Genomic DNA, 56998 nt, shown 5'->3' on the forward strand with positions numbered 1-56998 from the left:
GCCTCGTCCTTCTCCTCGGACATGCCGATCGGGCCGATGCGGCGCCCGTTGAGGAACTGCCGCACGACCGGCTCGTCGCTGGTCAGCAGCACCTCCCGCGGCCCGAACATGACCAGCTTGCGGCGGAACAACATGCCCATGTTGTCCGGCACGGTGCGGGCGATGTTGATGTTGTGCGTGACGATCAGCACGGTGGCGTCGATCTGGGCGTTGATGTCGAGGATCAGCTGGCTCAGGTAGGCGGTGCGGACGGGGTCCAGGCCCGAGTCCGGCTCGTCGCAGAGGATGATCTGCGGGTCCATCACCAGGGCGCGGGCCAGGCTGGCGCGCTTGCGCATACCGCCGGAAATCTCGCCGGGGAACTTCTTCTCGTCGCCGCCAAGGCCCACCATGCTCAGCTTCTCCATGACGATGTCACGGATCTCGCCTTCCTTCTTCTTGGTGTGCTCACGCAGCGGGAACGCGGCGTTGTCGAAGAGGTTCATCGAACCGAACAGCGCGCCGTCCTGGAACATCACGCCGAACAGCGTGCGGATCTCGTACAGCTCCTTGGCCGAACACTGCAGGATGTCGGTGCCGTCGATCATGATCGAGCCGCGTTCGGGCCGCAGCAGGCCGATCAGGGATTTCAGGAACACGGACTTGCCGGTACCCGACGGACCCAGGAGGACGCTGACCTCCCCGGCGGGGATATCCAGCGTCACGTCTTCCCAAATCCTCGAGGGGCCGAAGGACTTGGTTAGTCCCTTCACCTCGATAGCGACGCCCATGGGGAATCCTTCCGTCGACACTCGTGCCCGCCACCTGCCCTTTTCTGTGGCATGAGTCACTGTAGCGCACGCCCGCCGGCCCGCATCACGGTTGCCCGCCACCGCCGGCAAAAATTGGCCGGCCCGAGATCGGACCGCGTCGCGGCTGGTCGACGCCATTCGACACGTGTATCGGACGCGTATTAGCCAGTGGGCGCCCAGTTTCCGTGAAAGCCCATCGGTACCCGCTGCGGCAGGTGCACGGTGGCCACCGACTCGAGCGTGGCGGCATCCAGCAGCAGCAGCTGGCCTTCGTCGCGGCCGCGGTGATAGCCGTAGCCCATCAGGATGCCGTCGTCCTCGGCGCGGGCCGCGGGGTTGGGCACGAAAGACATCTCGCCGATCAAAACGTCGGGGTCCAGCGGGGCGGCCGTGCTGGATCCGTTCCCGTAGTCGTGCTTGTACAGCGCGGACGGGGCTCCCGAAAACTGTGCGCCGACGGTGTAGCCGAACCGGTGCCGGCCACCCAGCAGGTCCTCGTTGATCCGCGGGAATTCCTGTGGGCGGTCGTCGCGGCATTCGGTGCTCACCGCGCCGGTCGTCAGGTTGATGGTCCAGCGGTCCAGCGTGGGCGGGGTGTCGCCGGGGCCGCGCCGATCGCGGTCGAACATCCGCGAGTAGCGCACCACGTCGAGCACCAAAACCTCGGCCCCATCACGCATCTCGGAATAGGCGTTGAGCGGGTGGTAGACGTAGCAGGGTTCGATGTCGAACCAGCGCACGTCCCGGTTCCCACCTTCGCGGGGCATGACCCCGATGCGCGCCGGATAGCCGGGGTTCCAGGCGTACGGCATCCGGTCGGAGTGCGTCGGGTCGCGGTTGATCATCGCGCTGATCGGGCTCGGGACCCGGACGCGTCCGATCAGCGACTGCATCACCAGCCGGGCGGGCAGCGACAGCCAGCGCGGCACGTTCGCCGGCAGCGCCTGCACCGGGTCGAACGTCACCGGCAGGTCGTAGATCACCACATATTTGTCGGTCAGCGAGAAGTCGTGCATCATCGGCGACCCGGACACCTCGATGTCGACCGTCCGGCGGGCTCGTCCCCGGGTGTCGATCACCGAGTACTGGACCGTGCGCCCCCGGGCGAACGAGTAGGACACGGCGTGCAATTCGCCGGTGCGCGGATCGCGGTGCGGATGAGCGGTGTAGCCGCCGGCCAGGGTGCCGTCGAAGTCGCACGTCCCGACGGTGTCCAGCTCGTCGGTCAGCTCGTAGTTGGCGACGCCAGCCTCGACCAGCGCCAGGGTTCGCCCGGCGTGGGTCAACACGTTGGTGTTGGCGCCCAGCGAGAGCATGCCGGCCCGCGGGTCGAGCCGGGCCGGCGCCGGCTCGCCGAGGGTGGCGCACACCGAGGGGCTGCGCACCCACCGGTTGCGGTACCAGCGGGCCTGCCCGTCGCGCAGCGCAACCCCGTGCACCATGCCGTCGCCGCTGAACCAGTGATAGGTGGCGGGGTCGACCTCGGCGGCCGGGTTGGGTCCGTTGCGCAGATAGCGTCCGTCGAGGTGCTCGGGGATGTGCCCGGTGACCGTGAGATCGGTCGCGGTGACTTCGGCGCCCACCGGCGCCAGGAAGCCGTCGAGGTACGGGTTCCGGGATTGGGTGGTTTGCGTGGACGTCACGACTGACCTCCTATAACATTGATATTTCGTCGTTATGGGAACGGTACGCCGGCGGTGGGAAGATGGCAAGGATGACTTCGGAGACTCAGCGCGACGTTCGCGGTGTTCGTGATGTTCGTGGCGAGATGCTGCACGCCGCCGTCGGCCTGCTCGACGAGCACGGCCCCGACGCGCTGCAGACCCGCCGGGTGGCCGGCGCCGCCGGGACCTCGACGATGGCCGTGTACACCCACTTCGGGGGCATGCGGGGGCTGATCGCCGAGGTCGCCGAGGAGGGCCTGCGACAGTTCGACGCCGCGCTGACGGTGCCGCAGACCGACGACCCGGTCGCCGATTTATTCGTCACCGGCGCCGCCTACCGGCGCTACGCGATCGAGCGGCCGCACATGTACCGGCTGATGTTCGGCAGCACCAGCGCCCACGGCATCAACGCGCCGGTGCGCAACGTGTTGACGCTGACGGTCGCCGAGATCGAGCAGCACTATCCCAGCTTCGCCAACGTGGTGCGCCCGGTGCACCGATCGACGCTGGCGGGCCGGATCACGGCGTGTTCAGCGGATGACGACGCGACGGTCGTGGCGGTAGCGGCACAGTTCTGGGCGTTGATTCACGGGTTTGTGATGCTCGAACTGGCCGGGTATTACGGCGGCGACGGCGCGGCCGTCGCGCCGGTGCTCGGTTCGATGACGTCGAATCTGCTTGTCGCCCTGGGAGATTTGCCCGAGCGGGTGACGCAGTCGTTGCGGTCGGCCGTGTTGGGGTGAGCAGACGCAAAAGCCCCCGGAACGCCGCGGGGGCGTTCCGGGGGTTTCGCGAACTGACTACTTGACGGTGACGGTGGCGCCGGCGGCCTCGAGCTTGGCCTTGGCCTCCTCGGCGGCCTCCTTGGCGACCTTCTCCAGCAGCGGCTTGGGCGCGCCGTCGACCAGGTCCTTGGCCTCCTTGAGGCCCAGGCCGGAGACGATCTCGCGGACCACCTTGATGACGCCGATCTTCTTGTCGCCGGCGGCCTCGAGGATGACGTCGAACTCGGACTGCTCCTCGGCGGCCTCGGCGGGCGCACCACCGGCGGCGGGGCCGGCGGCGGCGACGGCGACCGGGGCGGCCGCGGTCACCTCGAAGGTCTCCTCGAACTTCTTGACGAAGTCCGAGAGCTCCAACAGGGTCATTTCCTTGAAGGCGTCGAGCAGGTCGTCGGTAGACATTTTTGCCATGGTGTGGGTCCTCCTGGTTTGTGGTTGGGTTACTCGGCTTCAGCCGGGGTTTCGGTGGGCGCCTCCGTGGCGGCTGGCCCCTCGGCGGCTTTCTTTTCCTGCAGCGCGGCCACCAGGCGGGCGACCTGCGAGGCGGGCGCGTTGAACAGTCCGGCCGCCTTGGCGAGGTTGCCCTTCATGGCGCCGGCCAGTTTGGCCAGCAGCACTTCGCGCGACTCCAGGTCCGCGATGCGCTCGACCTCGGCGACCGTCAGCGGGTGGCCGTCCATGTAGCCACCCTTGATGACCAGCGCCTTGTTGTCCTTGGCGAAGGTCTTGATGGCCTTGGCGGCGTCGACCGGCTCCCCGCTGACGAACGCGATGGCCGTCGGGCCGGCGAACAGCTCGTCGAGACCCTCGACCCCGGCTTGCGAAGCCGCCCGCTTGATCAGCGTGTTCTTGGCGACGGTGTAGGTGGCCGACCCTGCCAGAGACCGGCGCAGCTCGGCCAGGTTGGCGACCGTCAAACCGCGGTATTCGGTGATCAGGGTCGCGGTCGAGGCGTTGAACTGCTCCGCGATGTCTGCAACGGCGGTGGCCTTGTCAGCCCTGGCCATGCATGCCTCCTCGGTGAAAGCTCGGGTGCGATTTGTCGTTGGTGATCACCGAAGAACGACGAACGCCCCGGCGCAGAAAGGGCCGGGGCGTAGAGATTCGCCGGCGTGCGCCGGCGGTGATGCCTCGTCCTCCTGCGTGGGCCGCCGGGATGTTCCCGGACCTTCAACCGATTTCTCGGTGACCGACGGTCTTCGGTGGATCGGCAACCACAATAGCCTGACCGCCGCGGTCGGCCAAAACCGTTCGCCACGCTGGTGGTCTGGTCCGTCGGTCGGGGGCCTGTTCGAGAGGCGTTGCGACTGATTGAGCGCCGAGACTGCGGTGGCGGCGACGGAAAGCCGAAAAAGCTAGCCCTGGGCGCAGGCTCGGCGCTACAGACGCAGGCTCGGCGCGGGCGGCCTCTCGCAGCAACCCCGACGAACTTACTGGCAAGACGACTTAACTCTGCTCTAAGTCACATCGGCCACACGTGTCCCTTCCGAAAACAGGGACACACGTTGTGCCCGCCTATCGTCGGTCGCCCCCCACCGAGACTGATATGACGGGTGTGGCCCAAGCGATCCTTGGTCCCATTTAGGTGGCCGCGACGGCCAATATGGCAAAGAGCACCGCCAAGATCCCCACCCGCAGCCAGTGCAAACGATCCCACCGGGCCGCGAGCCGGCGGGAAGGCTCACCGCCGGCCGGCCATGCCGCGATGCGATTGTTGATCGGCACCAGCACCGTCACGCTCAGCAGCACCACGCCGGCCATCAGTCCCGCCGCGATGCCCAACAGCCAACAGCGGGCGGCTCCGGATGCGGCGATGGTGGCCGCCACCAACAGCAGCAGCGCGGCGGCGTACCAGAACGGCATCACCTTGCCCAGCACCCGGCCGGCGTCACCGCGCGCCGCGCGGAAGGAGTCGTCGGGAAGCCGGGCCAGCACCGGATTGGCGAACGCGGCGACTGCGAACTCAGCACCCACCATCGAGCCGGTGATCACAATCGCAAGGGCATCGATCATGCGGTCCATGGCAACGACCATGGCTGCTATGCTGACAAAAATCAAGGTACTGACAAATTAGTCAGCATATGCACGAGGCCGGGAGCTGCGATGGGCGTGTCAAAAACGGAAGTCGGCGACTGCCCGATTGACGCCGCGCTGTCGGTGATCGACGGCCGCTGGAAGGGCACGATCCTGTGGCGGCTGAGCGACGGGCCGATGCGGACCGCCGAGCTAAGGCGCAGCATCCCGGGAATCACCGAGCGGATGCTCATCAGGCACCTGCACGAGCTGGTCGACGCCGGGATCATCGAGCGCCATGACGCCCGGACGGTGCCGCCCTGCGTGCGCTATTCGATTTCCGAATACGGCGCGACGCTGGCGCCGGTGCTGTCCAGCCTGTGCGACTGGGGACGAAAACACATGCAGCGCAATGCGATTGGGGTTACGACGAGGGCTAACTGAGCCCCGCGAGCCTGGCCGCGCCCACCAACCCGGCCTGGCCACCGAGTTCGGCCGGCACCACCCGCAGGCCGGCCAGAAAGTCGAGCCGCGCATAGTCGGCCAGCGCCGCGTGCAATGGGTCGAAGAGCAGGGGTCCGGAGCTGGCGACGCCGCCGCCGAGGACGACGAGGTCGAGGTCGCACACCGCGGCGACCGAGGCGATCATCGCCGCGAGCGCGGTGGCACCCCGGCGAAACGCGCGCCGCGCCACGGGATCCCCCGCCGTCGCGGCGGCGGCCAGGTCCCTGGCGCCGGCGCCGGGCGGTGCGGCCCAACCGTTGGCCCGTGCCCAGCGCACCAGCGACGGCCCGGCCGCGACGGTCTCGACGCAGCCGCGGCCGCCGCACGTACACGGCAGGCCGTACTGCTCGACCACCACATGACCGACGTGACCGGCATTGCCGGTGCGCCCGGTGTAGGGGTGGCCGTCGAGCACCAAGCCGCCGCCCACGCCGGTGGACACCACCATGCCCAGCAGAAAGCGGGCGCCACGGCCGGCTCCACGCCAGTGCTCGCCCATCGCCATACACACGCCGTCGCCGGCGAGCCGCACGGGCACGCCCGGCACGCCCGGCACCACAGCCGCGACCCTGTCCCGCAGCGGGAAACCTTGCCAGGACGGGATGTTGATCGGGGTGACACTTCCGCTGTGCTGGTCGACGGGGCCGGCCGACGCGATGCCCACCGCGGCGACCCCGCCGTCGGCGGCGCGCAACGCGTCGGCGATCGTCGCGGCGACGGCGGCCCAGACCTCCTCGGCGCCCACGCCGGTCGGCGTCGGCTGGATCACGGTGTGCACCAGCGCGCCACCGGGGTCGGCCAGGCCGGCGGCGATCTTGGTGCCGCCGATGTCGAGGCAGAGCGTCAGCGCGGTCATCAGTGGCGGTGGGTGTTGTCGGGCTGGCGCGGGTCGCCCGGGTGCTCGTAGCCGGGAGCGAGCCGGACCGTCGCGGCGCGTCGCGCGTCCAGCCACACCCGGAAGGCGCGCCGCCGCGCGGCGCCCCGCAGCTGCTCGACGATCGCCGACCGCACCTCTTCCAGCGGTGGGCCGTCGAGTGAGGGGGCGCGCCAGCCGTGGCGGCCGCCGCGCGGCGCGGCGAACCGCAGCGGATTGCGGGCGTGGTAAGCGGCCACGTCGTCGTCGCTGACCCGAACGGCCGCGGTGACGTCGGCGAACAGCGCCCGCGCCCGCGGATCCGCCAGCGCGGCCGCGGCGACGCTGCCGATTTCCAGCCGCGCCGTCGCGTCGGGCAGCAGCTCGGCCTCGGCCGGCGCGTCCCGCGCGGTCAGGCCGCGCGCGGCCGCCTCGGCGGCGACCACCCGCTGGGTCACGATCAGCTGGGTGAGCCAGCGCCGCAGTTGCCGGCCCTCGCCGGTGCCGCTCGCCGGCAACGCGGCCGCACCCGCCCGGCCGCGCAGCCGCGCCTCGGCGGCGTCGACCTCCTCGACGGAAACCGGGACGCCGGCAACGGTTGCGGCCAGCTGGGCGGTCATGTGACGGTCACTTTCACCGCCGGTGAGTAGACCAGCCGCCCGGCGCAGCCCACCCGGACCAGGGCCCACCACTCGCCGGCGTCCTGCCATGGCGGTGGCGTCACGTCGAAGCCGAGGTCGACCGTGCCGCGGGCCGGCAGGACCGCGCCGAGCGCGGGCGGCCCCATCCACTCCCACGTGCCCCACGGGCTGATCAGATGCGCCTCGAGCGCCAGGTCGGCCCGGGCGTGGGTGCCGACCGTGACGGTCAGCCGGGCCGTCTCGCCGGCGGCCAGCTCGACGTCCGCGGGCCCGTCGACGAGGTGGACCAGCTCCGCCCCGCGGGCCGCGCCGACCTGGACGACGCACACATCTTCGACCGCCTGGCGCCACGCCGGCGGCACGTCGTCCCCGGTTATAAGGAGCTGGGCGCGGACGGGGTACAGGCCGGGTCTGGCGCGAGCGGGAATCGTGACGACCACGTCGGCCTCCCGGTGCTCGCCGCTGCACAAGGTGAACGGCAGCTCGGCGGGCGTGGCCGACCAGGCGTCGGGACACACCAGTTGCACCGAGCCGTCCAGCGTGGCGTCGCTGCAGTCGCTGGCCGCGGTGAGGCGCAACGCCACCTCGCTGCCCGGCTTGGCGGTCACCCGTTGGGGGTGCAGGTGGGCGACGGCCGGCAGCCCCCCGAGCGGCGCGGGTCCGCGGTTGTGCAGCCAATAGCGCGCGTAGAGCGGTTGCGCGGCCTCGGCGTTGGGGGCCGGCTCGGCGAAACCGCCTAGCGCACTGGACATTTCGAGCCGGGTCAGCACGGTGGCCACCTGGTAGCCGTGCAGGTCAATCGATCGTTTGCGCCCGCGCGGCCTTTCCAGCAGGTCGGCAAGTTCGAGCCCGCCTACCGTGCCCAGCGGGCAGTCGATCGCGACGCGGGCGCGCGTCCCCTTCGTTTCCACCAATCGCAGGGCCACCGCGCCGGGGTCGACCGGCCGGGCGCTGCCCGCAGCCAGCGGGTTGCCGGCCGCCTTGAGGGCCGCCAGCTCTACCGCGTCGGCGGGCTCCACGCGCAGCAGCGATCCGGCCGGCGGCAGCGTGCCGCGTCGTTGGTTTGGGCGGACGGCGAGCAGCGGGTGGGAGAACTGCGCGCCGCGGGTGGGGATCTCGGCGTGCCGCCAGTCGCCGTCCCCCGAGACCAGCGCGTAGTCGAAGGCGTGTGTCCAGTGCTGCTGTTGGAAGTTGGAGCCGTCGGGCGCGGTGCGGCGCGGGTCGTCGATCCAGGTGCCGGACGGCCAGCCGGTGCAGGACCGCATCAGCGCGGTGTGCAGGGTGCCGTCGGTGTCGACGGCGAAGCTGGGCAAGCCGCGGTTGAGCAGCGCGACGGTGCGGGCCTCGAAGCGCTCCGCGCCCGGCGGCGCCTCCTGGGTGACCACGATCTCGGCGTCCCCCAGGTCGTCGACCACCGACGCGATCGCGGCGGCCAGGGTTTTCTCGTCGCGGCCGTCGATCACCAGCACGGGCAGCGCCCGCGGCGCGCGCAGGTCGGCGCCCGGCACCCAGGCGGCCGCCAGCGGTGTCGCGGCCGGCACCCAGACCCTGGCCCGGCCCGTCTCCGACAGCTGGCGGTCGAGTTCGGCGGTGTACTCCGGGTCCGCCTCGGCGAGAACGGTTTTGGTGAAGCCGTTGCGGGCGGGACCGCCCAGCGCGATCCGCGCGTCCGGCAGGTTGGAGTCGACGTCGAGGTCGCCGTAGCGCGGCTTGTCGGCGCCGCTGCAGGTGGCCGTGACGCCGGCGCGGACCAGCGCGACCATCAGCTCGCGCGCCAGCGGGCCGGACGCCGCCTCGGCGGGCGACACCACCTCGGCCACCGACACCGCCCGGACGGCGTCACCCACCCGGACCCGCACCGCCGAGGACAGGCCGAACCAGCCGTAGGCGGGGTTGTCCAGCGTCCACGGGTGTTGGGCGGTGTCCACCGAGCGGGTCCCGTCGTGCAGCAGGGCGAAGCCGCGCCCGACGACGGCGTCGCCCACCTCGCTGACGGGCATGGCGCCGGGCACCGAGCACGGCCAGCGCAGCCGCAGTAGGCGGTCGGCGCCGGTGAAGCCGTCGATGGTGGTGCGGCAGTCCACCCGCGCCACGCCGCGCCACAGGGTCAGGGTCTGGGTGTAGCGCAGCAACGTGCCGATCCGGCCGGTCACGACCAGCCGCTGACCGAGCGGGCCGTGGTAGGCCCGCACCCGGGCGCGGGATTCGGACGAGCACACCACCGGGCCCTTGGGCAGCAGGTGCCACGGGCCCTCCCCCTGCTCCGGGTGCGACGGGTATTCCTCGTAGACGGCGAGCTCGTTGCTCACCCGGCCGTCGGCGATCAGCTGGCGACCCTCTTGGATCAGAGACGACACGCCCCCGCCGCGGGCCGGGTCAACCTCCAGCCGGTAGTGCTCGTTGGCGATCGCCGACCCGGGCACCGGTTCCCAGCCGGAGGCTTTGTCGGCGGGCTCCAGCCGGTAGGCGCGCCAGCCCAGCGATGGCACGTCGCGCGCCAGCCAGGTGACCGACCGCCCGGCGTGCTCGACGTGCGCGGGCACCTCGACCCCGTCGGCGTCAAGCACGCGCACCCCCGCGCCGGGCGGCGGGTCGAGCCGGGTGGTGACGACGTCGGTGCGGGGGTGCGCCAGCGGGTTCCACACCACGACGGCCTGGGCCGGCGAGTCGATCGCGCCGGACAGCAGCGCCAGCGCGTTGTCCCGGGTCGCGCGGCCCAGCTCCCACGCGTCGCGCCACCCGGTCAGCAGGTCGAGGTAGACCTGGTCGGACTCCGAGCCGGTGATGGCGTCGTGGTGGGCCCCGTAGGCCAGCTGCACCCACGCCTTGGCGAGGGCGGCCTGCGGATAGTCGGCGCCGGTCATCAGGGCGGCGAACACGGCGAAGCGCTCGGCGTCCAGCACGGCGTTCTCGGCGGCCCGGTTGGCCTGCTTGGTGTCGATGTAGGAGACGTCCTTGCCGGTGTAGATCGGGTTCATGTCGCGGGTCTGCGGCGACGGCACCCGCCCGCCCCGCGCCAGCTCGGCGCGCACCGCCGCGAAGAACTCCCGCGGCAGCGCGCACACGAATCGCGGCCAGGTGTACCGCGCGGCCCAGTCGCGGTGGATCGCGGTGACCCATTTGTTCGGCGGCGTGTAGTCCGTGCCGACCGGCAGCAACACGTTGCGGGTCAACGCGACCCTCTTGAGCTGATCGAACAGCGCATAGGTGGCGTCCTCGGCCTCTTGTAGCGACGTCGACGAGTCCATCCACCAGCCCGCCGAGTAGTGCGCGGGCATGTAGTGGGTCAACAGGCCGCGGCCTGACGGCGCGATCCAGTCGAACTCGCTGCAGAACTGCATGCGCTCGACCCCGCCCTGGGCCGGGCCCCACTGGTGGTGCGGGCCCCGGGCCCACGAGCTCGACGTCAGGCCGGCGTCGGCGGCCAGCCCGGGAAACTGCGGGTCGTGGCCGAACACGTCGAGCTGCCACGCGGTGGCCGGGTCGGCGCCCAGCACGTCATGCTGAAAGCCCATGCCGTGCACCAGGTTTCGGATGGTCGTCTCCGGGCTGGTCAGGTTGGTGTTGGGTTCGTTGTAGGTGCCGCCCATCACCTCGACGCGGCCCTGCGCGATGAACCGGCGCAGGTCGGCGCGGTCCTCGGGGCGGGTGTCCCAGTACGGCTTGAGGTAATCCACTTCGGCCAGCACGAACTTGTACTCGGGTTCGCGGCGCGCCATTTCCAGGTGCGCGTGCACCAGTTCGAAGCCGTTGGTCTGCCGGGCCCGCCCGGGCGGATCTTCGGCCCACTCGCTGGTGTAGGCGCCCTGCGTGTTCCACCAGACCGGGTCGTAGTGAAAGTGGCTGACCATATACATGGTCCACCCGGGCTCGGCGACGGTGAACTCGAACGGGGTGCGGGTCCGCCCGGCCTGCACCCACGCGTTTCGCCGCTCGCCGATGACGGGACGTTGCACCGCGACGGGAACCTCGATGACCTGGTGACGGGCCCGGCCGGCCGAGGCCACGGCCTCCCCGCTCAGGCCGTCGCCGTCGATGCGGACCGGCCCCGGCTCGGCGCGGCCGGCAAGGGTGACCCGCGCGAGCTGCAGCGGCGCGTCCGGCGGCCCGACGAAAAGCTCGGTCGAGCCCGCCGAAACCACCTGCATCCCTGCACCTTACGGCGGGCAAAGCCAACCCGGCATCGGGTCGAGGTCGTCCCGGTTCACCCCACCCTGCTTGACGATGCTGATGCGGCCAGTGTGACTCGTGAGAAGTACCATGAGCCATGCCCGCCCTCGCCCCGCCCGTCGCCGACGAACGCAGCGCCCTGCGAGAGTTCCTGGCCTTCCACCAAAGCGCCTATTTCGCCGTCTCCCATGGCCTCACCGACGAACAGGCCCGGTCGACACCGTCAGCCAGCGCGCTGTCGATCGGCGGGCTGGTCAAGCACGCCACCGGGATGCAACGCAGCTGGATGGCACGCGTCGCCGCCGCCCCGGACGCGCCCCCGAAAGACCCCCGGCCGTTCGAGGAGATCGCCAGGGAGTTCGGCGACCAGCACGTGATGCGGCCCGACGAGACGCTCGCCGGGCTGCTGCGGGGATTGCAAGACCAGAACGCCGAATCGCTGCGGCTGGTGGAAACCGCCGACCTCGACGCCGAGGTGCCGGTTCCGCGGGACATCCCCTGGTTCCCCAGGGATCAGCGGGCCTGGTCGGTGCGGTGGGTGATCCTGCACGTGATCAACGAGCTGGCCCGCCACGCCGGGCACGCCGACATCATCCGGGAGACCATCGACGGCGCCACCATGTACGAGCTGGTCGCCGCGCTGGAGGGCTGGGCGATCGACGGGTGGGTCAAGCCCTGGTCCCCCGGGTAGCGGGCTGGTAAGGCGAGCGAGAACTTCGCCGTTGCGCCTCGCCGAGCGTGTTCTTAGGGCGAGAAATCGGCCGAAATCTCGCCCTGAGAACACGCTCGGCGCCAGTTGGTCGCGCCCCGGTGGCCCCACAGGAATTGGGACTTGACAGCGCCGATTTGGCAGACTGCTCAGATGAGCTCCACCAAACACCGCGAGGTGGCCAGGCTTGACCGGGTGCCGCTGCCGGTCGAAGCGATCCGGATAGCGTCCACCGGCTGGCAGGTCACGCGCACCGCCGCCCGCGTCGTCACCAAGCTGCCAGCCAGGGGGCCCTTGCAGCAGAAAGTGATCAAGCAGCTCCCCCAGACCTTCGCCGACCTGGGACCGACGTACGTCAAGTTCGGGCAGATCATCGCGTCCAGCCCCGGCGCGTTCGGCGAGTCGCTGTCCCGCGAATTCCGCGGCCTGCTCGACCGGGTCCCGCCCGCCGACACCAAGGAAGTACACAATCTCTTCGCCGAGGAGCTCGGCGGCCAGCCCTCGGAGCTGTTCGCCACCTTCGAGGAAGAGCCGTTCGCGTCGGCGTCCATCGCCCAGGTGCACTACGCGACCCTGCACAGCGGCGAGGAGGTCGTCGTCAAGATCCAGCGCCCGGGCATCCGGCGCCGCGTCGCCGCCGACCTGCAGATCCTGAAGCGCTTCGCCCAGGCCGTCGAGCTGGCCAAGCTGGGCCGCCGGCTGTCGGCACAGGACGTCGTCGCCGACTTCTCCGACAACCTGGCCGAGGAGCTGGACTTCCGGCTCGAGGCGCAGTCGATGGACGCCTGGATTTCCCACCTGCACGCCTCCCCGCTGGGCCGCAACATCCGGGTGCCGCAGGTGCACTGGGACTTCACCACCGAGCGGGTGCTGACGATGGAGCGGGTGCAGGGCATCCGGATCGACGACGTGGCCGCCATCCGCAAGGCCGGGTTCGACGGCACCGAACTGGTCAAGGCGCTGCTGTTCAGCGTGTTCGAGGGCGGCCTGCGGCACGGGCTGTTCCACGGCGACCTGCACGCCGGCAACCTCTACGTCGACGAACAGGGTCGCATCGTGTTCTTCGACTTCGGGATCATGGGCCGCATCGATCCCCGCACCCGCTGGCTGCTGCGCGAGCTGGTGTACGCGCTGCTGGTGAAGAAGGACCACGCCGCGGCCGGCAAGATCGTCGTGCTGATGGGCGCCGTCGGCACCATGAGGCCGGAAGCTCAGGCCGCCAAGGACCTGGAAAAGTTCGCCACCCCGCTGACAATGCAGACGCTGGGTGACATGTCGTATGCGGACATCGGGCGGCAGCTCTCGGCGCTGGCCGACGCCTACGACGTCAAGCTGCCCCGCGAGCTGGTGCTGATCGGCAAGCAGTTCCTCTACGTCGAGCGGTACATGAAGCTGCTGGCGCCGAAGTGGCAGATGATGTCCGACCCGCAGCTGACGGGGTACTTCGCCAACTTCATGGTCGAGGTCAGCCGCGAGCATCAGACCGACATTGAGGTCTAGAGCAGTCTGATGGAGATTCGCACCGGTAACGCCATATCGGGCGACCTGAAGCTCTACTACGAGGACATGGGCGACGTCGACGACCCGCCCGTCCTGCTGATCATGGGGCTGGGCGCCCAGATGCTGCTGTGGCGCAGCGCGTTCTGCGAGGAGCTGGTCGGCCGCGGCCTGCGGGTGATCCGATACGACAACCGCGACGTCGGCCTCTCCAGCAAGACGGAGCCGCCCAAGTCCGGCCGGCCGCTCGTCCCGCGGTTGCTGCGGTTCTGGTTCGGGCTGCGCGACGAGGCTCCGTACGCGCTGGAAGACCTGGCCGACGACGCCGCCGCCGTCCTCGACCACCTGGGCATCGCGCGCGCCCACATCGTCGGGGCGTCGATGGGCGGCATGGTCGCCCAGATCTTCGCGGCGCGGTTCGCCGAGCGGACCGCCAGCCTGGCGGTCATCTTCTCCAGCAACAACCGACGGTTCCTGCCTCCGCCCCGGCCCCGCGCCCTGCTGGCGATCCTCAAGGGCCCGCCGCCGGGATCGCCCCGCGACGTGATCGTCGACAACGTCGTGCGCGTCACCAAGATCACCGGCAGCCCGCGCTACCGCGCGCCCGAGGCGCAGGTCCGCGCCGAGGCCGTCGAGGGTTACGAACGCAGCTATTACCCCTGGGGCGTGGCCCGCCACTTCAGCGCGATCATGGCCAGCGGCAGCCTGCTTGCGTACAACCGGCGGACGGTCGCACCGACCGTGGTGATACACGGCCGGGCCGACAAGCTGATGCCGCCCTCCGGCGGGCGCGCGGTCACGCGCGCGATCAAGGGCGCTCGATTGGTGTTATTCGACGGGATGGGACATGATCTGCCTCAGCAGCTGTGGGATCAGGTGATTGGCGTGCTGACGAGCAACTTCGCCGAGTCCGGCTGAAAGTAAGGGCCGGGCGGCCCACAACACTCGGCCCGCAGGTTGTACGGTTGGCGTTGGGAGGATGCCAAATAATGGCCGAGCTGAGACCCTATTACGAAGATTCGCAAGCGGCGTACGACATTTCGGACGACTTTTTCGGGCTGTTCCTCGACCCCACCTGGGTCTACACCTGCGCCTACTTCGAGCGCGACGACATGACGCTGGAAGAGGCGCAACTCGCCAAATTGGACCTGGCGCTGGACAAGCTGAAACTCGAGCCCGGGATGACGCTGCTCGACGTCGGCTGCGGCTGGGGCGGGGCTCTGGTCCGCGCCGTCGAGAAGTACGACGTCAACGTCATCGGACTTACCTTGTCCCGCAACCACTGTGAGCGCAGCAAGGCCAGGCTGGCCGCGACCGGAACGGCGCGGCGCGCCGAGGCGCGGCTGCAGGGCTGGGAAGAATTCGACGAGAAGGTTGACCGGATCGTGTCCTTCGAGGCGTTCGACGCCTTCCACAAGGAGCGGTATGGCGCATTCTTCGAACGCTCATACGACATCCTCCCCGACGACGGCCGAATGCTGTTGCACAGCTTGTTCACTTACGACCGCCGGTGGCTGCACGAGCAGGGCATCGCGCTGACGATGAGCGATTTGCGCTTCCTCAAATTCCTGCGCGAATCGATTTTCCCCGGCGGGGAAGTCCCTTCCGAGCCCGACATCGTCGATAACGCGCGGGCCGCGGGGTTCTCGCTCGAGCAGACCCAGGAACTGCAGCAGCATTACGCGAAGACCCTGGACACCTGGGCGGCCAACTTGGCGGCCAACCGGGATCGCGCCATCGCCATCCAGTCCGAAGAGGTCTACGACAACTTCGCGCACTACCTGACCGGGTGCGCGGAGCGCTTCCGCAGGGGGCTCATCAACGTCGCGCAATTCACCCTCGCAAAGTGAGGTGACCGGCGCGGCCCAGAAAGGCGCATAACGTCATGGCCAAGGATCTGACGCCGCACTTCGACGACGTACAGGCGCACTACGACTTGTCCGACGACTTCTTCCGCCTGTTCCTGGACCCCACCCGGACCTACAGCTGCGCGTACTTCGAGCGCGACGACATGACGCTGGAAGAGGCGCAGCTCGCCAAGATCGACTTGTCGCTGGGCAAATTGGGCCTGCGGCCCGGCATGACGCTGCTCGACGTCGGCTGCGGCTGGGGCGCCACCATGCGGCGCGCCATCGACAAGTACCGGGTCAACGTCGTCGGCCTGACGCTGTCGAAGAACCAGGCCGTCCACGTGCAGAAGTCGTTCGACGACATGGACAGCCCCTGCGGCAGGCGGGTGCTGCTGGCCGGCTGGGAACAGTTCGACGAGCCCGTCGACCGCATCGTGTCGATCGGCGCGTTCGAGCACTTCGGCCACGATCGCTACGCCGACTTCTTGGCGATGGCCCATGGCGTCCTGCCCGACGCGGGGGTGATGCTGCTGCACACGATCACCGGCCTGACGGGACCGCAGTGCGTCGAGCGGGGCATCCCGCTGACGTTCGAGATGGCCCGCTTCATTAAATTCATCGTCACCGAAATCTTCCCGGGCGGGCGGTTGCCGTCGATCGAGATGGTCGAGGAGCGCTCGGCGGACGGGGGCTTCACGCTGACCCGCCGGCAGTCGCTGCAGCCGCACTACGCCCGCACGCTCGACCTGTGGGCCGAGGCCCTGGAAGCGCACAAAACCGAGGCCATCGCCATCCAGTCCGAGGAGGTCTACGAGCGGTACATGAGGTACCTGACCGGTTGCGCCAACGCCTTCCGAACCGGCTACATCGACGTCAACCAGTTCACCCTGGAGAAAGCCGGGGGCATGCCAGCTTAAATACAAGCGATCCACCCCGCCCCGTGTAGGGTGCCGGGGACGGCCGCGTGGGGAAGGCGCCGGTCCAGTCGGGAGGGACATATGTTTGACAATCGAGTGGGCGCGATGCGTGCGCGGTCCAATTCCGACAACGTCCAGGCACACTACGACCTGTCGAACGAATTCTTCGCGCTGTTCGTCGACCCGACGCGCACCTACAGCTGCGCCTACTTTCCGCGCCGGGGCATGACCCTGCACGAGGCGCAGGTCGCCAAGATCGACCTGACGCTGGACAAGCTGGGGCTGGGGCCCGGGATGACCCTGCTCGACGTCGGCTGCGGCTGGGGTTCGGTGATGAAGCGGGCCATCGAGAAGTACGACGTCAACGTCGTCGGGCTGACCCTGTCGAAGAACCAGCACGCCTACTGCCAGCAGGTGCTCGACGACATCGACACGAACCGCTCGCGCAAGGTGCTGCTGCGCGACTGGGCGGAGTTCAGCGAGCCGGTGGACCGCATCGTCATCATCGAAGCGTTGGAGCACTTCGGCTTCCACCGCTACGACGATTTCTTCAAGTTCGCCTACGAGGCCATGCCCACCGACGGCGTGATGCTGTTGCACGCGATCACCGGGTTGCATGTCAAGCAGATCATCGAGCGCGGTATCCCGCTGACCATGGAGATGGCCAAGTTCATCAGGTTCATCGTGACCGAGATCTTCCCCGGCGGCCGGCTGCCGATGATCGAGAAGGTCGAGGAGCACTCGACGAAGGTGGGGTTCAACATCGCCCGCATCCAGTCGCTGCAGTCGGACTTCGCGAGGACCCTCGACTTTTGGGCCGAGGCCCTGGAGGCGCACAAATCCGAGGCCACCGCCATCCAGTCCGAGGAGGTCTACGAGCGGTACATGAGGTATCTGATCGGCTGCGCCAAGGCGTTCCGGATGGGGTATATCGACTGCAACCAGTTCACGTTGGAGAAGTGAGCTTGGGTATCGTTGCACGTCAGATAACTCGACGCCGCGTACCTGCGTTTTTAGGCAGTGATCCAGGAGAGCAAGACGACAATGGCTGAGCAACCGACGAGCCCGACGAAGACGCGGACACGCTTCGAGGACATCCAGGCGCACTACGACGTCTCCGACGATTTCTTCGCCCTGTTCCAGGACCCGAGCCGGACCTACAGCTGCGCGTACTTCGAGCCGCCCGATCTGACCCTCGAAGGGGCCCAGTACGCCAAGATCGATCTCAACCTGGACAAGCTGGACCTCAAGCCGGGCATGACGCTGCTGGACATCGGCTGCGGCTGGGGCACCACCATGAAGCGCGCGGTCGAGCGGTTCGACGTCAACGTCATCGGCCTGACGCTGTCCAAGAACCAGCACGCCCGCTGCGAGCAGGTGCTGGAGGCACTCGACACCGACCGCTCGCGCGACGTGCGGCTGCACGGCTGGGAGGACTTCACCGAGCCCGTGGACCGGATCGTGTCGATCGAGGCCTTCGAGCACTTCGGGCACGAGAACTACGACGACTTCTTCAAGCGATGTTTCGACGTCATGCCCGAGGACGGCCGGATGACCGTCCAGAGCAGTGTCAGCTATCACCCCTTCGACATGGCCGCCCGCGGCAAGAAGCTGACCTTCGAGACGGCTCGCTTCATCAAGTTCATCGTCACCGAGATATTTCCGGGCGGACGGCTGCCGTCCACCGAGATGATGGTGGACCACGGCAGGAAGGCTGGTTTCGTTGTCCCCGAACCGCTTTCGCTGCGACCGCACTACATCAAGACGCTGCGCATCTGGGGCGACACCCTGGAGTCCAACAGGGACAAGGCCATCGAGGTCACCTCCGAAGAGGTCTACGACCGGTACATGAAGTACTTGCGCGGCTGCGAGCACTACTTCTCCGACGAGATGCTCGACTGCAGCCTGGTGACCTACCTGAAGCCGGCCGCCGCCTGATTTCGTGGCGGGTGTCGGATTGGGGCTGCGGCGTTCGTCGGATAGGTAGAGAGTGGAGCACAGGGCTTCGCTCCCTGTCCGGAGGTGACGAATATGCAGTACTTGGCGCTGTTGATCAGCGAAGAGCGGGAGCTCACTCCCGACGAGCGGTCCGCGGGGATGGCCGCCTATCAGAACTTCCACGCCAAGGCGGCCCCAGCGATCCGGGGCGGTGATGCGCTGTTGCCGACGGCGGCCGGTGTGCGCATCGCCGGGGGGCCCGACGCGCCGGTGGTGACCGACGGCCCGTTCGCCGAGGCCGCCGAGGTGGCTTGCGGATACTACGTGTTCGAAGCGGACAACCTCGATGATGCGCTGGCGCTGGCCCGCGACATCCCCGCCGCCCAGCACGGCGGCATCGAGGTCTGGCCGATCGTCCACGCGTTCGATCCCGAGTGGTCGGGCCGCGGCGCCCACTGGCTGGCGCTGCTGCAGGAGCCGCCGGCGTCCGCCTTTGTCCCCGGCACGCCGGAGTGGGAGGCGGAAGCGGCGCGGCACGGTGAATTCGCCGCGGCCGCAGGCGATCACATCGTCGGCGGCGCCGCGTTGCGCGAGTCGGCGACGGCGACCACGGTGCGCGTCCGCGACGGCCAGGCGCTGTTGACCGACGGGCCCTACGTGGAGGGAGCCGAGATCGCCACCGGCTTCTATTTGCTCGACGCCACCGATCGTGACGAGGCGGTCAAGCTGGCCGCGATGATCCCCGCCTCGTCCGTGCAGCTGCGCCGGCTGGCGGGGGTCTCCGGCCTGTAGCGCATGGCCGACCTGGACGGCGTCTTTCGGCGGGAATGGGGCCCGGCCGTGGCCGCGCTGGCGCGCTGGTCGGGCGACCTCACCGTCGCCGAGGACGCCGTCCAGGAAGCCTGCGCCGAGGCGCTTCGCACCTGGCCCGGCGACGGTGTGCCCGACCATCCCGGCGGCTGGCTGGTGACCGTCGCCCGCAACCGCGCGCGGGATCGGCTGCGCCGCGAATCTGTCCGTCCCGGAAAGGAATCAGCGGCCGTCATGGACGACATCCGGGCGCGCACCGAGGCCACCGACCCGCATCCGGTCCTCGACGACGAGCTGCGGATGATGTTCACCTGCGCGCACCCGGCGCTCGACCGGCAGTCACAGCTGGCGCTCACGCTGCGGCTGGTGTCCGGGCTGACGGTCGGCGAGATCGCCCGCGCGCTGCTGCAGACCGAGGCGGCCATCGGCCAGCGGATCACGCGCGCCAAGAACAAGATTCGGCACGCCAACATCCCGCTGCGGGTGCCGCCCGCCGAGCTGTTGCCCGAGCGCACACCCCACGTGCTCGGCTGCATATACTCGGTGTTCACCGAGGGGTATTGGTCGACGGCCGGCCCGTCGGCGATTCGCGACGAACTGTGCGACGAAGGCGTCCGGCTCGCCGGGGAGCTGTGCGCGCTGATGCCGGGCGAACCGGAGGCACACGCCCTGGCGGCCCTTGTGCTGCTGCACGATTCGCGGCGAGCGACCCGGGTGGACGACGACGGGGCGCTGGTGCCGCTGGAGGAACAGGACCGCCGCCGGTGGGACCGCGGCCGCATCTTTCGTGGGCTGGAGCGGCTGCGGCGGGCGCGGGGATCGGCGGGCCCCTACCTGCCGCAGGCGGTGATCGCCGCGGTGCACGCGACCGCGCCGTCCTGGGAACAGACCGACTGGCCGACCATCTGCGCGGCCTACGACCTGCTGGTGCGGATGACGGACTCGCCGGTGGTGCGCGCCAACCGCGCGCTGGCGGTCGGTTTCCGCGACGGCCCCGACGCCGGCCTGGCCGCCCTGGACACGGTGGCGAACGATCCGCGGCTGGGCCGCTCGAATCTCGTCGCGACGGTGCGCGCCGATCTGCTGCGGCGCGCGGGGCGGCCCGCCGAAGCGGTCACGTGGTATCGAACGGCGTTGGAGTCCAACGGTTCCGAGCCGGGCCGCGACTTTCTGCGGCGGCGCATCGCCGAGTGCGGCGGCTAGCCGCCCTGCCCGCGAGCAGACACAGAATCGCACGCCAGGTGCCCTGGCGGTGCGAGTCTGTGTCTGCTCGCGCGGGGGAAAATCAGGCCTCGGCGAAGTTGCGGGTGACCGACGGGTCGACCGGAATGCCCGGGCCCGTCGTCGTCGACACCGTGATCTTCTTCAGGTACCGGCCCTTCGACGACGACGGCTTGAGCCGCAGCACCTCGTCGAGGGCGGCGCCATAGTTCTCCGCCAGGTTCTTCTCGTCGAACGACGCCTTGCCGATGACGAAGTGCAGGTTGGCCTGCTTGTCGACGCGGAAGTTGATCTTGCCGCCCTTGATGTCCGACACGGCCTTGGCGACGTCGGGGGTCACGGTGCCGGTCTTGGGGTTCGGCATCAGGCCGCGCGGGCCCAGGATGCGGGCGATGCGGCCGACCTTGGCCATCTGGTCGGGCGTGGCGATCGCCGCGTCGAAGTCCAAGAACCCGCCCTGGATCTTCTCGATCAGGTCGTCGCTGCCGACAACATCAGCCCCCGCGGCGACGGCGGCATCCGCCTTGTCGCCCACGGCGAACACCGCGACCCGGGCGGTCTTGCCGGTGCCGTGCGGCAGGTTGACCGTGCCGCGGACCATCTGGTCGGCTTTGCGCGGGTCCACGCCGAGCCGGATCGCCACCTCGACGGTGGCGTCCTGCTTGGTCGACGACGTCTCCTTGGCGAGCTTGGCCGCCTCCAGCGGGCTGTACAGGTTGTTGCGGTCCACCTTCTCGGCGGCGGCGCGAAATGCCTTGCTGTTCTTGCTCATTGATTCATCCAATCCGGTGTTGGGTCGTGGTTAGCGGGCCGAAGCTGGCCCTCCCACGGTTGGAGTTGCTACTCGACGGTGATGCCCATCGACCGGGCGGTGCCGGCGATGATCTTGGCGGCGGCGTCGATGTCGTTGGCGTTGAGGTCGGCCTTCTTGGTCTCGGCGATCTCGCGCACCTGGTCCCAGCTGACCTTGGCGACCTTGGTCTTGTGCGGCTCCGCGGAGCCCTTGCCCACGCCGGCGGCCTTGAGCAGCAGCTTGGCGGCGGGTGGGGTCTTGAGCGCGAAGGTGAAGCTGCGGTCCTCGTAGACCGTGATCTCCACCGGGATGACGTTGCCGCGCTGGTTTTCCGTGGCGGCGTTGTACGCCTTGCAGAACTCCATGATGTTGACGCCGTGCTGGCCGAGCGCGGGTCCGACCGGCGGAGCAGGGTTGGCCTGTCCCGCCACGATCTGCAGCTTGATCAGCCCGACGACTTTCTTCTTCGGGGCCATGAGATGTTGATGTTCCTTCTCTCGGGGTTAAAGGGGGTTAGATCTTGGAGACTTGGCTAAAGGTGAGTTCGACGGGGGTTTCCCGGCCGAAGATCGACACCAGCACCTTGAGCTTCTGCTGCTCGCCGTTGACCTCGCTGATGGTGGCCGGCAACGTGGCGAACGGCCCGTCCATCACCGTCACCGATTCACCCACCTCGTAGTCGACCTCGACGGTCGGACGTTCCAGCCCGCCCGCCTCGGTGGCGGTGGCGGCGCTGGCCGCGCCCTTGGCGGCCTTCTTCGTCGCCCCGCGCGGCAGCAGGAACTTCACCACGTCGTCGAGCGCCAGCGCCGACGGGCGCGACGTCGCGCCGACGAACCCGGTGACCCCGGGGGTGTTGCGCACCGCGGCCCACGAGTCGTCGGTCAGGTCCATGCGCACCAGGATGTAGCCGGGCAGCACCTTGCGGTTGACCTGCTTGCGCTGGCCGTTCTTGATCTCGGTGACCTCTTCGGTGGGCACCTCCACCTGGAAGATGTAGTCGCCCACGTCCAGGTTCTGCACGCGGGTTTCCAGGTTCGCCTTCACCTTGTTCTCGTATCCGGCGTACGAGTGGATGACGTACCAGTCGCCGGGCTTGCTGCGCAGCTCCGCCTTCAGCGCCGCGGCCGGGTCGACCTCCTCGGCCGGCTCCGCTACGTCGACCGCTTCGCCCGCGGACGTGTCACCGTCGAAGGTAGTCACGGCTATCAGTCCTCCCTGTCACTCTCAAAGCTCAGCCGAACACCAGCAGCACCAGCTTGGCCAGGCCGAAATCCGCCCCGCCGACCAGCGCCACCATGAAGGCCAGAAAGGCCAGCACCACCGAGGTGTAGGTGAGCATCTGCTTGCGGTTCGGCCAGATCACCTTCCGCATCTCCGCAACGACCTGCTTGAGGTAGTTGTAGACGAACACGACCGGATTGGGCGGACGGTCCCCGGCTTTCTTCGGCTTCTTGGCCGCCTTAGCGGTCTTACCCCGCTTGCGCCCCTTCTTGGCCGCCCGGCCCTTCTTGGCCTTGCCCTCCTCGGCGGCCTCGGCCTCGTCCGGTGACTCCACGTCGACAGCCGAGGTCGAGTCGTCGGCGTCGGCCACGCGCTGCCGCGACCTCTTGCCGGTGGGCCGCTGCGGCCGCAGCACGGGCTCTGTCACCACGGCCGTCCGACCGCCGCTCCCGCGGCTCTCCTCGGTGTCGCCGCCGTCGCGTGCGGCGTCGTTGGCTGCACCGATATCGGGGCCCTCGTCGCTCACCGCATGCTCCTTTGTTTGCTGGTGCCCCACGGGCCGTGCCACCGCGATGGGGGCACTCTTCCAGTGTCCACCACGGCACCATACCCATGGTCGTCTTCAGCAGGGGCGACAGGACTTGAACCTGCAACCTGCGGTTTTGGAGACCGCTGCTCTGCCAGTTGAGCTACGCCCCTTCGCGGTTGGCAGGCCAACCTGCGCTTACCTGCCGGGGCTTACATGACACGCGCGCCCCCCGATTGTTCGAATCCCGGAAAGCGCGCTGATGCTGGGAAAACCCCGAGGTCCGAGTGTACTCGATTCCACTCCAGCGCAGGAAATCAGATGCTCGCTACGAGGTTCTGACGACCTGTCCGGATTCCTTGTCCCATCTGAGCTGGATGGACTCGTCACCCTGGTGGCCCATCAGGGTGGTGTAGGACTCGATCACCACCTCGCCGTCGTCGTTGGTGCAGATGTTCTTGGTGACGACGATGTCGGCGCCGAAACGCTCGTCCACCGAGTAGATGTCCATCCTGGCCCACAGCTTGTCGCCGGCCAAGATCGGCTTGTAGAAGACGAACCGCTGGTCGACCTGGACGATTTGCATGGTTTCCATGCCGACGTCGACGTTCCGGAAGAAGTCGGACTGGACAAGTTTCGCCAGTATCGACACGAACGTCATCGGCGCGACGATGCTGCCATAGCCGAGTCCGGCGGCCGCGTCCTCGTCGTAACAGGCCGGATCCTCGTACTTGATGGCTTGCGCAAACTGACGGAGCTGTTCGCGGCCCACGACGAAGTAGTCCGGGTACCGCCAGACCATCCCGCGGATGTCGGTCTTGAGAGCCATAAACCTACGCCCGTCTACGCCAGCTTCGCCGACGCGATGGCCCGCCCGAAGATCTTCTTGCCCCCGGTGGTGGCCGTCAGCGCGATGGTCACCGACTTGCTCTCCGGATCGACCGACTTCACCCGGCCGCTGAAGACGAGCTCGGCGCCCTTCCCGTCGTTGGGCACCGGCACCACGGCGGTGAACCGCACGTTGTACTCGGTGACCGCACCGGGATCGCCGACCCACGCGGTGACGTAGCCGCCGCCGATGCCCATGGTCAGCATCCCGTGGGCGATCGCGGTGTCGAGCCCGACGACCTTGGCGATCTCGTCGTCCCAGTGGATCGGGTTCAAGTCACCGGAGACCCCCGCGTAGTTCACCAGATCCTGGCGGGTCAGCGGGTAGGTCTTCTCGGGAAGCTGGTCGCCCACTTTGACCGAACTGAACTCACGCAGTGGCATCAGAAAATCCCTCTTCTCCATCTTCGCCGACACGGCCCGCCAGGGTCGTGTAGGTCTCCTGCACGATGTCACCGGCTTCATCGGTGATGATGTTCTTGGTCACGATGATCTGGGTGCCGTGCGCCTGACGCACCGAATCCACGTACACGTCGCAGTAGAGCCTGTCGCCCGCCACGATCGGCTTCGAGAAATTCAGCACCTGGTCGACCTGGACGATCTGCGCGTCCTCAACCGCGATGTTGGCGTATTTGAAAAACGCCGACTGGGCCTGGTAGCCGAACACGCAGATGAACGTCAGCGGGGCCAGCAGACCCTTATAGCCGAGTTCGGCGGCCGCGTCCTCCTCGAAGAACGGGGTGTCGTCGTTTTGCACGGCAACGGCGTACTCGCGGATCTTCTCCCGCTCCACCTCGTAGTAGTCGGGATACCGGTAATGCATCCCGACGAGGTTTGTGGTCAGCGGCACGGGTCTAGAACCTACCTAGTCAACCTGAATAAGCCTTGGCGGGTTGACCTAGCGTGTCTCGCGGTGCGCCTGGTGCTTGCCACAATTCGGGCAGAACTTCTTCAGCTCCATCCGGTCGGGATCGTTGCGGCGGTTCTTCTTGGTGATGTAGTTACGGTGCTTGCACACCTCGCATGCCAAGGTGATCTTCGGCCGCACGTCGGTACTGGAAGCCATGACGGTTCTCTCTCACATCTCTCGGGTGTGCCTTGTTGTGTTGTAGCGATGGCCGGACTCGAACCGGCGACCTAACGATTATGAGTCGTTCGCTCTAACCGACTGAGCTACATCGCCTCGGGCCACCCCGTGTTGGGTTCGGGGGCGTCCGCCGAGCCCCCTAACGGAATCGAACCGTTGACCTTTTCCTTACCATGGAAACGCTCTACCGACTGAGCTAAGGGGGCCGTTCACCCAAGCGACAGTCGCGCCGCGGGGCCTAAAAGAGGGTACAGCCTGGCGCGCAGCGTCACCAAACCAGCGACGCGGCCCGGGGCGGCAAGTGAAAAAGTTTGCGACGGGCGGGGGCGCTCATCCGCTGTCGCTGCCGCGGGGTTGCCACGCGCTGAGGTCGCTGAACTCGTCGTACTCGCCGTCGGTCTGATCCTCGGAGCCGGCCTCGCCGAGCAGGGCCCGCAACGCGAGATGGACGGCCTCGCGGGTGTCGGCCAGATGGAACCGATGTATCGCCTCTTGGACCAGGTCGTCGTCGATTTCGATCTCGACCCTCTTCTTCATGTGCCAACAATACCCACTGCCGAACCGATGCGCGGCGGCCAGTTTTCGCGACAGGCCCGCGACAGGCCATAGTCTGGTCGGGTGTCACAGGACCGGCTGTACTTCCGTCAACTGCTCTCCGGTCGCGATTTTGCCGCCGGCGACATGTTCGCGACGCAAATGCGCAACTTTGCCTACCTGATCGGCGATCGTCAGACCGGCGACTGCGTCGTGGTCGACCCGGCGTACGCCGCCGGCGATCTGCTCGACACGCTCGAGGCCGACGACATGCGCCTGTCCGGGGTGCTGGTGACCCATCACCATCCCGACCACGTGGGCGGTTCGATGATGGGGTTTGAGCTGAACGGCCTGGCCGAGCTTCTGGAGCGGGCACCCGTGCCCGTGCACGTGAATACCCATGAGGCCCTTTGGGTTTCGCGGGTCACCGGGGTCGGCCTCGGCGACCTGACCACCCATGAGGGCCACGACAAGGTCAGCGTCGGGGACATCGAAATCGAACTGCTGCACACTCCGGGTCACACGCCCGGCAGCCAGTGCTTCCTGCTGGAGGGCCGCCTGGTCGCCGGGGACACCCTGTTCCTGGACGGCTGCGGGCGCACCGACTTCCCGGGCGGCGACTCCGACGAGATGTACCGCAGCCTGCGGCGGCTCGCCGCGCTTCCCGGTGACCCGACAGTGTTTCCGGGGCACTGGTATTCGGCCGAGCCGAGCGCGTCGCTGTCGGAGGTCAGGCGTTCCAACTACGTGTATCGCGCCGCCGATCTTGATCAGTGGCGAATGTTGATGGGCGGCTGAGCCACGCCATTTTGTGATCACCGATTGTGCGCCCAGCGAAATTCTCGGCCGAAGACCACTGTGATATAAGCGGAAGGGTGGATTCAATGGGGTGGATCCAGGGCGGCTGGCACGGGGTCACCAATGTTGGGTCCAGCACCTGGTTATCGTGGGCGGCGTGGGCCGCGATTTTGCTGGGGGTCGTCGCGCTGCTCTTCGCAAACCGGCAGGTCAAACTGAACCGCCGGTTGGCCGCCGAGCAGGTCAGGCCGCACGTCGCGATGTTCATGGAACCGCACCCCGCCGACTGGCACGTGATCGAACTCGTGGTCAGGAATTTCGGGCGGACCGCGGCCTACGACATACGGTTCTCCTTTCCGAACCCGCCGACGGTCGCCGAATACGAAAGCGCCGCCGACGGCTACGCCGACGTCGTCGAACTGCGGCTGCCCCGCGAGTTGCCGGTGCTGGCGCCGGGCCAGGAATGGCGCATGGTGTGGGATTCGGCGCTCGACCGCGCCGAAATCGGAGGCGGCATCGAGTCCCGCTTCACCGGGACCGTGGTCTACCACGACCGCCCCGACAAGCCGCGCGGTTGGCGGTTCTGGCGGCGCGATCGCCCGGCGCTGCGGACCGATGTGGTGCTGGACTGGGATGCCCTGCCGCCGGTTCAGCGCATCGAGTTGATGACGACCCACGACCTGGCGAAGCGGGAAAAGCAAAAGCTGGAGCTGCTGCGCGGCGTGCTGACCTACTTTCACTACGCGAGCAAGGAAACGCGTCCCGACGTGTTCCGCAGCGAGATCGAACGCATCAACGGCGCCGTGCAGGAGACCCAGGACAGGTGGCGCACCCGGGTGCTCGACCAGCCCACCGACGTCAGCGTGCGGTGGGGTAACGCCCAAACCGATCTGGGCAAACATCGCGGCCAGCAGGCCTGATGGGCAAGGAGCAACCTATGAGCGGCCCGGTCCTCTACAGCCACAAGGATTCCATCGCGGTCATCCGGATGGACGACGGCAAAGTCAATGCGCTGGGCCCGACGATGCAACAGACCCTCAACGAGGCGATCGACCGGGCCGACGGCGACAACGTCGGCGCGCTGGTGATCACCGGGAACGAGCGGGTGTTCAGCGGCGGGTTCGACCTGAAGATCCTGACCTCCGGCGAGGTGCAGCCCGCGATCGACATGCTCAGGGGCGGCTTCGAGCTGGCGTATCGGCTCTTGACCTATCCCAAGCCGGTGGTGATGGCGTGCACCGGGCATGCCATCGCGATGGGCGCCTTCCTGTTGTCGTCCGGCGACCACCGGGTGGCCGCGCACGCCTACAACATCCAGGCCAACGAGGTTGCGATCGGGATGACCATCCCGTACGCGGCCCTGGAGATCATGAAGCTGCGGCTGACGCGGTCGGCCTACCAGCAGGCCGTCGGGCTGGCCAAGACGTTCTTCGGTGAAACCGCCCTCGCCGCGGGCTTCGTCGACGAGATCGTGTTGCCCGAGATGGTGGTGAACCGCGCCGAGGAGGCCGCGCGCGAATTCGCCGGCCTGCACCAGCACGCCCACGCCGCGACCAAGCTGCGCGCCCGCGCCGACGCGCTGAAGGCCATCCGCGCCGGCATCGACGGGATGGAAGCCGAGTTCGGGCTGTAGGGAGAAGGCGATGCGGTTGCCCGGGCAACCGCCTCACCCTCGTGTCGCCTCCTCCAATTTCGAAGTGTGGCACGCCAACGCCGGGCCGTCACTTCACCCTGGTGGGCGACCCGATCGCCGTCAACCGGCCCAGCGGAAGCGCTTGAGATAGGCCGGCCAGTCCCACGTCGACAGGAACTCCTGCGTCGCCTCATACCCCTTGTCGTAGAGCTCCTCCAGGCGCGCCGCCGGGGCATCGAAGTCGAGCACGCCCACGTTGGTCGATTCGACGACGATCGCACGGGTTGAGACCCATGGGTGGTTGAGGTGGGTCTGGTCGTGCCCCGCCAGCATGGTGGTGAGCAGGCTTTCCAACAATGCCGTCTGTTCAAAGAAGCGCAGGGGTTTCAGCGCGGGCATCACCGCACCGATGCCCTCGGTCGGCCTCGGTAGGACCGTGATCCCGAACGTCGGCCAGCGTGGTGATTTGCCGTCGGGCCGGTCGAAGGTGTCGATCGGAAAATTCGACAGCACGCCGCCGTCGACGAGGGTGGATGTCGCCCCGCTGACGCCGGTCAGCTTGACCGGGCGGTAGAAGAACGGGATCGCCATCGAAGCGCGGACCGCCTCGGCGACCGGCTGCTCATCGGGGTCCAGCCCGTAGAGCCGCCGGTAGTCCCACGGCAGTCTCACCAGCTGGGCCGCGGTCAAGTCGGCGACGGTGGTCACCAGCTTGTAGTGCCGTCCCCCGATCAGGTAGGCGTCGTCGAGAAGCAGGTCACCGAAGGTGGTGACGCCCAGGTTCTTCAGCTCGCCCCGAATCCAGTCGTGGGCGACGTCACCCCGATACATGCTCGTTTCCCGCACCAGTCCCCACGCGGCACCGAGGTAGGGGACGGGTCCCGCGTCGCGCCACTTGCGCAGCGGCACCGAGAAGGCGAGTTCCTTGACCTCCGCGCCGGTCAGCTGGCCCTCTTTGGACCCGGCCGCCAAGATCGCCGCGACCACCGAGCCGGCCGACACGCCCGACACTCTCTTGATCGAATATCCGGCATCCATCAGCGCGACGATGGCGCCCACCAGGCCGATGAACTTGACGCCACCGCCGGAGAGCACGAGATCCACGGATTTCGGCTGTTCCGCCTTGACCGCCATCTAGTTCTCCGCCGAAACCCATTGGTAGGGAAGGAATTTCCCGTCGAAGGTCACCACGACCCGGTCGCCGGAGGGGTGCGGCTTTTTCTGCAGGTCGACGCTGAAGTTGATGGCGCTCATGATGCCGTCGCCGAACTGCTCGTGGATCAGCTCCTTGATGGCGCCGCCGTACACCTGAAGGGCCTCGTAAAAACGGTAGACGGTCGGGTCGGTCGGCACGGCGGTGGGCAGGCCGCCGCGCATGGGCGGCGCCGCCAGCACGGGCACCGCCGACTCGTCGAGGCCGAGCATCGCGGCGAGCACCTTGCCGAGCTCGGCGGGAATCGGCTGCTGGCCGAGCAGCGCCGACGTGGTCCACACCACCGGCCTGTCGATGGCGTCGGCCAGCTCCTGCCAGCTCAGTCCCTTCGCCAGCCGCGCGACGACGATCCGCTCGGTGAGTTCGTTTCTGTTCATCGTCCCAGCATGCCCGCCCGGTCACGCCGGCTTCGTCGCGGTGACCAGGCGCGTGGAGAACCAGGGGCCGCCGTACCACATGCGCCATCCGAGGTTGCGGCGCTTCACGTTTCGCCAGCCCAGGTCGCGCAGATGTTCGGCGTGCTGACGGGTCTCCCACAGGTCCGCGATGGCGAGGCGACCACCCGGCCGCAGCACGCGGACGGCCTCGTCCAGCGCCTGTCGCCGGCCCTCGCTGGTCGGGATGTTGTGGATGGCCAGGCTGCTGACGATGACGTCGACGCTCGCGTCGGGCAACGGCAGAGCGGTCATGTCGGCGGTGTGCACCTCGACGCGGTCGGCGACGTTCTCCAACGCCGCGTTGGCCAACGTCGCCTGCTCCGAGTTGTCGGTCTGGTCGGCGTGCCACAGATCGACGCCTATCGCCCGGCCCCGCGGCAACCGCTTGGCCGCGGCGAGCAGCACCGCGCCGCGCCCGCATCCGAGGTCGAGCACGGTCTCGTCGCCCTGCAGCCGAAGGTCGTCGAGGATGCGGTCCCACACCACGAACTTGCCGGAGCGCGTTGCGTAGGCGTACCAGACGGTCGTCGCGATCATCATCCCGGCCGACGTGCCCGCGAGCGCCGCCGTCACCCGCTTGCCGCGTGCCCAGCTGATGCCCGCCCACACCGCCAGGGCGGCGGCCTGGGCGCCGATGCCGATCGCCTGGCCGCGCGCCGAGATGGTGTGGAATGACCCGTCGATTCCGTAGTCGCCCCGATGATCGTGCACGATCACGAGCTTACGACTCGACACGGCGTCGTCCCCGCCTGTCGGTGGGGCGTTCTATGGTGACACCGCAATGGCCCTCCACCTCCACCGCGCCGAGCGCACCGACCTGCTTGCCGACGGGCTCGGCGCCCTGCTGGCCAGCCCGCCGGCCGACCCGTTCGCCGAGGAGCTGGTGCTGGTGCCCGCGCGGGGGGTGGAGCGCTGGCTGAGCCAGCGGCTCTCGCACGTGCTGGGCAGCAAGCCGGGCGACGGCGACGGGGTCTGTGCGGCGGTGGCCTTCCGCACCCCCGGCTCGCTGATCGCCGAGATTTCCGGGGCGGCCGACGACGATCCGTGGTCGCCGGACGCCCTCGTGTGGCCGCTGCTGGACGTCATCGACCGCTCGTTGGACGAACCCTGGTGCCGCACGCTGGCAACGCATGTGGGCCACTTCGACACGGGTCCCGAGGCCGAATTGCGGCGCGGCCGGCGCTATTCGGTGGCGCGCCGGCTGGCCGGGCTGTTCGCCTCGTATGCCAGGCAGCGGCCGCGGCTGCTGGCCGACTGGCTGGACGGCGACCCGGGCGACCTCGACGCCGACCTGGCCTGGCAGCCGCCGCTCTGGCGCGCGCTGGCGTCCGCCGTCCCCGCCGATCCCCCGCACGTCCGCCACCACAACACGGTTGCCCGGCTGCGTGAGGGCCCGTCCGACCTGCCGGCGCGGCTGTCGCTGTTCGGGCACACCCGGTTGGCGCGCACCGACGTGGAGCTGCTCGACGCGCTGGCCGCCCACCACGATCTGCACCTGTGGCTGCCGCACCCCAGCGACGAGCTGTGGCGGGCGCTCGCCGGCCCGCATGGCGCGGTGGCGCGACGCGACGACACCAGCCGGCACGCGGCCAAACATCCGCTGCTGGAGACCCTGGGCCGCGACCTGCGCGAGCTGCAGCGCGCGCTGCCGGCCACCCGCGCGACCGACGAATTCATCGGCGGCGCAACCAAACCCGACACGCTGCTGGGCTGGCTGCAATCCGATATCGCCGCCAACGCGGTCGGGCCCAACGGCCGCGGGCTCGCCGACGGCGACCGGTCGGTGCAGGTGCACAGCTGTCACGGGCCGGCGCGGCAGGTCGACGTGCTGCGCGAGGTCCTGCTGGGCCTGCTGGAGGACGACCCGACGCTGGAACCCCGCGACATCGTGGTGATGTGCCCCGACATCGAAACCTACGCGCCGCTGATCGTCGCCGGCTTCGGGCTCGGGGAGACCGCCGGCGACGGCCACCCGGCGCACCGGCTGCGGGTCAGGCTCGCCGACCGCTCCCTGACGCACACCAACCCGCTGCTCGGTGTGGCGGCCGAGCTGCTGGACATCGCGGACGGCCGCGCCACCGCCACCCAGCTGCTCAACCTCGCGCAGGCGGCGCCGGTGCGGGCGCGCTTCGGGTTCACCGACGACGACCTCGACGAGATCACCGACTGGGTCCGGGAAGCCAACATCCGGTGGGGATTCGACAAAGAACATCGCGCGCCGTACGGGCTGGACCACATCGTCCACAACACCTGGCGCTTCGGGCTGGACCGCATCCTCACCGGCGTCGCGATGTCCGACGACTCGCGGGCCTGGCTGGGCACCGCGCTGCCGCTCGACGACGTCGGCAGCGACCGGGTGGAGCTGGCCGGCCGCCTGGCCGAATACGTCGACCGGCTGCGCCATATCGCCGAAAGGCTCAGCGGCACAAGGCCGTTGACCGAGTGGCTCGACACCCTGACCGAGGGAGTCGGCCTGCTCACCGAATCGGCGGACGCCTGGCACGAGGCGCAGCTGCACTCCGAATTCGCCGACGTCGTCGAGCAGGCCGGAGGCCGCACCTCGACGCCGCTGCGGCTCCCCGACATACGCACGTTGCTGTCCGCCCGCCTGGCGGGCCGCCCGAGCCGGGCCAATTTCCGCACCGGCACGCTGACCGTGTGCACGATGGTGCCGATGCGTTCGGTGCCGCACCGGGTGGTGTGCCTGGTCGGTCTGGACGACGGGGTGTTCCCGCGCCTCAGCGCCCCCGACGGCGACGACGCGCTGGCCCGAGAGCCGATGACCGGTGAGCGCGACATCCGTTCCGAGGACCGGCAATTGCTGCTCGACGCCGTCTGCGCGGCCACCGAGACGCTGGTGATCACCTATACCGGCGCGGACGAGCACACCGGTCACGAGCGTCCGCCCGCGGTGCCGCTCGCGGAGCTGCTCGACGCGCTGGATCAGACCACGGAATCGCCGGTGCGCGAACGGATCCTGATCCAGCACCCGCTGCAGCCGTTCGACCGCCGCAACGTCGTGCCCGGCGCGCTGGTGCCCGACAAGCCGTTCACGTTCGACCCCACCGCGCTGACCGCGGCCCGGGCCGCCGCCGGCACACGCCGCGCGCCTCGGCCCTTGATCACCGACCGGCTGCCCGCGCCGCCTCCCGATGACATCACCCTGGCCGACCTGCTCGACTTCTTCAAGGACCCGGTCAGGGGCTTCTTCCGGGCGCTGGACTACACCCTGCCGTGGGACGTCGACACGGTCTGCGACGCGATGCCCGTCGACATCGACCCCCTGCAGGAGTGGACCGTCGGCGACCGCATGCTGCACGACATGCTGCGCGGCATGGGCGATGACGCGGCGGCCCGGTTCGAGTGGCGGCGCGGCACACTGCCGCCGGACCGGCTGGGCTGGCGCAAGGCAAAGGAGATCCGCGACAGGGCGGGGCGATTGGCGGTCGCCGCCGGACGCCACCAACGAGGGGACTCCACGGCTCACGATGTCGCTGTCACCCTGGGTGACGGCCGCCGCGTCACCGGCACGGTCAATCGGGTGTTCGACAACCGCATCGTTGAGGTCACCTACTCGAGGCTTACGCCCAAACACAAACTGCTGACCTGGATTTCGCTGGTCACGCTCGGCGCCGCCAGCCCGGGCCCCGACTGGACGGCCGTCTACGTGGGGCGCGGCGCCAAGGACACCATCGAGGAGTGCTGCCTGCGCGCGCCGCCCGATGCGCTGGCCGTCCTCGCCGGCCTGGTGACGCTGTTCGACGCCGGCCGACGGGAGCCGTTGCCGTTGCCGCTGAAGACGTCCTACGCGTGGGCCGAAAGGCGCCACAAGGGCAAGGACCCGGTGGGATACGCGCGCAGCAAGTGGGAGAGCAACAACTTTCACGACGGCGAAGACCGCGAGCCCGCGCACGCCAGGGTGTGGGGATTCAAGGCGCCATTCGACGTGCTGCTGGCCGCGCCCCGCCCCGGTGAAGAAATGCCCGGCGAAGATACTCGGCTGGGCGCGCTGGCGGCCCGGCTGTGGCCGCCGGTGCTGGCCGCCGAGGGAAGGCCCGGCTGATGGATCGCTTCGACCTGTTGGGGCCGCTGCCCCGGGAGCGCTCCACCACCGTGCTGGAGGCCAGCGCCGGCACCGGAAAGACATTCGCGCTGGCCGGACTGGTCACCCGCTATCTCGCCGAGACCGACGTCACCCTCGACGACATGCTGCTGATCACGTTCAACCGCAACGCCAGCCGCGAGCTTCGGGAACGCGTCCGCGGCCAGATCGTCGAGGCGCTGTCCGCGTTGGAGGGCCACGCGCCGGCCCGCAGCGACCTGGTCGAGCATCTGGTGCGCGGCGGCGACGTGGCCATGCGGGCGCGGCTGCGCGACGCGCTGGCCAACTTCGACGCGGCCACCATCGCCACCACCCACGAGTTCTGCGGACGGGTCCTGAAATCGCTTGGCGTGGCCGGTGATACCGCCGCCGACGTGAGGCTGCAGGAAAGCCTCGACGACCTGGTCACCGAGATCGTCGACGACCTGTACCTCGCCCGCTTCGGGCGCCACGAAGACGACCCGGTGCTGAGCTACCGGCAGGCGCTCGACCTCGCCCGGGCGGTCGTGAACGACCCCTGCGCGCAGCTGCGCCCGGTCAATCCCGACCCGGACGGCGAAGCCGGCGCCCGGCTCCGGTTCGCCGGCGACGTGTGCGCCGAGCTCGATCGGCGCAAGCGGCGGCTACGCATACTCGGCTACGACGACCTGCTCACCCGGCTCGCGAAAGCCCTTGAAGCAGAAGACTCCCCGGCCCGCGACCGGATGCGGCGGCGCTGGCGAATCGTGCTGGTCGACGAGTTCCAGGACACCGACCCCATCCAGTGGCGCGTCCTGGAACGCGCGTTCGGCGGGCACGCGACGCTGATCCTGATCGGCGACCCCAAGCAGGCCATCTACGGGTTCCGCGGCGGCGACATCCACACCTACCTAATGGCCGCTCGCTCCGCCGCCGGTCGCTACACGCTGGGCATCAACTGGCGCAGCGACCGGCCGCTCGTCGACGCCCTGCAAACGGTGCTGAAGGGCGCGGCGCTGGGCCACCCCGAGATCGTCGTGCACGACATCGACGCCCACCACGACGGGCAGCGGCTGGCCGGGGCGCCGCACAACGCGCCGTTTCGGCTGCGCGTCGTCAAACGCCCCACCCTGGGCCATGGCGCCGTCTCGGGCACCGACACCATCCCGATAGACAAGTTGCGCCGGTACATTCCGTCCGATCTGGCGGCGGACGTCGCCGCGCTGCTGGCCGGCGACGCGACCTACGACGGCCGTCCGGTGCGGGCCGGGGACATCGCGGTGATCGTCGAGCAGCACGTCGACGCCCGGGCGTGCCGGGATGCGTTGGCGGCGGCCGGGATTGCGGCCGTCTACACCGGCGACACCGACGTGTTCCAGTCTCAGGCCGCCAAGGACTGGCTGTGCCTGCTGGAGGCCTTCGACGCCCCACAGCGCAGCGGTCTGGTCCGCGCCGCCGCGTGCACGATGTTCTTCGGGGAAACCGCGGAAACCCTTGCCGCCGAGGGCGACGCGCTCACCGACCGCGTGGCCGGCACGCTGCGGCAGTGGCTCGACTACGCGCGCGAGCGCGGGATAGCGGCGGTTTTCGAGGCCGCGCAGCGAAACGGCATGGGGCGACGCGTGCTCGCCCAGCACGGCGGCGAGCGGCACATGACCGACCTGGCGCACATCGCCGAGCTGATGTACGAGACCGCGCATCGCGAGCGCTACAGCCCGCCCGCGCTGCGGGATTGGCTGCGCCGCCAGTGTGACAATCGCACCCGTGCGCGCGAGCACAATCGGCGCCTGGACAGCGACGCCGCCGCGGTGCAGATCATGACCGTGTTTGTGGCCAAGGGACTGCAGTTTCCGATCGTGTACCTGCCGTTCGCATTCAATCGCTATGTCCGCAGCGACGACATCCTGCTCTACCACGAGGACGACACCCGTTGCCTCTACATCGGCGGCAAAAACGACAGCCCCGAACGCGAGACGGCCAAACGGCTGAATCTGCTCGAGGACGCCCAAGACAACCTCCGCACCACCTACGTCGCGCTCACCCGGGCGCAATCCCAGGTGGTCGCGTGGTGGGCGCCCACCAAATACGAAGTAAGCGGCGGACTTTCACGCCTGCTGCGCGGCCGCGGCGTCGGCGAGTCGGGGGTGCCGGATCGGTGCGGGCCGGATATCACCGACGAGGACGCCTGGGCGGTGTTCAAACGGTGGGAGGCGGTCGGCGGTCCGTCGGTGGAGGAATCGGTGATCGCCACACCACCGGCCGGCCACGCGCCCGAACCGCCGCCCGACTTCGCGGTGCGGCATTTCCACCGCACCATCGACACCTCCTGGCGGCGGACCTCGTATTCCGCGCTGGTGCGTGGCGCCGAAGAGGTGGCGGTCCGGGTGATCAGCGAACCCGAGGTGGGCGTGCGCGACGACGAGGTGGAAGCGGTCGTCGTCGCGGCGCCGGCGCCCGAACATTCGGTCGCGTCACCGCTGGCGGCCATGCCCGCCGGCGCGGCGTTCGGTTCCCTGGTGCACGCGGTGATGGAGACCGCCGATCCCGGTGTCCCCGACCTGCCCGCCGAGCTCGAGCGGCAGGTGCGACGGCACCGCGCATGGTGGCCGGTCGACGTCGACGCCGCCGAGCTGGCCGCCGCGTTGGTGCCGATGCATGACACACCGCTGGGCCCGCTGGCGGAAGGCGTGACGCTACGGCGGATCGGCGTGCGGGATCGGCTGCGCGAGCTGGGATTCGAGATCCCGTTGGCCGGGGGTGATCGGCGCGGCCCCGCTCCGCATGTGACGGTGTCCGACGTCGGCGAACTGCTGCGGTTGCACCTGCCCGCCGCCGACCCGCTGGCGCCGTACGCCGACCGGCTGATGTCCGCCGGGTTGGGCGACCAGTCGCTGCGCGGGTATTTGGCCGGGTCGATCGACGTCGTGCTGCGGCTGCCCGGTCAGCGTTACCTGGTCGTCGATTACAAGACCAACCACCTCGGTGACACCGCCGCCGATTACGGCTTCGCGCGCCTGACCGAGGCCATGCTGCACTCCGACTACCCGCTGCAGGCGCTGTTGTATACCGTTGTGCTGCATCGGTTCCTGCGCTGGCGGGTGTCGGACTACGATCCGGCGCGGCATGTGGGCGGGGTTCTGTACCTGTTCGTGCGGGGCATGTGCGGTGCCGACACCCCGGTCCACGACGGACACCCGGCCGGCGTGTTCGGCTGGAACCCGCCGCCCGAGCTGGTGGTGGCGCTGTCGGATCTGCTCGACGCGGGGAGGCGGGCGGCATGACGGCGGCGGATGTCAAGGTCGCCCTCACCGGTGTCGGCCTGCTGCGCGCCTTCAACGAGGCCGGTGTGCTGGACGTCTCCGATGTGCATGTGGCGGAACGTGTTTGCGTACTGGGTGAGGAGCCCGACGAGCGGGTGGCGCTGGCCGTGGCCCTGGCGGTGCGCGGGCTGCGCGGGGGGTCGGTGTGCGTGGACCTGGCTGCGGTCTCGGAGGTTGCGAGCGCCGGCGACCTGCCGTGGCCGGAGCTTGCGGCGTGGCTGGCGGCGGTGCGGGCGAGCCCATTGCTCGGTGGGCCGGCGGTGCTGCACCTATATGACGATCGGCTGCTCTACCTCGACCGGTATTGGCTCGAGGAGACGCAGGTGCGCGACGACGTGCTGGCGCTGCTGGCGTCCGGGCCGGCAGGAGAGTTGCCCGCCTCAGAGCGACTTTTTCCCGCCGAGTATGGGGAGCAGCGCCAGGCCGCCGAAATCGCGCTGTCGCAGGCGGTCACGGTGCTCACGGGCGGGCCCGGCACCGGCAAGACGACCACGGTCGCGCGGCTGCTGGCGCTGGCGGCCGAGCAGGCGGAGTCGGCCGGTGGGCCGCGGCCCCGCGTCGCGCTGGCGGCCCCGACCGGCAAGGCGGCCGCGCGGCTGCAGGAGGCGGTGACGCACGAAGTGGCCAAGCTTTCCGCCGCCGACCGGGAGCGACTGGGCGAACTGCGTGCCGTGACGCTGCATCGGTTGCTCGGCCCCAAGCCAGGTACCTCGGCGCGGTTTCGGCATGATCGCGGAAATCGGTTGCCGCATAACGTGATCGTGGTCGACGAGACATCCATGGTGTCGCTGACGCTGATGGCGCGGCTGCTGGAGGCGGTCCGCCCGGACGCCCGGCTGGTGCTGGTCGGTGATGCCGACCAGCTGGCGTCGGTGGAGGCAGGTGCGGTGCTGGCCGACCTCGTGGACGGCCTGTCGGCCCGGGACGACGTGCGGGTGGCGACGCTGCGGACCTCGCACCGGTTCGGGAAGTCGATCGGTGCGCTCGCCGACGCGATCCGCGTCGGCGATGCGGACCGCGCGCTGGCGCTGCTGCGCTCGGGTGACGAACACATCGAGTATCTCGAGTCCGGCGACAGTGACGACCCGGCCCCGCGGTTGCGCTCGATCGTGCTGCCGCACGCGTTGCGGCTGCGCGAAGCCGCCGCGCTGGGCGCCGTCGACGTCGCGCTGTCGACGCTGGACGAGCACCGGTTGCTGTGCGCCCACCGGCGGGGGCCTTTCGGTGTGGCGCACTGGAACGGATTGGTGCAGAAGTGGATTGCCGAGGAGACGGGCCAGCCGGCGTGGTCGCAGTGGTACGCGGGACGCCCGCTACTGGTGACGGCGAACGACTACGGGCTGCGCGTCTACAACGGCGACACCGGCGTAACCGTGGCCGGCGCCGAAGGTCTGCGCGCCGTCATCGACACCGCGACCGGGCCGCTCGACTTCGCGACCAGCCGCCTCGGTGACGTCGAGACGATGCATGCCATGACGATCCACAAAAGCCAGGGCAGCCAGGCCGACGAGGTGACGGTGCTGCTGCCGCAGGAGGATTCGCGGTTGCTGACGCGGGAGTTGTTCTACACGGCGGTGACGCGGGCGAAGGCCAAGGTGCGTGTCGTTGGTTCCGAGGCGTCGGTACGGGCCGCGGTCGGGCGTCGGGCGTTGCGCGCGACGGGGTTACGGCAGCGGCTACAGTGAGCGCACGTCCTCGGAGGTCACGACCCTCCCGACGCTCACCAGAGGCAACCCCGTCCTCGGGTCCGTAGAGATCGCGACGGCGCTGCCGGAACCCAGGCCGCGCCGAATCAGGTCGGCGACGGTTTCACTCAGCGTGCGGTGGGTGTCTCGCGCGATTGCGAGTGCCTGTTTGTGCAGGTCGGCTGGGAGGTTGATGGTGGTGCGCACACCCAATTTTAGCATCGCTGCGCCATGATGCGTCGATCGCGCGCGTCGACGAAGCGAGCCCACTCGGCCAGGGTGTTTGACGAATTCGCCCGACAGCCGCGCCGAGCGTGAAGTCAGGGCGGGAAAAGGGCGAATTTCTCGCCCTGAGAACACGTTCGGCGCGAAAGGGGACTACTAGTTCTGGATCTTGAAGGCGGCATATCGTTCATGCCTGCCTTTGACGACTTTCCGGTCCGAGATAATGACAGCGCGTCCCTTTGGGGTCTGACACACCGGTCCGGCGACGGTGCGGAAGAATCGCGGTCAACATGGTCGACAGCGACGGTTCCCCACCGACATCCCGACGGCGCCACGTCGTGCGGCTCGCCGTGTTCGCCTGCTTCCTGCTCGTGCTGTTCTACCTGGTGGCCGTCGCGCGAGTCATCGATGTCGAGGAGGTGCGGCGAACGGTCTCGGCGACGGGACCGGCGGCGCCACTGGCCTACGTCGCGGTGTCGGCCGTCCTCGGCGCGTTGTTCGTGCCGGGCCCGATCCTGGCCGCGGGCAGCGGGCTGCTGTTCGGTCCGTTGCTCGGCATCTTCGTGACGCTGGGCGCGACCGTGGGCACCGCGCTCGTCGCGAGCTTCGTCGGCCGTCGGGCCGGCCGGGACAGCGCGCGCGCCCTGCTCGGGACGACACGCGCGGAGCGCATCGACGCGCTGATCGAACGACGCGGGCTGTGGGCGGTCGTGGGTCAGCGCTTCATCCCGGGCATATCGGACGCGCTCGCGTCCTACGCGTTCGGCGCCTTCGGAGTTCCGCTGTGGCAGATGGCCATTGGTGCGTTCATCGGTTCGGTGCCGCGGGCGTTCGTCTACACCGCGCTGGGCGCCTCGATCGGGAGCCGGTCGGCGCTGTTGGCATACGCGGCGATCGCGGTGTGGTGCGTGACCGCCATCGTCGGTGCGTTCGCCGCGCGGCGCGGATACCGGAAATGGCGTGAGCACGCCGGCCGTGACGGAACGAGCTGATTCAGCGGCGTCGGCATTTGCCTACCGGCGACTTGTCGAGCCCGACGGATCCGCGATAACTAGGCCGACAAATCCGCAGTGACCCTCTGGACAAATCGGCAGCACAGATACGGACAAATCGGCAGTGTATTCTGTCTAGATGGTCGTCGTAGAACGCGCGATCGCCCCGTCGGTACTGGCCGCCCTCTCCGACACCCCGGTTGTCGTGGTCAACGGCGCTCGTCAGGTCGGAAAAACCACACTCGTTGCGCGACTTGACTATCCAGGGTCCAGCGAAGTCGTCTCCCTCGACGACGCCGCCAACCGTGACGCCGCTCGCGAGGATCCCCGCGCATTCGTATCCCGGCCAGTGGACACCCTCGTGATCGACGAGGCACAGCTCGAACCCGGCCTGTTCCGGGCGATCAAGGCCGAGGTTGACCGGGATCGTCGGCCCGGCCGCTTCCTGCTCACCGGTTCGGCGCGGCTGCTCTCCGCCCCTGATATGGCCAACGCGCTGGTCGGTCGGGTCGAGATCATCGAGCTGTGGCCGTTCTCGCAAGGCGAGCGCGCCGGATTCGCGGACCACTTCGTCGATCTGCTGTTCACCGCGCCGCGCGAGCTGGTCCACGGCTCGGATATGCGGCGCGCCGATCTGGTCGAACGGATCGCCACCGGAGGCTTCCCCGATGTCGTCGCCCGTTCACCGTCGAGGCGCCGCCCCTGGTTCGACAACTATCTCGCCACCGCGACCCAGTCGGTCATCCGTGAGCTTTCAGCGATCGAACGGCTCGCCGAAATCCCGCGATTGCTCCGGCTGTGCGCCGCACGGACCGGTGCCGAACTCAACGTGAGCGCGCTCGCCAACGAGCTGTCGATCCCGGCCCGCACGACCGACGGCTATCTGGCCTTGCTGGAAGCGGCCTTCCTCATCCACCGGGTGCCAGCCTGGTCGACCAACCTGAGCCGCAAGGTCATTCGCAGACCCAAGCTGGTCGTCTCCGACAGCGGCCTGGCATGTCACTTGCTCGGCGTTACCGGTGCGACGCTGGATCGTCCCGGCGGGCCGCTCGGCCCACTCCTCGAGACGTTCGTGGCCAACGAGATCCGCAAGCAACTCACCTGGTCGGCCGAGCCGGCGAGTCTGTGGCACTTTCGCGACCGCAGCGGTGCAGAAGTCGATCTGGTGCTCGAACACTCCGACGGTCGCGTCTGCGGCATCCAAGTCAAGGCCACCAGCACACCGCGCGCCGAGGACCTGCGTGGTCTGCGCTATCTCGCCGACAGGCTCGGTGACCGGTTCCAGTTCGGCGTCCTGCTGACCGCCGCGCCGGAAGCCACGCCGTTCGGCCCGAAGCTTGCGGCGTTACCGGTCAGTGCGCTCTGGACGCGCTGAATTCCCACCGGGCCTGATAGCGGCCCTCGCGACGCGGCTCGCCGCGGCATAGGGTGGTCGCCGTGGCTGAAGCATCCGACGCGACGGAGACACTTGCGAGAGTCCTGGTCGAACACGGCCCACTGCACGAAGACGACATCGCGCAACGACTGCGAGAGAGCGGTGTGGTCGACCCGGACGATGTGCTGGACGAGATACTCGACGAAATGATTTGTCCGGCAAGACAGTTGGTTGACGATCGGTGGGTGTGGCTGCCGGCTGTGCTGGTGGGGCGGGTGTTCACGCACCGGCTCAGCGCAGACGACGCCACCCACGATGTGCTCACCGTGACCCCGGATCTGGACCCGATCACCGCACTCTGTGAGTACGAGCACTACCAACGGCTGGCCGATGGGTCGCCGGTACGGGTGGTGCTGGCCGGATTCGATGACGAACTGCTCGAGCAGCGGGGCATCCCGTTCGAGGCGATCGACTCGCTCGGGGCGCTGCTCCTCGAGCCGGGCACGCTGGCGGGGTTGCGCGTGGCCGAGGGGGACTTGGTCGGAGTGCGGCTGACCGAGCAAGGACTCGTCGTCGAGCGGGTAACGGCCCTGGCGCATTCCACGGTGGGAGCCCGGTTGGCGGCGACGCTCGACGACGACGATCCCGTGTACATCGACGCAGCCGTGTGGACGGCGTGCGCCGAGGAGCCGGAGCTGTTCACCGAGCCGCTGCCGCCCCTGGGTGAGATCGCCGACGACTACGGTCTGGCACGTCGCGGCGAATGGCTCGCACCCGCCGGATTCGACTTCGACCGTTGGCATTTCGAGAGCCGGTGCGCAGCGCTGGCCGAGCAATACGACCTCGATCCCGACGACGCGCTCGTGCTGAACACGCTGATCAACCTCTACGACCAGGTGTCCCTGCTGGTCGAGGCCGTCGACGCGGACGAGCCGCCCGGGGATGTGTTGGCCGCGGAGCCCGAGGACGCGGACGTGCTCGATCTCTTCGGTGAGCTCGGGGCCGCGCTCGCCGACCCGCGACTGGCTGAGCTGCTCTTGGCCGAGACGGTCGGCGAAGGCCGAGACGGTGCCACCGCGCTGAGCCTGTTCACCGAGGTGCTGGAGCCGAAGGTGCCGCGCGCGGCGCAGGTGGCGTGCCGCTGGCTGCGCGCGGTGGCGCTGGAACGGATCGGCGACATCGACGCGGCCGAACGCGAGTTCCTCGCGGCCGAGTCGATGGATCCGGATTGGCCGTTGCCGTTGTTGGATCTGGCCCGTATCGCCTCCGATCGCGGCGACGCCGAGCGCGGGTTGGCGTTGCTGCGCCGCGCCGACGCCGAGCCGGACCACCCGCTGGTGGAGCTGCTGGAGCGGTATCGGACCGCGCCGCGCCGTGACCTTGGCCGAAATCAGCTGTGCTGGTGTGGATCTGGCCGGAAGTACAAGAAATGTCATCTGGGGCGAGAGCAGCTGCCGCTGGCCGAGCGGGCAAGCTGGCTGTACGCGAAGGCCGTCCAGCACGCGCTGCTGGACGGATGGAACGACCAGCTGTTCGAGGTGGGCTACGAACGCTGCCGCTACGTCGACGACACTCCCGATGCGCTGGCGGCGGCGCTGGACGATCCGCTGGTGTTGGACGCGGTGCTGTTCGAGGGCGGTGCGTTCGAGGAGTTCCTGCAGATGCGCGGGTCGCTGCTGCCCGACGACGAACGGCTGCTGGCCGAGCAATGGCTGTTGGTGGAGCGGTCGGTGTTCGAGGTCGGGCGGGTGAAGCCCGGCGAGAGCGTCACCGTGCGCGACGTGCGCACCGGGGACATCCATGAGGTGCGGGAGCGGGCGGCCAGCCGCCAGCTGAAACCCGGGCAGCTGATCTGCGCACGCGTGGTGCCCGCGGGGGACACGGCGCAATTTTTCGGCGGACTGGAACCGGTCGCACTGCAGGAGCGCGACCCGCTGATCGACCTGCTCGACGCGGAACCCGACCCCGTGGCGCTGGTGGCGCAGTTGAGCCGCCGGCTCGCGCCGCCGACGCTGGTCAACGCCGAGGGCGACCCGCTGGCCATCTGCGAGGCCACCGTGGAGATCGGCGACCCGGCCGAGATTGAGGCCGCGCTCGACGACACCTACGACCGGGTCGACGGCGAGGAGCCGCCGCGCTGGCTCGAATACATCACCACCCAGGGCATGCGGCGGATTCGCGCCACCCTGGTTCTCGACGGCGACACCCTGCGGGCGGAAGCCAACAGCGAGGAGCGCATGGACCGCGTGCTGGCCACGCTGGAGCGCCTCGACCCCGCGATGGAGGTGCTCGACGACGTCCGCCAACCGATGCGCGATGCCCGCGAGGCCGCCGAGCTGGCCAAGCAGCTGCCGATCGCCGACGAGGACGCGCTCGCCCCCGACGATCCCGAACTGGCCGCGTTTCTCGACGAGCTCATCCGCGACTACGAAACCAACTGGCTCGACAAACCCCTCCCCGCGCTCGGCGGCCGCACCCCACGCCAGACCGCCGGCGACCCTACCCGCCGCGGCGACCTGGTCAAGCTCCTGGACAGCTTCCCCGCCGGTGGGGCCGCGCGCGGCAGCATGGACGTCGACCGGCTGCGCGCCGCGCTCGGGCTGTAGCGCCACGTTCACGTCGGGGCCGTCGCGCCGATCTCGGCCGCGAACTCGCGAAAGCCGTTGTGGCCGGGTAGCTTTCGCAGGCACTGCGCGGTCAGGTCGCGGGCGGCGTCGGTGTTAGTCACGTCGTTGTGCACACCCGGCTGAGAAGCACACCCATGAACGATGGCCCCCTTCTTTGGGAAGGGGGCCATCGCCGTTGGCGGTCACCGGCTCGCATCGGCGACCTCCAGCGGACTCAGAGCAGCTTGAGGAGGTTGAGGAGCAGCGTCATCACCTGACCTCCGACGTTGTTCAATAGCGACCCGATCTGGCCTGTGGCGTTGCCCACGATCGCCCCGAGAGGCGACAGGGCCGCTGGGACGCCTTGCAGTGCTGTGGCCAATCCACCTAGGCTGGGGAATGTCTGGTTGAATATCTTGCCCAAGTCGGCCGTCGCGGTGTTCCACAAGCTGGTGAGTTGGGTCTGCACCGTGGCACCAAAGGTGGTGAACGCCCCCGGAAGAAGACTCGACGTGTTCTGCCCGGCCTTCGCCCCAATCGACTGCGAGAGCAATGGGGGAACATTGATCCCGAGATCCGAAAGAATATTGCTGCCGATCCCGGGTGGGCCGATTAGCCCGAAGGTTGCAGAGCCTACGATCGGCTGGAACCCGTTGAGGAGGCCGCCGGTGACGTTGGCCGGAGCGTTGACGATCGCGCTCAGCGCACCCACCGGGTCCCCGGCCCGCACCGCGTTGATCACCCCCTGAGCAGCATCGCCAAACGCCGTAGGAACATACGCGGCGACGTAGAAGATCGAAGGCAACACCGCTTGGACTAAGGTGGTCGCCGAGAAAGCCTGTGTGACCAGCTTGCCAAAGTTCGTGGCGATGTCGCCGGGGATCGCCAAAGCGGGGAGGAAACCAAACCCGGCGCTCGTTATAAGGCCGATTTCGAGATTGGTCCAGGCTGCGATCGCTCCGGAGAGGTTCCCCGCGGCGAGGGCGGTCCCCGCGGTGAACATTGTCTTGGCCAGACCACTTGATCCGGCACTTGCCAAACCGTTCCAAAACGCGGTGCCGGCGGAATTGATCGTCGTGGCGAAGATGTTGCCGAAGCCGAGCTCGTTGATCACAACCTGCGACGCCACCGGAAATGGATCCGCGAGCCATTCCTGTCCGAGCACGCCCAGGTTGTTGGCCGTCGTCTGCAGCACGTTGGCCCAGGTGGTGATCGGGTTGACGAAGGCGCCGACAGTGGCTGCGGGCACCGCGGCCGCACTTGCCCCGTTGGCCAGTGAGGCGAGTTCGTTCTCGACCCCGGAGAACAAGTCGAGGGCGCTGCTGGCGTCAGTGAGCGCGATGTCGGACACGCTCACGGTGGGCAGGTGTCGGGCCAAATGTAGGTCGGGTAGGTGCTGGGCTATGGGGCCGGCGGCGATGACAGCGGCGCTGGCCAGGGCGACTCCAGCGGTGATGTGGGGGCGGGCTGCGAGGTCCACGACCATCTCCTTTATACGATTCTGAATAACGACGCGTTAAACGTACCCGTGAAATATGTTTGACGAATTGCAACAATGGAATAGGCAATTAACTGTGGCGATATGAATTAGCAGCAAACCTGGCCCGCAGTACACGGGAAACCATTACCCGACTTAGGCCAAATGGACGGCCTTGGGAAATAATTTATTGGCAGTATTGGGCTAGCGTGACGGAGCGTCCTTGCCGGGCGTCGACAAGGCCACGATTGGAGCGTGTCGATCCGCTCACAACCAGCCAGTTCACTCCCTCAACATGGTGGTGGATTTCACCGAGCGGCACCACAGCAGAATGATGCGAGCGGACGGGGAACCTCGTGCGGCTTGCCTGTTATCGCGACAGCATGAGGAGATCACTGTCGGTGGGTCTAGAGACAACCATGAAGGGTCAGCGCCCGCCAGACCGGGCAGTGCCGATGTGGGCTTGTGGCACAAGCCAATCCGATCACGCCCGGCGGTCCGCAAGGCGCTCATCCGGGATAAGGCCGGCACAGCACACCCACCACCCTCTCGTGGGTGCGCTGTAAAGCAGTGCACACGGAGGTGGCCCCGGTCATGAGGGTGGGGTGATCGCCGAATGGGTCGGCCAACTCCGAGCAGCGGTGGGCCTCGTGGTTGCGGGAGGGCTTTCGTCGCCAGTCGACACCTGGCTGTCGCAGATCAGTTGGGTCGAAGATCGAGGTGCCTCGCGATGTCATCGTGGGTTGTGTGCCGTAGCGCCTTGGCGACGAACACCGGCTGGCTGCGCCCGTGTCAGCACTAAAGCACTATCTCTCAGCAAATACGACTGCGTGCTGTACACCCTGGCGAACAATCGTATTGCCGCGGCAATAGCTATCCAAAGCAACGCGGCGAATGCGGCGCGGTGCACTACCGATAGGTAATATCATTTTTAACTATTTCAGCGACCGTCATGGTTTGCTATGAGACACATACGACGCAGCTACCAAGAGATTCTTAACCCTGCGATAGTTGCGGAGCCACACATTCCTGAAGCGATCGCCCAAAGCCGCTCGAAAACGCCACGGTCTTAAGTTCTTCACGGGTACGTCCAGCTACAGGGCGGCGCCGCAGCGCAGGCCGGACATGGTGGCGTTGGTGAGCCGGACCTGGACGTCGATGAGCTGGCCGACGACGCTCATCGCCGGGCGCTGCGCTCATAGGGGTATCAGTGTTGCCCACCATACCTCGAGTCGGGAAGTGGTGAGTTCGCCTTGGCCGCAACAGCTTTCAGATTTGTACCGTCACGTCGGCGACTCAAATGACAAGCAGCCCTTCCGCAGTCGTCACGCAAAGGGACGTTCAACAGCGGATGCTGGCATTGGCATTGCCGTCCGGACAGCGTCCGGACAAATGCTATGCTCGACTGGTGAGTGATCGTGCCATCAAACCCCGGCGTCATCGGCTGGAGGTCCGCGTTACCCAAGAGCAGGACGCGCTCATCCGTCAGGCGGCAGACCTCGAGGACACCACAGTCACGGCATTCGTGCTCGATACCGTCACCTCGCGGGCGAAGCGCGTAGTGAAGCAACACCACGATTTGGTGTTATCTAACCGGGCGTTCGACCGATTCATCGCCGAGCTCGACAAACCGGCCCAGCCCGTGCCGGAGCTGGTCGACCTGTTCAAGAACAACCCGAAGCTTCGCGAGGCGTGACCCGCGCCCCGCGACGCCCGCTCGAACGGCTCAATGCCCACCACGACGTCAGCACCTTCGACTCGGGAAGCGAGGTGCTCGACCAGTGGCTTCGCCGCCACGCACTGGCAGCACAACGCATGGACTCGGCTCGGACGTTCGTCGTCACTCGAAGTGGACGCGTCGTCGGCTACTTCAGCCTGACCATGGGCTCAGTACTTCGAGCCGAGGCTCCTGCAAAGCTCGTTCGCGGCATGCCGGCGTATCCGGTCGGCATGGTGTTGCTGGCCAGGCTGGCAGTCGACCGGTCAGAGCAGGGAAAGGGCATTGGCGCAACGCTTCTCGCCGAGGCACTGCGGAAGGCAGTCGCTGCCGGGGAGGTCGCTGCGGCACGCATTGTCGTGGCCGACGCTATCGACGAAATAGCGGCGGCGTTTTACGAGCGATACGGTTTCGTCCGAGTTCCCGAGCATCCGCTTCGGCTCTATAGGCGTATCAAAGACGTTCGTGCCAGCCTTGATTCGTCCGACGTCGACGTGCCGACCAAGGAAGTGGGCGCCGGGCTGGGGCTCACCTGTCGCGTCAGATTGTTATGACCTCAACGCCTGGCATCGCAGAGTAGTCGCTGCCCTGGGTCACGATCGGAATGCCATGCGCCACGGCAGTTGCCGCAATCCAACTGTCGTTGATCGGTGCTCGCAGGTTGGCGGCGCGCAGCTTGGATACCAGCAATGCCCACGCTTCGGAGACCGTCTCGTCGATGCTCAGTGGTTCGAACCGCTGAGCAAGCTGGTATGTGGAGAGCCGGCGTGCGGCGGTGTCCGGGCCACTGGCTTGCAGGACACCCAGCCGCAGCTCACCCAGTGTGATCACCGAGACGCCCCATTCGTATTCGGTAAATCGGTCGTCGTCGAATCGTGCCGCCTCGATCCCGATGAAGATGGACGTGTCGGCGAGGGCCCGCCGAACCGTCACCACGACACGTCGTCCGTGGTCTGTGTCAGCGTCTCCGGCAGTTCCTCGCTGAGGTTGGTGGTATCGGGACCCAGGCGCATGAGTTCGCCGATTACCTCCGCTGCCGGTAGCCATTGGCGGCGCCGTGTGAGTGGGACTATGCGCGCCACAGGACGATTGTCCTTGAGCACCTCGATCTCCTCGCCTGCCGCAACTCGCCGCAGCACCTCAGCGGTGCGGTTACGGAGATCGCGGGCGGGTATCGTAGCAGCCATGCTACGAGCGTAGCGGATACTGGGCGTTATTCGGCGAGGACGGCAGCCCATCGCCAGTCGGCGCTGGCGGCAGCCAGTCGCCGCCGGATCGGCTGCAGTGTTGCAGAAAAAGCATGGCCGTCGTCGAGCGCACGACCAACCCTCTTAAATGCTCCCCATGTGTCACATCGGTCACTGGCCGGCCGGCATACGACGATGCGCCCGCCTCACAGCGACAGCCAATCGCGCGTGTCGCTACGAGGCGGGCAACAAAGTAGGTGCCTCCGAAGCCGAGACGCACGTGACACATGTGATCACCACGAGGTGTCCGACGTGGCCGCCCTGCCTTGCGGGCCACCATATAGCAGCGACGGTTGCTGCGGTTTACTTCCTCTGAATGAGGTGGCACACCAGCCTATTTCGCGGCCCGCACACTGTTCAGCGATGCTCAGCACCAAGATTGGATCATGCCGAGCGACTCGGAAAACTTGCGGTCTCGCTACGCCCGCTGGGCGGCCACGAACAAGTTCCCCGGCACGGTGTCCTCGACCTCTTTGGCCGCGCCGCGGCCATAGCCGGCCATCAGCTCGAGTGACGGCGTCACCGTCACGTCCCAGCCGTGCCTGCGGAACCAGTCGCCGACGTCTTCGCGCTCCTCGAAGTACCACAGCTCGTCGGTCCTGGGAACCTCCCGGTCCGGGTCCAGGTCGGCCATCAACGCGCGAATCCGCTCCATCCGCTCGCGACGCCTGGCGCGAAACTCGGGGTCGAGAAACTTTGGTCCCAGCGCCTCCACGGCGACCCTGCTGCCGGCAGCGGTCAGCCCGTGAATGCGGTCGAACAGCAACTCCTGGGCGGCGGCCGGCAGATACGGCATCAGCCCCTCGGCCGACCAGACGCTCGGCGCCGAGGCATCAAAACCCGCCTGCCGCAACGCCGTTGGCCAGTCCTGGCGCAGGTCCACCGGGACGGCGACCCGATTGCAGGCGGGCTGCGCCCCGTGCTCGGCCAACGTCGACGATTTGAACTCCAGCACCCTGGGCTGGTCGAGCTCGTAGACCGTTATGCCGTCGGGCCAAGCCAGCCGCCACGCGCGCGAGTCCAGGCCCGCCGCCAGGATCACCGCCTGGCGAATGCCCGCGCCGGTCGCGTCGAGGAAGAACCGGTCGAAAAACGCTGTCCGCGAAGCCATATAGCCGACCATCGCCTTCATCTGCAGCGCCAACTCGGGTTCGGCCTCGAGTAACTCGGGAGCCAGCGTCGAAGCCGAATACCAATTCCACACCCCGTCGCCGGCGGCGTCGAGGAAGACCTGCGCGAACGGGTCACTGATCAAAGGATTCTCACTTCGGGTCTCCGCCGCCCGGGCCGACGCCACCCCCAGCGCCGTCGCCCCCACGCTCTCGGTGATCTCCCAGGTGTCGTTGTCGGTTCTGGCCACGTTCAGTTCCTCTCCGCTGCCACGAACAAGGTCCGCGGGGCGGCGTCGTCGATGCCCTGCGGAGGCCTGCGGTCGTAGCCGGCCATCAGCTCCTCCGCCGGGGTCACCGCCACGTCCCAGCCGTGGCGACGAAACCAGTCACCCACGTCTTCGCGCTCCTCGAAGTACCACAGGTCCTGGACGTCGGGGATGTCGCGCTGCGGCTCCAGTTTGGCCATCAGGTCGCGCACCCGCTGCATCGTCTCGCGCTGCTTCGCGCGGGCGCCCTCGTCGAGGAAGTCCGCGCCGGGCGCCTCCACGGCGATCCGACTGCCGGGAATGCCCAGCGAATGAACCCGCTCGAAGAGCAGCTCCTGGGCGGCCGCGGGCAGGAACGGCAACAGCCCCTCGGCCGACCAGACGCTGCGCGCCGAGGCGTCAAACCCGGCCTGCCGCAACGCCGCAGGCCAGTCGTGACGCAGGTCCACCGGGACGTGCACCAGGTTGCACGTCGGCTCCGCCCCGTTCTCCCGCAGGGTCGACAACTTCCATTCCAACACCCTGGGCTGGTCCAGTTCGTAGACCGTGGTGCCATCCGGCCAGGGCAGCCGCCACGCACGCGAGTCCAGGCCCGCCGCCAAGATCACCACCTGGTGCGCGCCCCCGCGAACCGCATCGAGGAAGAACGCGTCGAAGAACGCCGTCCGCGCGGCCATGTAGTCGACCATGCCCTGCATCCGCGGCTTGAGGTCGGGCTCGGCCTCGGCGATCTGGGCGGGCAGGTTGGGAGCCGCGAACCAGCTCCACATGCCCTCCCCGGCGGCGTGCAGGAACACCCGCGCGAACGGGTCGCTGATCAGCGGGTCCTCGCTGTCGGTTTCCGCGGCGCGGGCCGCCGCGACGCCCAATGCCGTCGCGCCCACGCTCTCGGTGATCTCCCAGCTGTCGTTGTCGGTTCGGGCCACGCTGATGTCCTCCAATTTTCGCTAGCACGACTACCTAGTCGACCCTACGCGCGCCGCCTGTGCGGGAGCTGTCGTGGAATCGGGTATCCGGTTAACTTGTCGGCGAGCCAGCAAGCAGGATTAGCCAGGGTGCCGAGCCGACAAGGATCTGAGCCATGCGAGTTGACGGGCACGAAATCAGCGTGTCGGGCGACTTGTTGCAACCGCTGACCCGTCGCACCAACGATGTCCTGCGGCTCGGCGCCACGGTGGCCTTCTTCGCGATCGTGATCGCCGGTTCGTTGATCACCCGCCCGCAGTGGGTCGCGCTGGAGCGATCGATATCGGAGATCGTAGGGGTGCTGCCCCCCACCCAGTCCGACCTCGTGTACTTGGCGTACGGCATCGCGATCCTGGCGCTGCCCTTCGCGATCCTCATCGGTCTGATCGCCGGCCGGCAATGGAAACTGCTCGGCGCCTACGCGGCCGCGGGCGTGCTCGCGGTTCTGCCCCTCTCGATCGGCGGCAACGGCATCTCCGCGCCCCGCTGGCACTTCGAACTCACCGACCGGCCCCAAACCGTGTTGGCCCAGATCCTGGACGACCCGCGGTGGATCGCGATGCTCGCGGCGGTGCTGACCGTGTCGGGTCCCTGGCTGCCCGCGCGCTGGCGGCATTGGTGGTGGGCGCTGCTGCTGGCCTTCGTGCCGATCCACCTGTTCGTCAGCGCGATAGTCCCCGCGCGCTCCCTGCTGGGCCTGGGGGTCGGGTGGCTCGTGGGCGCGCTGGTCGTCCTAGTCGTCGGCACCCCCGCCCTCGAGGTGCCGCTGGACGGTGCGGTGCGCGCGATGGCCAAACGCGGGTGCGTCGTCTCCGCGCTCCGAGTGGTCCGGCCCGCCGGCCCTGGACCGCTGGTCCTTTCAGCCGTGTGCGGGGACTCCGAATCGGCCCTGATCGAGTTGTACGGCCCGCATCAGCGCAGCGGCGGCGCACTGCTCCAGCTCTGGCGGAAGCTGCGGCTGCGGGGCAGCGAGACCGCGCCCCTGGTGGCCTCGATGCGCCGCGCCGTGGAACATCGCGCACTGATGGCGATCGCCTTCGGCGAGGCGGGCCTCGCCAACACCTCGACGATCGCCGTTGCCCCCCTCGACCGGGGATGGATGGTGTACGCGCACAGGCCCGTTCGGGGAGTTGCGCTCGGCGAGTGCGCGACGACGACGCCAGTCGCCAGGGCGTGGGAATCGCTGCGAATCCTCAACGACCGCCAGATCTCCCACGGCGACCTGCGTGGCACCGAGATCACGGTCGACGACGGCACGGTGTTGTTCGGCGGATTCGGCAACGCCGAGTACGGCGCCGCCGACACTCAACTCCAATCCGACATCGCTCAACTCCTGGTGACGACGTCGGCGCTATACGGCGCGCAGTCCGCGGTGGGCGCGGCGATCGACGCGTTCGGCAAAGACGCCGTCCTGACCGCCTCCCGCCGGCTCACGAAATCGGCTGTGCCGAAACAAATCCAGCAATCGGTAGCCGATGCCGGTGCGGTCATTTCCGGCGCCCGCGCGGAGGTGAAGCGTCAAACCGGCGCGGACCAAATCCAAACCGAGACGATCACCCGGTTCACCCGCCGGCAGGTCATTCAACTCGTGCTGCTCGTCGCGCTGGTCTATGTCGCGTATCCGTTCATCAGCACCGCGCCGACGTTCTTCTCCGAGTTGAGGACCGCGCACTGGTGGTGGGCGCTGCTGGGCCTGGCGGTATCGGCGCTGACCTATGTCGGCGCCGCGGCGGCGTTGTGGGCCTGCGCCGACGGGTCGGTGGCCTTCTGGAAGCTGTCAGTGGCCCAGGTGGCCAACACTTTTGCGGCGACCACCACCCCGGCCGGCGTCGGCGGGCTCGCGCTCAGCACCCGTTTCCTGCAGAAGAGCGGCCTGTCCGCGCTGCGCGCCACCGCGGCGGTGGCGATACAGCAATCGGTTCAGGTGATCGTGCACATCGTGCTGCTGATCCTGTTCAGCACCGTCGCGGGCGCGTCGATGGACCTCTCGCACTTCGTCCCCAATGCCACCGTGCTGTACCTGATCGGCGGTGTGGCGCTGGGCATCGTCGGCACCTTCCTGCTGGTGCCCAGGCTGCGGCGCTGGCTGGCGACGGACGTGCGTCCGAGGCTGAAGGAGGTGTCCGGCGACCTCATCGAGCTTGCCCGCGAGCCCCGACGTCTGGGCCTGATCCTATTGGGCGCTGCCGGAACGACTTTGGGCGCCGCGTTGGCGCTGTGGGCCAGCGTCCAGGCCTTCGGCGGCGGCGCCACGTTTGTCACGTGCACGGTCGTGACGATGGTCGGCGGCACGCTGGCCTCGGCCGCGCCCACACCCGGCGGCGTCGGCGCCGTCGAGGCGGCGCTGATCGGTGGCCTGGCCGCCTTCGGCATACCCGCGGCCGTCGGGGTGCCAGCGGTTCTGCTGTATCGGGTGCTCACCTGCTGGCTGCCCGTGTTCATCGGCTGGCCGGTGATGCGGTGGCTGACGAACAACGACATGATCTGAGCCGGTTAGGGTTCGGCGGGCTCGGCCTCGGCGACGACGAGGACGACCGACGTCCTGACACTCTCGCCCACCGTGGTGGCGAGAAAGACCGGGTAATACTCCTCGGACACCGACTGCGCCACCTTGATCGTGACGTCCACCGCGGCCGATCCGTCGGAGCCGAACTGCCCGGTCACCGGTGTCACCGTGATCCCCGCGTCGTAGGACATGCCGGTGATGGTGTAGTCGCCGACGCCGTCGATCATCCGTTGCGCGTCGAGTCTCACGGTGCCGGAGCGTCCCGGCGCGATCGTGACGACGGGCCGCGAAACGTTAACGGTCACCGCCGAACTGCCCGCGCCGAACGACGGGGGCGCGGAGGACTCGGCCGTGCCCCACGCCTTGTTGGGGTACGCGGCGAGGGAGAACCTGACCTCGCCGCCGGTGCGGATGATCGACTCCGGCAGCCACGTGCGATCGGTGGGCAGGCCGTCGATGCTCAGGCCGCTGATGTACCTCAGGTGGTGCGGTCCCGATGCGCCCGAGGCGGAGATCCGAATGAATTTGCCGTCCGGAAGGGTGATTACGGCGCGATCGAACAGCGGTGTGCTCACGGTGAGGATCGGCGTTCCCGGGGTGCTCGGGTACAGGCCGAGGGCGGCCCACACGTACCAGCTGGACAGCGCCCCGAGATCGTCGTTGCCCGGCGCGCCGTCGGGCGTCGGGCCGAAGAGCCCACGCACCCGGTCGACCGTGTGCTGAGTCTTCCACGGTTGACCGAGGTAGTTGTACAGCCACGGCACCCCGAATCCCGGCTCGTTACCGGCCCAGAGGTAGGGCTCGTTGGGGCCCACGTTGAGGTTCTTGGTGAAGCGGTCGAGCCGGTCGGCCACGGCGGTGCGGCCGCCGAGGGCGGTCGCCAGGCCCGCGACGTTGTGCGGCACCCACCAGACGTACTGTTCGGCGTTGCCCTCGTCGTATCCGTCCTGGCCGAAAGTCGAAGGGTTGTCGACGAATCCGGGGCCGTCACGGAAGAAGCCCATCGCGCTGCGGGGCGAGATGTAGCGGGTGCCGGGATTGAACAGGTTCTGCCAGTACTGCGCCCGGTTCTGGAACGCTGCGGCGGTCGCGGTGTCGCCGAGCGAATCGGCGAACCGGGAGATGGCGAAGTCGTCGACCGACCACTCGAGCGTGATGGAGGCGTCGGGAATCCAGCCGTTCGTGGCGAACTCCGATGTATGGGGGGCATAGCCCAGCGACAGGTAGGTGGCGATCCCGGGCCGCTCCACGTAGCCGTCCCGCCCGGCACCGCCTTTCGTCGCCGCGTCCACCATGTGGCGCAATGCGGTGTGGACGTCAAAGTCCTTGGCTCCGTAGGCGAATAGATTCACGATGAGCGGCACCACGCTGTCCCCGCTCATTTCCCCGGTCGCCGAATTCGCGAGAGCCCAGCGCGGAAACGATCCGCTTTGCTCGGCGTCGTTGACGAGCGATTGGGCCATGTCGCTGGCCTGCTTCGGGAACAGCAGCCCCTGCAGGGCCGCCAGGCTGCGGTAGGTGTCCCAGTCGGAGAAGTTGGTGTATTGGGTATGCCCCTTTTCCACCGTGTGGATCACGCCATCGAATCCGATGTAGCGCCCGTCGGCGTCGTTGAAGGTGTTGGGGTGCAGCAGTGACCGGTACAGCGAGGTGTAGAAGGTCTCCAGATCGCCAATGTTCCTGCCCGCCACCGCGATACATGACAGCGTGGCGTTCCATTGCGACAGCGCGGCGGTCCGCGCGTCATCGAAGCTCGCCCCTCCCTCGGCCGCCAGGTTGGCCCGCGCCCCGTCGATACCCACGTAGGAGATCGCGGTGCGCACCTCGACCACCGAGCCGGCCGGGAACTCCACGTAGCCACCGCCGAACGGCGAGGCCGCGCTCCGGGCGCCGGCGTAGACCGAGTAGCCATCCCAGGCGCCGTAGGAGGTGAACGGCCGGCTGAACTTCATGGCGAAATACACGGTGTAGGTGTTGGTCTTGCTGCAGAACCCACCGCTAGTCGCCCATCCGGTGATCGTGGTGTTGTCCTCACCGATCTGGATGGTCGCCCGGGAATTGCCGGCGAGCGACGCGCCGGAGCGGACGTGGAACAGGGCGGGCCGCCCGTTGTGCGGATAGCGGAACCGGCCGATGCCGGTGCGGGTGGTCGCGGTGAGTTCGGCGGTCACTCCGGTGCCGGGGAACCGCACGGTGTAGTAGCCGGGCATGCCCTGTTCGGCGTCGTCGTGGGCGATCTCTTCCCATGCGTTCCACGGCTGGGAGCCGATTCCGGTGGTGGTCGGCAGCATCGAGATGTCACCGAACGCGGCGCAGCCCACCGAGGCGTGGGTCATGCTGAACCCGGTGGAGCGTGAGTTGTCGTAGTTGTAGCCCGAGTAATTGCCAACGGTGTCCGGCGAGTACTGCACCATTCCGAACGGCACGGAGGCGCCGGGGAAGTTGTTGATCTCCCCCACCGTCTCGCCTCCCGTCCCGGTGCCGATGAGCGTGTCGACGTGGTCGACGGGGTTGGTGACGAGCTCCGGCTCGCCGTCGTAAGCGATCGGCGGAGCCGCCGCAACGACGGCCAAGAAGACGGCCACGATCGCGATGATCGCCCCAACCGCGATGAGGGTCCGCCGTGACCGCATATGTGTCTCTTACTGCATAACCGAGTTATTTGGGGGACAAACCGCAGTCGAGAACAGAGCCAATAGTTTCCGAATTCGACTAGCAACGTTTTGCGTGACTTCGGTTAGTCTCATTCCGGCGTGGCTGGCGCTGGTACCGGCCCAATTTTCGGGAGACTTGATCGATGAAACACTTGATAGCAGCAACCATTGCCGTGGCGCTGGGTCTGGCGGTGGTGGGTTGCGGCTCCAACAACAAGACATCGCCGTCGACATCAACGAGCACATCGGCGTCGACGTCCGCCTCGGCCTCGGCGACCTCCGCGACCACCGCGGCGCCGGGCGCGCAGGCCAACAAGACCATCGCCGACTACGTCCGCGAGAACCACATCACCGAGACTCCCGTCCATCACGGCGATCCCGGCCCCAACGTCGATCTGCCGGTGCCCGCGGGCTGGCAGCTCAACCAGAACTCCGGAACGTCTTATGGCGGAATCGTTTTGGCGCAGCCGGCCGATCCCGCCGATCCGCCTACCATCTCGGCGCTGTATTCGAAACTCACCGGCGACGTCGACCCGGCGAAGATCATCCAGTACGCCCCCGGCGAGCTGCTGGATCTCCCCGGCTATCAGGGCTCCGGTAGCGGCCAGGCGTCGACGCTCGGAGGCTTTCAGGCCTGGCAGTTGAGCGGGACATACCAAAGGGACGGCAAGACACGCGCCGTAGCGCAGAAGACGGTGGTGATCCCCAGCCAGGGCGCGGTATTCGTGCTCCAGCTCAACGCCGACTCGCTGCAGAGCGATCAGGGCCCGTTGATGGACGCCACCAACGTCATCGACGACCAGACGACCATCACCCCCTGACCCGCGACCACGGACGGATCGCGCCACCTCCTGAGCGCTGCGCCGGTGAAGTCGCTACACCGCGACGCCCATTTGGTCTTACGGTGTGTGTCATGACAGATCAGTCGTATGCGATAGACGTCGGGCACCCACCCTCGGCACTGCTTCGTGTCGTCAACCCGGTGCTGGGCCTCCTCCTGCGCACTCCGCTCGCCGGCCCGGCGCGCAAGCAGTTGATGGTGCTGAGCTTCACGGGACGAAAGACGGCGCGGCCGTACTCAATCCCGGTGAGCGCCCACGTGATCGACAACGATCTCTATGCGCTGACCGGCGCCCCGTGGAAGCAGAACTTCCGCGACGGCGCGCCCGCTCAAGTGGTCTACGACGGCAAGACCACCGCCATGCACGGCGAGCTCATCCGCGACCACGCCGTCGTCTCCGACCTGTATCACCGCTGCGCCCAGTCCTATGGCGCGCAACGCGCCCAGCGGATGATC

At 68.2% G+C, this 56998-nt stretch carries 52 protein-coding genes and 3 tRNA genes (2 of these 55 running past the window's edge); 25 read left to right on the top strand and 30 right to left on the bottom strand.

The features are described from left to right. On the bottom strand, positions 1 to 770 hold the 5' portion of the coding sequence (locus G6N25_RS05960) for an ABC transporter ATP-binding protein (protein ID WP_083073977.1). It extends 241 nt beyond the left edge of the window; the window shows 770 of its 1011 coding nt (coding positions 1-770); it begins with the start codon at positions 768 to 770; its stop codon lies beyond the left edge, outside the window. Between the two features lie 182 nt (positions 771 to 952). Next, the gene (locus G6N25_RS05965; protein ID WP_083073978.1) at positions 953 to 2434 is read right to left on the bottom strand and encodes a carotenoid oxygenase family protein; all 1482 of its coding nucleotides are present in this window, start codon (positions 2432 to 2434) and stop codon (positions 953 to 955) included. 71 nt (positions 2435 to 2505) lie between these two features. Between G6N25_RS05965 and G6N25_RS05970 the strand changes: the two genes are divergently transcribed. After that, positions 2506 to 3198 (top strand): TetR/AcrR family transcriptional regulator, encoded by a 693-nt coding sequence (locus G6N25_RS05970; protein ID WP_083074027.1) that lies wholly within the window; start codon positions 2506 to 2508, stop codon positions 3196 to 3198. A 57-nt stretch (positions 3199 to 3255) separates the two neighbouring features. Here G6N25_RS05970 and rplL read toward each other — a convergent pair whose 3' ends face one another. The 3 genes from rplL to G6N25_RS05985 all read right to left on the bottom strand — a co-directional run bounded on the left by rplL (position 3256) and on the right by G6N25_RS05985 (position 5259). Further along, positions 3256 to 3648 (bottom strand): 50S ribosomal protein L7/L12, encoded by a 393-nt coding sequence (gene rplL, locus G6N25_RS05975; protein WP_083073979.1) that lies wholly within the window; start codon positions 3646 to 3648, stop codon positions 3256 to 3258. Positions 3649 to 3677: 29 nt separating this feature from the next. Next, positions 3678 to 4244 (bottom strand): 50S ribosomal protein L10, encoded by a 567-nt coding sequence (gene rplJ, locus G6N25_RS05980; protein ID WP_083073980.1) that lies wholly within the window; start codon positions 4242 to 4244, stop codon positions 3678 to 3680. Between the two features lie 574 nt (positions 4245 to 4818). Next, a complete protein-coding gene (locus G6N25_RS05985; RefSeq protein WP_083074028.1) occupies positions 4819 to 5259 on the bottom strand; it encodes a DUF1772 domain-containing protein in 441 nt (146 codons plus the stop codon). Between the two features lie 81 nt (positions 5260 to 5340). Here G6N25_RS05985 and G6N25_RS05990 point away from each other — a divergent pair, with 81 nt between their 5' ends. Beyond that, entirely contained in the window at positions 5341 to 5694 is a 354-nt protein-coding gene (locus tag G6N25_RS05990; protein WP_083073981.1) for a winged helix-turn-helix transcriptional regulator, read from the top strand. On the opposite strand, the gene G6N25_RS05995 is transcribed toward G6N25_RS05990, so the two are convergent. Genes G6N25_RS05995 through G6N25_RS06005 form a run of 3 tightly spaced genes read right to left on the bottom strand, consistent with a single transcriptional unit; the run spans position 5687 to position 11396 of the window. Continuing rightward, the gene (locus G6N25_RS05995) at positions 5687 to 6610 is read right to left on the bottom strand and encodes an ROK family protein (protein WP_083073982.1); all 924 of its coding nucleotides are present in this window, start codon (positions 6608 to 6610) and stop codon (positions 5687 to 5689) included. The two genes, G6N25_RS05990 and G6N25_RS05995, sit on opposite strands and share 8 nt — an antisense overlap. Continuing rightward, positions 6610 to 7317 carry a DUF7158 domain-containing protein gene (locus G6N25_RS06000; protein ID WP_142272619.1) on the bottom strand — a complete coding sequence of 236 codons (708 nt, stop codon included), beginning with the start codon at positions 7315 to 7317 and terminating at the stop codon, positions 6610 to 6612. The genes G6N25_RS05995 and G6N25_RS06000 overlap by 1 nt, the downstream gene beginning before the upstream one ends. Next, positions 7224 to 11396 carry a glycoside hydrolase family 38 N-terminal domain-containing protein gene (locus tag G6N25_RS06005; RefSeq protein WP_083073984.1) on the bottom strand — a complete coding sequence of 1391 codons (4173 nt, stop codon included), beginning with the start codon at positions 11394 to 11396 and terminating at the stop codon, positions 7224 to 7226. The genes G6N25_RS06000 and G6N25_RS06005 overlap by 94 nt, the downstream gene beginning before the upstream one ends. Before the next feature lie 119 nt (positions 11397 to 11515). Between G6N25_RS06005 and G6N25_RS06010 the strand changes: the two genes are divergently transcribed. The 9 genes from G6N25_RS06010 to G6N25_RS06050 all read left to right on the top strand — a co-directional run bounded on the left by G6N25_RS06010 (position 11516) and on the right by G6N25_RS06050 (position 20342). Next, positions 11516 to 12109: a DinB family protein gene (locus G6N25_RS06010; protein WP_083073985.1), complete on the top strand. Its 594-nt coding sequence runs from the start codon at positions 11516 to 11518 to the stop codon at positions 12107 to 12109. Positions 12110 to 12280: 171 nt separating this feature from the next. Beyond that, entirely contained in the window at positions 12281 to 13627 is a 1347-nt protein-coding gene (locus G6N25_RS06015; RefSeq protein ID WP_083073986.1) for an ABC1 kinase family protein, read from the top strand. 9 nt (positions 13628 to 13636) lie between these two features. Further along, on the top strand, positions 13637 to 14542 hold the full coding sequence (locus G6N25_RS06020; protein WP_083073987.1) for an alpha/beta fold hydrolase: 906 nt from the start codon (positions 13637 to 13639) through the stop codon (positions 14540 to 14542). A gap of 71 nt (positions 14543 to 14613) precedes the next feature. Next, the gene (mmaA1, locus tag G6N25_RS06025) at positions 14614 to 15474 is read left to right on the top strand and encodes a mycolic acid methyltransferase MmaA1 (protein ID WP_083073988.1); all 861 of its coding nucleotides are present in this window, start codon (positions 14614 to 14616) and stop codon (positions 15472 to 15474) included. A 35-nt stretch (positions 15475 to 15509) separates the two neighbouring features. Continuing rightward, positions 15510 to 16391 carry a cyclopropane mycolic acid synthase MmaA2 gene (gene mmaA2, locus G6N25_RS06030; RefSeq protein ID WP_083073989.1) on the top strand — a complete coding sequence of 294 codons (882 nt, stop codon included), beginning with the start codon at positions 15510 to 15512 and terminating at the stop codon, positions 16389 to 16391. 81 nt (positions 16392 to 16472) lie between these two features. After that, entirely contained in the window at positions 16473 to 17354 is an 882-nt protein-coding gene (gene mmaA3, locus G6N25_RS06035) for a methoxy mycolic acid synthase MmaA3 (RefSeq protein WP_083073990.1), read from the top strand. Between the two features lie 81 nt (positions 17355 to 17435). Further along, the gene (gene mmaA4 / locus G6N25_RS06040) at positions 17436 to 18329 is read left to right on the top strand and encodes a hydroxymycolate synthase MmaA4 (protein WP_083074029.1); all 894 of its coding nucleotides are present in this window, start codon (positions 17436 to 17438) and stop codon (positions 18327 to 18329) included. A gap of 93 nt (positions 18330 to 18422) precedes the next feature. After that, complete coding sequence (locus tag G6N25_RS06045) at positions 18423 to 19121, top strand: YciI family protein (protein WP_083073991.1); 699 nt, start codon at positions 18423 to 18425, stop codon at positions 19119 to 19121. A 3-nt stretch (positions 19122 to 19124) separates the two neighbouring features. Continuing rightward, entirely contained in the window at positions 19125 to 20342 is a 1218-nt protein-coding gene (locus G6N25_RS06050; RefSeq protein ID WP_083073992.1) for an RNA polymerase sigma factor, read from the top strand. An 82-nt stretch (positions 20343 to 20424) separates the two neighbouring features. Here the strand turns inward: G6N25_RS06050 and rplA are convergent, their stop codons facing one another. The 12 genes from rplA to G6N25_RS06110 all read right to left on the bottom strand — a co-directional run bounded on the left by rplA (position 20425) and on the right by G6N25_RS06110 (position 25415). After that, positions 20425 to 21132 (bottom strand): 50S ribosomal protein L1, encoded by a 708-nt coding sequence (gene rplA, locus G6N25_RS06055; protein ID WP_083073993.1) that lies wholly within the window; start codon positions 21130 to 21132, stop codon positions 20425 to 20427. Between the two features lie 68 nt (positions 21133 to 21200). Next, positions 21201 to 21629 carry a 50S ribosomal protein L11 gene (gene rplK / locus G6N25_RS06060; protein WP_083073994.1) on the bottom strand — a complete coding sequence of 143 codons (429 nt, stop codon included), beginning with the start codon at positions 21627 to 21629 and terminating at the stop codon, positions 21201 to 21203. Positions 21630 to 21666: 37 nt separating this feature from the next. Then, positions 21667 to 22356 (bottom strand): transcription termination/antitermination protein NusG, encoded by a 690-nt coding sequence (gene nusG / locus G6N25_RS06065; protein WP_083073995.1) that lies wholly within the window; start codon positions 22354 to 22356, stop codon positions 21667 to 21669. A gap of 31 nt (positions 22357 to 22387) precedes the next feature. Next, positions 22388 to 22903, bottom strand: coding sequence for a preprotein translocase subunit SecE (gene secE, locus G6N25_RS06070; RefSeq protein WP_083074030.1), 516 nt, complete (start codon positions 22901 to 22903; stop codon positions 22388 to 22390). A gap of 100 nt (positions 22904 to 23003) precedes the next feature. Next, positions 23004 to 23076, bottom strand: a tRNA-Trp gene (locus tag G6N25_RS06075). A gap of 155 nt (positions 23077 to 23231) precedes the next feature. Beyond that, complete coding sequence (gene hadC, locus G6N25_RS06080; RefSeq protein WP_083073996.1) at positions 23232 to 23732, bottom strand: (3R)-hydroxyacyl-ACP dehydratase subunit HadC; 501 nt, start codon at positions 23730 to 23732, stop codon at positions 23232 to 23234. Between the two features lie 14 nt (positions 23733 to 23746). Then, positions 23747 to 24175 (bottom strand): (3R)-hydroxyacyl-ACP dehydratase subunit HadB, encoded by a 429-nt coding sequence (gene hadB / locus G6N25_RS06085; protein ID WP_083073997.1) that lies wholly within the window; start codon positions 24173 to 24175, stop codon positions 23747 to 23749. Next, positions 24162 to 24614, bottom strand: coding sequence for a (3R)-hydroxyacyl-ACP dehydratase subunit HadA (gene hadA, locus G6N25_RS06090; protein WP_276004267.1), 453 nt, complete (start codon positions 24612 to 24614; stop codon positions 24162 to 24164). The genes hadB and hadA overlap by 14 nt, the downstream gene beginning before the upstream one ends. 75 nt (positions 24615 to 24689) lie before the next feature. Then, positions 24690 to 24857 (bottom strand): 50S ribosomal protein L33, encoded by a 168-nt coding sequence (gene rpmG, locus G6N25_RS06095; protein ID WP_007167776.1) that lies wholly within the window; start codon positions 24855 to 24857, stop codon positions 24690 to 24692. Between the two features lie 43 nt (positions 24858 to 24900). Continuing rightward, positions 24901 to 24974 (bottom strand) — tRNA-Met (locus G6N25_RS06100). 37 nt (positions 24975 to 25011) lie between these two features. After that, positions 25012 to 25084: transfer RNA gene (locus tag G6N25_RS06105), tRNA-Thr, on the bottom strand. Between the two features lie 124 nt (positions 25085 to 25208). Then, positions 25209 to 25415, bottom strand: coding sequence for a type II toxin-antitoxin system VapB family antitoxin (locus G6N25_RS06110; protein ID WP_083073999.1), 207 nt, complete (start codon positions 25413 to 25415; stop codon positions 25209 to 25211). An 81-nt stretch (positions 25416 to 25496) separates the two neighbouring features. On the opposite strand from G6N25_RS06110, the gene G6N25_RS06115 reads away from it, so the two are divergent. The 3 genes from G6N25_RS06115 (at position 25497) to G6N25_RS06125 (ending at position 27843) form a co-directional block, all read left to right on the top strand. Then, entirely contained in the window at positions 25497 to 26210 is a 714-nt protein-coding gene (locus tag G6N25_RS06115) for an MBL fold metallo-hydrolase (RefSeq protein ID WP_083074000.1), read from the top strand. Positions 26211 to 26296: 86 nt separating this feature from the next. Next, complete coding sequence (locus tag G6N25_RS06120) at positions 26297 to 27130, top strand: hypothetical protein (RefSeq protein WP_083074001.1); 834 nt, start codon at positions 26297 to 26299, stop codon at positions 27128 to 27130. Between the two features lie 17 nt (positions 27131 to 27147). Next, complete coding sequence (locus tag G6N25_RS06125) at positions 27148 to 27843, top strand: crotonase/enoyl-CoA hydratase family protein (RefSeq protein WP_083074002.1); 696 nt, start codon at positions 27148 to 27150, stop codon at positions 27841 to 27843. Positions 27844 to 27963: 120 nt separating this feature from the next. Here G6N25_RS06125 and G6N25_RS06130 read toward each other — a convergent pair whose 3' ends face one another. Genes G6N25_RS06130 through G6N25_RS06140 form a run of 3 tightly spaced genes read right to left on the bottom strand, consistent with a single transcriptional unit; the run spans position 27964 to position 30204 of the window. Further along, positions 27964 to 28977 (bottom strand): patatin-like phospholipase family protein, encoded by a 1014-nt coding sequence (locus G6N25_RS06130; protein ID WP_083074003.1) that lies wholly within the window; start codon positions 28975 to 28977, stop codon positions 27964 to 27966. Then, positions 28978 to 29433: a cyanase gene (cynS, locus tag G6N25_RS06135; RefSeq protein WP_083074004.1), complete on the bottom strand. Its 456-nt coding sequence runs from the start codon at positions 29431 to 29433 to the stop codon at positions 28978 to 28980. A gap of 21 nt (positions 29434 to 29454) precedes the next feature. Further along, complete coding sequence (locus G6N25_RS06140) at positions 29455 to 30204, bottom strand: class I SAM-dependent methyltransferase (RefSeq protein ID WP_083074031.1); 750 nt, start codon at positions 30202 to 30204, stop codon at positions 29455 to 29457. 70 nt (positions 30205 to 30274) lie between these two features. Here G6N25_RS06140 and recC point away from each other — a divergent pair, with 70 nt between their 5' ends. The 3 genes from recC to recD are packed head-to-tail and all read left to right on the top strand — an operon-like array spanning position 30275 to position 38558. After that, a complete protein-coding gene (gene recC / locus G6N25_RS06145; protein ID WP_083074005.1) occupies positions 30275 to 33556 on the top strand; it encodes an exodeoxyribonuclease V subunit gamma in 3282 nt (1093 codons plus the stop codon). Continuing rightward, positions 33556 to 36834 carry an exodeoxyribonuclease V subunit beta gene (gene recB / locus G6N25_RS06150; protein ID WP_083074032.1) on the top strand — a complete coding sequence of 1093 codons (3279 nt, stop codon included), beginning with the start codon at positions 33556 to 33558 and terminating at the stop codon, positions 36832 to 36834. The genes recC and recB overlap by 1 nt, the downstream gene beginning before the upstream one ends. Further along, complete coding sequence (gene recD / locus G6N25_RS06155; RefSeq protein WP_083074006.1) at positions 36831 to 38558, top strand: exodeoxyribonuclease V subunit alpha; 1728 nt, start codon at positions 36831 to 36833, stop codon at positions 38556 to 38558. The genes recB and recD overlap by 4 nt, the downstream gene beginning before the upstream one ends. On the opposite strand, the gene G6N25_RS06160 is transcribed toward recD, so the two are convergent. After that, positions 38550 to 38765 carry an antitoxin gene (locus tag G6N25_RS06160; RefSeq protein ID WP_083074033.1) on the bottom strand — a complete coding sequence of 72 codons (216 nt, stop codon included), beginning with the start codon at positions 38763 to 38765 and terminating at the stop codon, positions 38550 to 38552. The genes recD and G6N25_RS06160 overlap by 9 nt on opposite strands. 308 nt (positions 38766 to 39073) lie before the next feature. Between G6N25_RS06160 and G6N25_RS06165 the strand changes: the two genes are divergently transcribed. The 3 genes from G6N25_RS06165 (at position 39074) to G6N25_RS06175 (ending at position 43756) form a co-directional block, all read left to right on the top strand. After that, a complete protein-coding gene (locus G6N25_RS06165; protein WP_083074007.1) occupies positions 39074 to 39775 on the top strand; it encodes a TVP38/TMEM64 family protein in 702 nt (233 codons plus the stop codon). 139 nt (positions 39776 to 39914) lie between these two features. Continuing rightward, on the top strand, positions 39915 to 41150 hold the full coding sequence (locus G6N25_RS06170; protein WP_083074008.1) for an ATP-binding protein: 1236 nt from the start codon (positions 39915 to 39917) through the stop codon (positions 41148 to 41150). A gap of 62 nt (positions 41151 to 41212) precedes the next feature. After that, complete coding sequence (locus tag G6N25_RS06175; protein WP_083074034.1) at positions 41213 to 43756, top strand: SEC-C metal-binding domain-containing protein; 2544 nt, start codon at positions 41213 to 41215, stop codon at positions 43754 to 43756. Between the two features lie 235 nt (positions 43757 to 43991). On the opposite strand, the gene G6N25_RS06180 is transcribed toward G6N25_RS06175, so the two are convergent. After that, on the bottom strand, positions 43992 to 45113 hold the full coding sequence (locus G6N25_RS06180) for a hypothetical protein (RefSeq protein ID WP_142272621.1): 1122 nt from the start codon (positions 45111 to 45113) through the stop codon (positions 43992 to 43994). Between the two features lie 1420 nt (positions 45114 to 46533). Here G6N25_RS06180 and G6N25_RS06185 point away from each other — a divergent pair. Beyond that, positions 46534 to 46929 (top strand): type II toxin-antitoxin system TacA family antitoxin, encoded by a 396-nt coding sequence (locus G6N25_RS06185; protein ID WP_083074010.1) that lies wholly within the window; start codon positions 46534 to 46536, stop codon positions 46927 to 46929. Continuing rightward, positions 46926 to 47504, top strand: coding sequence for a GNAT family N-acetyltransferase (locus G6N25_RS06190; protein ID WP_083074011.1), 579 nt, complete (start codon positions 46926 to 46928; stop codon positions 47502 to 47504). The genes G6N25_RS06185 and G6N25_RS06190 overlap by 4 nt, the downstream gene beginning before the upstream one ends. Here the strand turns inward: G6N25_RS06190 and G6N25_RS06195 are convergent. From G6N25_RS06195 to G6N25_RS06210, 4 genes are all read right to left on the bottom strand, one after another. Next, complete coding sequence (locus G6N25_RS06195) at positions 47491 to 47883, bottom strand: type II toxin-antitoxin system VapC family toxin (protein WP_083074035.1); 393 nt, start codon at positions 47881 to 47883, stop codon at positions 47491 to 47493. The two genes, G6N25_RS06190 and G6N25_RS06195, sit on opposite strands and share 14 nt — an antisense overlap. Beyond that, complete coding sequence (locus tag G6N25_RS06200; RefSeq protein ID WP_083074012.1) at positions 47880 to 48137, bottom strand: type II toxin-antitoxin system Phd/YefM family antitoxin; 258 nt, start codon at positions 48135 to 48137, stop codon at positions 47880 to 47882. Before G6N25_RS06200 ends, G6N25_RS06195 begins: the two co-directional genes overlap by 4 nt. A 478-nt stretch (positions 48138 to 48615) precedes the next feature. Continuing rightward, entirely contained in the window at positions 48616 to 49557 is a 942-nt protein-coding gene (locus tag G6N25_RS06205; RefSeq protein WP_083074013.1) for a class I SAM-dependent methyltransferase, read from the bottom strand. Positions 49558 to 49559: 2 nt separating this feature from the next. Next, positions 49560 to 50501 carry a class I SAM-dependent methyltransferase gene (locus G6N25_RS06210; protein WP_083074036.1) on the bottom strand — a complete coding sequence of 314 codons (942 nt, stop codon included), beginning with the start codon at positions 50499 to 50501 and terminating at the stop codon, positions 49560 to 49562. 155 nt (positions 50502 to 50656) lie between these two features. On the opposite strand from G6N25_RS06210, the gene G6N25_RS06215 reads away from it, so the two are divergent. Continuing rightward, on the top strand, positions 50657 to 53029 hold the full coding sequence (locus tag G6N25_RS06215; protein ID WP_083074014.1) for a lysylphosphatidylglycerol synthase transmembrane domain-containing protein: 2373 nt from the start codon (positions 50657 to 50659) through the stop codon (positions 53027 to 53029). A 5-nt stretch (positions 53030 to 53034) separates the two neighbouring features. On the opposite strand, the gene G6N25_RS06220 is transcribed toward G6N25_RS06215, so the two are convergent. Continuing rightward, on the bottom strand, positions 53035 to 55680 hold the full coding sequence (locus G6N25_RS06220; RefSeq protein WP_083074015.1) for a GH92 family glycosyl hydrolase: 2646 nt from the start codon (positions 55678 to 55680) through the stop codon (positions 53035 to 53037). Positions 55681 to 55844: 164 nt separating this feature from the next. On the opposite strand from G6N25_RS06220, the gene G6N25_RS06225 reads away from it, so the two are divergent. Further along, on the top strand, positions 55845 to 56522 hold the full coding sequence (locus G6N25_RS06225; protein WP_083074016.1) for an LpqN/LpqT family lipoprotein: 678 nt from the start codon (positions 55845 to 55847) through the stop codon (positions 56520 to 56522). A 92-nt stretch (positions 56523 to 56614) separates the two neighbouring features. After that, positions 56615 to 56998, top strand: partial view of a hypothetical protein gene (locus G6N25_RS06230; protein WP_083074017.1) — the 5' portion only. The gene runs 102 nt beyond the window's last position; only the first 384 of its 486 coding nucleotides appear in the window; the start codon lies at positions 56615 to 56617; its stop codon lies beyond the right edge, outside the window.

Source organism: Mycobacterium heidelbergense, from assembly GCF_010730745.1.
GTDB lineage: Bacteria > Actinomycetota > Actinomycetes > Mycobacteriales > Mycobacteriaceae > Mycobacterium > Mycobacterium heidelbergense.

Coding starts and splice junctions, on each gene's coding strand:
- G6N25_RS05970 (WP_083074027.1), top strand. CDS start 2,506: ATGACTTCGGAGACTCAGCGCGACGTTCGCGGTGTTCGTGATGTTCGT.
- rplL (WP_083073979.1), bottom strand. CDS start 3,648: ATGGCAAAAATGTCTACCGACGACCTGCTCGACGCCTTCAAGGAAATG.
- rplJ (WP_083073980.1), bottom strand. CDS start 4,244: ATGGCCAGGGCTGACAAGGCCACCGCCGTTGCAGACATCGCGGAGCAG.
- G6N25_RS05985 (WP_083074028.1), bottom strand. CDS start 5,259: ATGGACCGCATGATCGATGCCCTTGCGATTGTGATCACCGGCTCGATG.
- G6N25_RS05990 (WP_083073981.1), top strand. CDS start 5,341: ATGGGCGTGTCAAAAACGGAAGTCGGCGACTGCCCGATTGACGCCGCG.
- G6N25_RS05995 (WP_083073982.1), bottom strand. CDS start 6,610: ATGACCGCGCTGACGCTCTGCCTCGACATCGGCGGCACCAAGATCGCC.
- G6N25_RS06000 (WP_142272619.1), bottom strand. CDS start 7,317: ATGGCAGGACGCCGGCGAGTGGTGGGCCCTGGTCCGGGTGGGCTGCGC.
- G6N25_RS06005 (WP_083073984.1), bottom strand. CDS start 11,396: ATGCAGGTGGTTTCGGCGGGCTCGACCGAGCTTTTCGTCGGGCCGCCG.
- G6N25_RS06010 (WP_083073985.1), top strand. CDS start 11,516: ATGCCCGCCCTCGCCCCGCCCGTCGCCGACGAACGCAGCGCCCTGCGA.
- G6N25_RS06015 (WP_083073986.1), top strand. CDS start 12,281: ATGAGCTCCACCAAACACCGCGAGGTGGCCAGGCTTGACCGGGTGCCG.
- G6N25_RS06020 (WP_083073987.1), top strand. CDS start 13,637: ATGGAGATTCGCACCGGTAACGCCATATCGGGCGACCTGAAGCTCTAC.
- mmaA1 (WP_083073988.1), top strand. CDS start 14,614: ATGGCCGAGCTGAGACCCTATTACGAAGATTCGCAAGCGGCGTACGAC.
- mmaA2 (WP_083073989.1), top strand. CDS start 15,510: ATGGCCAAGGATCTGACGCCGCACTTCGACGACGTACAGGCGCACTAC.
- mmaA3 (WP_083073990.1), top strand. CDS start 16,473: ATGTTTGACAATCGAGTGGGCGCGATGCGTGCGCGGTCCAATTCCGAC.
- mmaA4 (WP_083074029.1), top strand. CDS start 17,436: ATGGCTGAGCAACCGACGAGCCCGACGAAGACGCGGACACGCTTCGAG.
- G6N25_RS06045 (WP_083073991.1), top strand. CDS start 18,423: ATGCAGTACTTGGCGCTGTTGATCAGCGAAGAGCGGGAGCTCACTCCC.
- G6N25_RS06050 (WP_083073992.1), top strand. CDS start 19,125: ATGGCCGACCTGGACGGCGTCTTTCGGCGGGAATGGGGCCCGGCCGTG.
- rplA (WP_083073993.1), bottom strand. CDS start 21,132: ATGAGCAAGAACAGCAAGGCATTTCGCGCCGCCGCCGAGAAGGTGGAC.
- rplK (WP_083073994.1), bottom strand. CDS start 21,629: ATGGCCCCGAAGAAGAAAGTCGTCGGGCTGATCAAGCTGCAGATCGTG.
- hadC (WP_083073996.1), bottom strand. CDS start 23,732: ATGGCTCTCAAGACCGACATCCGCGGGATGGTCTGGCGGTACCCGGAC.
- hadB (WP_083073997.1), bottom strand. CDS start 24,175: ATGCCACTGCGTGAGTTCAGTTCGGTCAAAGTGGGCGACCAGCTTCCC.
- hadA (WP_276004267.1), bottom strand. CDS start 24,614: ATGCATTACCGGTATCCCGACTACTACGAGGTGGAGCGGGAGAAGATC.
- rpmG (WP_007167776.1), bottom strand. CDS start 24,857: ATGGCTTCCAGTACCGACGTGCGGCCGAAGATCACCTTGGCATGCGAG.
- G6N25_RS06110 (WP_083073999.1), bottom strand. CDS start 25,415: ATGAAGAAGAGGGTCGAGATCGAAATCGACGACGACCTGGTCCAAGAG.
- G6N25_RS06120 (WP_083074001.1), top strand. CDS start 26,297: ATGGGGTGGATCCAGGGCGGCTGGCACGGGGTCACCAATGTTGGGTCC.
- G6N25_RS06125 (WP_083074002.1), top strand. CDS start 27,148: ATGAGCGGCCCGGTCCTCTACAGCCACAAGGATTCCATCGCGGTCATC.
- G6N25_RS06130 (WP_083074003.1), bottom strand. CDS start 28,977: ATGGCGGTCAAGGCGGAACAGCCGAAATCCGTGGATCTCGTGCTCTCC.
- cynS (WP_083074004.1), bottom strand. CDS start 29,433: ATGAACAGAAACGAACTCACCGAGCGGATCGTCGTCGCGCGGCTGGCG.
- recC (WP_083074005.1), top strand. CDS start 30,275: ATGGCCCTCCACCTCCACCGCGCCGAGCGCACCGACCTGCTTGCCGAC.
- recB (WP_083074032.1), top strand. CDS start 33,556: ATGGATCGCTTCGACCTGTTGGGGCCGCTGCCCCGGGAGCGCTCCACC.
- recD (WP_083074006.1), top strand. CDS start 36,831: ATGACGGCGGCGGATGTCAAGGTCGCCCTCACCGGTGTCGGCCTGCTG.
- G6N25_RS06165 (WP_083074007.1), top strand. CDS start 39,074: ATGGTCGACAGCGACGGTTCCCCACCGACATCCCGACGGCGCCACGTC.
- G6N25_RS06170 (WP_083074008.1), top strand. CDS start 39,915: ATGGTCGTCGTAGAACGCGCGATCGCCCCGTCGGTACTGGCCGCCCTC.
- G6N25_RS06185 (WP_083074010.1), top strand. CDS start 46,534: ATGACAAGCAGCCCTTCCGCAGTCGTCACGCAAAGGGACGTTCAACAG.
- G6N25_RS06200 (WP_083074012.1), bottom strand. CDS start 48,137: ATGGCTGCTACGATACCCGCCCGCGATCTCCGTAACCGCACCGCTGAG.
- G6N25_RS06215 (WP_083074014.1), top strand. CDS start 50,657: ATGCGAGTTGACGGGCACGAAATCAGCGTGTCGGGCGACTTGTTGCAA.
- G6N25_RS06220 (WP_083074015.1), bottom strand. CDS start 55,680: ATGCGGTCACGGCGGACCCTCATCGCGGTTGGGGCGATCATCGCGATC.
- G6N25_RS06225 (WP_083074016.1), top strand. CDS start 55,845: ATGAAACACTTGATAGCAGCAACCATTGCCGTGGCGCTGGGTCTGGCG.